The sequence below is a fragment of the Massilia sp. Masssp94 genome (genome assembly GCF_059491305.1).
In genome coordinates, this window is record NZ_CP168501.1 from 3,694,395 (window position 1) to 3,750,382 (window position 55,988).

54 protein-coding genes (1 of these 54 only partly in view) are annotated in these 55,988 nt (G+C 64.5%); 32 read left to right on the top strand and 22 right to left on the bottom strand.

The window, feature by feature from the left end:
* The 3 genes in view from ACEN9G_RS16405 to argH are tightly spaced (at most 37 nt apart) and all read right to left on the bottom strand, a layout consistent with a single transcriptional unit that may run on beyond the window.
* Nucleotides 1-97 carry the start of an HAD-IA family hydrolase gene (locus ACEN9G_RS16405; RefSeq protein ID WP_483126763.1) on the bottom strand. It extends 575 nt beyond the left edge of the window, so 97 of the gene's 672 nt are visible here — the first part of the coding sequence; the start codon lies at nt 95-97; the stop codon falls past the left edge of the window.
* Between the two features lie 16 nt (nt 98-113).
* Complete coding sequence (locus ACEN9G_RS16410) at nt 114-353, bottom strand: hypothetical protein (RefSeq protein WP_413339237.1); 240 nt, start codon at nt 351-353, stop codon at nt 114-116.
* 37 nt (nt 354-390) lie between these two features.
* Complete coding sequence (gene argH, locus ACEN9G_RS16415) at nt 391-1,788, bottom strand: argininosuccinate lyase (RefSeq protein ID WP_413339235.1); 1,398 nt, start codon at nt 1,786-1,788, stop codon at nt 391-393.
* Between the two features lie 209 nt (nt 1,789-1,997).
* Here argH and ACEN9G_RS16420 point away from each other — a divergent pair, with 209 nt between their 5' ends.
* From ACEN9G_RS16420 to ACEN9G_RS16430, 3 genes are all read left to right on the top strand, one after another.
* Nucleotides 1,998-2,246, top strand: a complete 249-nt coding sequence (locus ACEN9G_RS16420; RefSeq protein WP_413339233.1) for a hypothetical protein — start codon at nt 1,998-2,000, stop codon at nt 2,244-2,246.
* A 93-nt stretch (nt 2,247-2,339) separates the two neighbouring features.
* Entirely contained in the window at nt 2,340-2,783 is a 444-nt protein-coding gene (locus tag ACEN9G_RS16425; RefSeq protein ID WP_413339232.1) for a GNAT family N-acetyltransferase, read from the top strand.
* Nucleotides 2,784-2,865: 82 nt separating this feature from the next.
* Nucleotides 2,866-4,071: a cyanophycinase gene (locus tag ACEN9G_RS16430; RefSeq protein WP_413339230.1), complete on the top strand. Its 1,206-nt coding sequence runs from the start codon at nt 2,866-2,868 to the stop codon at nt 4,069-4,071.
* On the opposite strand, the gene ftrA is transcribed toward ACEN9G_RS16430, so the two are convergent.
* The gene (ftrA, locus tag ACEN9G_RS16435; RefSeq protein WP_413339228.1) at nt 4,040-5,023 is read right to left on the bottom strand and encodes a transcriptional regulator FtrA; all 984 of its coding nucleotides are present in this window, start codon (nt 5,021-5,023) and stop codon (nt 4,040-4,042) included. The two genes, ACEN9G_RS16430 and ftrA, sit on opposite strands and share 32 nt — an antisense overlap.
* Before the next feature lie 89 nt (nt 5,024-5,112).
* Here ftrA and ACEN9G_RS16440 point away from each other — a divergent pair, with 89 nt between their 5' ends.
* From ACEN9G_RS16440 to ACEN9G_RS16455, 4 genes are all read left to right on the top strand, one after another.
* A complete protein-coding gene (locus tag ACEN9G_RS16440) occupies nt 5,113-5,511 on the top strand; it encodes a rhodanese-like domain-containing protein (RefSeq protein WP_413339226.1) in 399 nt (132 codons plus the stop codon).
* Nucleotides 5,512-5,598: 87 nt separating this feature from the next.
* A complete protein-coding gene (locus ACEN9G_RS16445; RefSeq protein ID WP_413339224.1) occupies nt 5,599-7,011 on the top strand; it encodes an IgA Peptidase M64 in 1,413 nt (470 codons plus the stop codon).
* A gap of 85 nt (nt 7,012-7,096) precedes the next feature.
* Nucleotides 7,097-7,609 (top strand): hypothetical protein, encoded by a 513-nt coding sequence (locus tag ACEN9G_RS16450; RefSeq protein WP_413339223.1) that lies wholly within the window; start codon nt 7,097-7,099, stop codon nt 7,607-7,609.
* A 154-nt stretch (nt 7,610-7,763) separates the two neighbouring features.
* The gene (locus tag ACEN9G_RS16455; RefSeq protein ID WP_413339221.1) at nt 7,764-8,294 is read left to right on the top strand and encodes a hypothetical protein; all 531 of its coding nucleotides are present in this window, start codon (nt 7,764-7,766) and stop codon (nt 8,292-8,294) included.
* A 50-nt stretch (nt 8,295-8,344) separates the two neighbouring features.
* Here ACEN9G_RS16455 and parC read toward each other — a convergent pair whose 3' ends face one another.
* Both parC and ACEN9G_RS16465 read right to left on the bottom strand, forming a co-directional pair.
* Nucleotides 8,345-10,684, bottom strand: a complete 2,340-nt coding sequence (gene parC, locus ACEN9G_RS16460; protein WP_413339219.1) for a DNA topoisomerase IV subunit A — start codon at nt 10,682-10,684, stop codon at nt 8,345-8,347.
* A 29-nt stretch (nt 10,685-10,713) separates the two neighbouring features.
* Nucleotides 10,714-12,714, bottom strand: coding sequence for a DNA topoisomerase IV subunit B (locus ACEN9G_RS16465; protein ID WP_413339217.1), 2,001 nt, complete (start codon nt 12,712-12,714; stop codon nt 10,714-10,716).
* A gap of 295 nt (nt 12,715-13,009) precedes the next feature.
* On the opposite strand from ACEN9G_RS16465, the gene ACEN9G_RS16470 reads away from it, so the two are divergent.
* The gene (locus ACEN9G_RS16470; protein WP_413339215.1) at nt 13,010-13,978 is read left to right on the top strand and encodes a gamma-glutamyl-gamma-aminobutyrate hydrolase family protein; all 969 of its coding nucleotides are present in this window, start codon (nt 13,010-13,012) and stop codon (nt 13,976-13,978) included.
* Nucleotides 13,979-13,989: 11 nt separating this feature from the next.
* Here the strand turns inward: ACEN9G_RS16470 and ACEN9G_RS16475 are convergent, their stop codons facing one another.
* Nucleotides 13,990-14,442: an Lrp/AsnC family transcriptional regulator gene (locus ACEN9G_RS16475; protein ID WP_413339214.1), complete on the bottom strand. Its 453-nt coding sequence runs from the start codon at nt 14,440-14,442 to the stop codon at nt 13,990-13,992.
* 81 nt (nt 14,443-14,523) lie between these two features.
* Between ACEN9G_RS16475 and ACEN9G_RS16480 the strand changes: the two genes are divergently transcribed.
* Nucleotides 14,524-15,141 carry a LysE family translocator gene (locus ACEN9G_RS16480; protein ID WP_413339212.1) on the top strand — a complete coding sequence of 206 codons (618 nt, stop codon included), beginning with the start codon at nt 14,524-14,526 and terminating at the stop codon, nt 15,139-15,141.
* Between the two features lie 78 nt (nt 15,142-15,219).
* The gene (locus ACEN9G_RS16485; RefSeq protein WP_413382097.1) at nt 15,220-15,570 is read left to right on the top strand and encodes a hypothetical protein; all 351 of its coding nucleotides are present in this window, start codon (nt 15,220-15,222) and stop codon (nt 15,568-15,570) included.
* Between the two features lies 1 nt (nt 15,571).
* Here ACEN9G_RS16485 and ACEN9G_RS16490 read toward each other — a convergent pair whose 3' ends face one another.
* Entirely contained in the window at nt 15,572-16,246 is a 675-nt protein-coding gene (locus tag ACEN9G_RS16490) for an ArsR/SmtB family transcription factor (RefSeq protein ID WP_413339180.1), read from the bottom strand.
* 73 nt (nt 16,247-16,319) lie between these two features.
* On the opposite strand from ACEN9G_RS16490, the gene ACEN9G_RS16495 reads away from it, so the two are divergent.
* Entirely contained in the window at nt 16,320-16,625 is a 306-nt protein-coding gene (locus tag ACEN9G_RS16495) for an NIPSNAP family protein (RefSeq protein ID WP_413339182.1), read from the top strand.
* Entirely contained in the window at nt 16,622-16,960 is a 339-nt protein-coding gene (locus ACEN9G_RS16500) for an antibiotic biosynthesis monooxygenase family protein (RefSeq protein ID WP_413339184.1), read from the top strand. Before ACEN9G_RS16495 ends, ACEN9G_RS16500 begins: the two co-directional genes overlap by 4 nt.
* On the opposite strand, the gene ACEN9G_RS16505 is transcribed toward ACEN9G_RS16500, so the two are convergent.
* The 6 genes from ACEN9G_RS16505 to ACEN9G_RS16530 form a co-directional block, all read right to left on the bottom strand.
* On the bottom strand, nt 16,950-17,396 hold the full coding sequence (locus tag ACEN9G_RS16505; protein ID WP_413339186.1) for an SRPBCC family protein: 447 nt from the start codon (nt 17,394-17,396) through the stop codon (nt 16,950-16,952). The two genes, ACEN9G_RS16500 and ACEN9G_RS16505, sit on opposite strands and share 11 nt — an antisense overlap.
* A gap of 90 nt (nt 17,397-17,486) precedes the next feature.
* The gene (locus ACEN9G_RS16510; protein WP_413339187.1) at nt 17,487-18,605 is read right to left on the bottom strand and encodes a YbdK family carboxylate-amine ligase; all 1,119 of its coding nucleotides are present in this window, start codon (nt 18,603-18,605) and stop codon (nt 17,487-17,489) included.
* On the bottom strand, nt 18,595-19,785 hold the full coding sequence (locus ACEN9G_RS16515; protein ID WP_413339189.1) for a cation:proton antiporter: 1,191 nt from the start codon (nt 19,783-19,785) through the stop codon (nt 18,595-18,597). The genes ACEN9G_RS16510 and ACEN9G_RS16515 overlap by 11 nt, the downstream gene beginning before the upstream one ends.
* Before the next feature lie 150 nt (nt 19,786-19,935).
* Nucleotides 19,936-21,117 (bottom strand): vWA domain-containing protein, encoded by a 1,182-nt coding sequence (locus ACEN9G_RS16520; protein WP_413339191.1) that lies wholly within the window; start codon nt 21,115-21,117, stop codon nt 19,936-19,938.
* Nucleotides 21,118-21,128: 11 nt separating this feature from the next.
* Nucleotides 21,129-21,725: a GNAT family N-acetyltransferase gene (locus tag ACEN9G_RS16525; RefSeq protein WP_413339193.1), complete on the bottom strand. Its 597-nt coding sequence runs from the start codon at nt 21,723-21,725 to the stop codon at nt 21,129-21,131.
* Nucleotides 21,722-22,576: an AAA family ATPase gene (locus tag ACEN9G_RS16530; protein ID WP_413339195.1), complete on the bottom strand. Its 855-nt coding sequence runs from the start codon at nt 22,574-22,576 to the stop codon at nt 21,722-21,724. Before ACEN9G_RS16530 ends, ACEN9G_RS16525 begins: the two co-directional genes overlap by 4 nt.
* Nucleotides 22,577-22,805: 229 nt before the next feature.
* Between ACEN9G_RS16530 and ACEN9G_RS16535 the strand changes: the two genes are divergently transcribed.
* From ACEN9G_RS16535 to ACEN9G_RS16545, 3 genes are all read left to right on the top strand, one after another.
* Nucleotides 22,806-23,144, top strand: a complete 339-nt coding sequence (locus ACEN9G_RS16535) for a c-type cytochrome (protein ID WP_056124278.1) — start codon at nt 22,806-22,808, stop codon at nt 23,142-23,144.
* Nucleotides 23,145-23,154: 10 nt separating this feature from the next.
* Nucleotides 23,155-23,511, top strand: coding sequence for a c-type cytochrome (locus ACEN9G_RS16540; RefSeq protein ID WP_413339198.1), 357 nt, complete (start codon nt 23,155-23,157; stop codon nt 23,509-23,511).
* 94 nt (nt 23,512-23,605) lie between these two features.
* A complete protein-coding gene (locus tag ACEN9G_RS16545) occupies nt 23,606-25,111 on the top strand; it encodes a SulP family inorganic anion transporter (protein ID WP_413339200.1) in 1,506 nt (501 codons plus the stop codon).
* A gap of 60 nt (nt 25,112-25,171) precedes the next feature.
* Here the strand turns inward: ACEN9G_RS16545 and ACEN9G_RS16550 are convergent, their stop codons facing one another.
* The 3 genes from ACEN9G_RS16550 to ACEN9G_RS16560 form a co-directional block, all read right to left on the bottom strand.
* On the bottom strand, nt 25,172-25,597 hold the full coding sequence (locus tag ACEN9G_RS16550) for a DUF1841 family protein (protein ID WP_036238314.1): 426 nt from the start codon (nt 25,595-25,597) through the stop codon (nt 25,172-25,174).
* A 70-nt stretch (nt 25,598-25,667) separates the two neighbouring features.
* The gene (locus tag ACEN9G_RS16555) at nt 25,668-27,212 is read right to left on the bottom strand and encodes an aspartyl protease family protein (protein WP_483126764.1); all 1,545 of its coding nucleotides are present in this window, start codon (nt 27,210-27,212) and stop codon (nt 25,668-25,670) included.
* A gap of 134 nt (nt 27,213-27,346) precedes the next feature.
* A complete protein-coding gene (locus tag ACEN9G_RS16560) occupies nt 27,347-28,036 on the bottom strand; it encodes an RNA pyrophosphohydrolase (RefSeq protein ID WP_413339204.1) in 690 nt (229 codons plus the stop codon).
* A 209-nt stretch (nt 28,037-28,245) separates the two neighbouring features.
* Between ACEN9G_RS16560 and ACEN9G_RS16565 the strand changes: the two genes are divergently transcribed.
* On the top strand, nt 28,246-29,979 hold the full coding sequence (locus ACEN9G_RS16565) for a proline--tRNA ligase (protein WP_413339206.1): 1,734 nt from the start codon (nt 28,246-28,248) through the stop codon (nt 29,977-29,979).
* On the top strand, nt 29,979-30,629 hold the full coding sequence (locus tag ACEN9G_RS16570; RefSeq protein WP_105376415.1) for a lytic transglycosylase domain-containing protein: 651 nt from the start codon (nt 29,979-29,981) through the stop codon (nt 30,627-30,629). Before ACEN9G_RS16565 ends, ACEN9G_RS16570 begins: the two co-directional genes overlap by 1 nt.
* 11 nt (nt 30,630-30,640) lie before the next feature.
* Here ACEN9G_RS16570 and ACEN9G_RS16575 read toward each other — a convergent pair whose 3' ends face one another.
* From ACEN9G_RS16575 to ffh, 3 genes are all read right to left on the bottom strand, one after another.
* Nucleotides 30,641-31,534 carry a LysR substrate-binding domain-containing protein gene (locus ACEN9G_RS16575; RefSeq protein WP_483126765.1) on the bottom strand — a complete coding sequence of 298 codons (894 nt, stop codon included), beginning with the start codon at nt 31,532-31,534 and terminating at the stop codon, nt 30,641-30,643.
* 80 nt (nt 31,535-31,614) lie between these two features.
* Nucleotides 31,615-32,019, bottom strand: a complete 405-nt coding sequence (locus tag ACEN9G_RS16580; protein ID WP_160409423.1) for an SWIB/MDM2 domain-containing protein — start codon at nt 32,017-32,019, stop codon at nt 31,615-31,617.
* A 234-nt stretch (nt 32,020-32,253) separates the two neighbouring features.
* Nucleotides 32,254-33,621: a signal recognition particle protein gene (gene ffh, locus ACEN9G_RS16585; RefSeq protein WP_413344018.1), complete on the bottom strand. Its 1,368-nt coding sequence runs from the start codon at nt 33,619-33,621 to the stop codon at nt 32,254-32,256.
* A 253-nt stretch (nt 33,622-33,874) separates the two neighbouring features.
* Between ffh and ACEN9G_RS16590 the strand changes: the two genes are divergently transcribed.
* The 13 genes from ACEN9G_RS16590 to ACEN9G_RS16650 all read left to right on the top strand — a co-directional run bounded on the left by ACEN9G_RS16590 (nt 33,875) and on the right by ACEN9G_RS16650 (nt 52,031).
* Entirely contained in the window at nt 33,875-34,849 is a 975-nt protein-coding gene (locus tag ACEN9G_RS16590) for an ABC transporter substrate-binding protein (protein ID WP_413344020.1), read from the top strand.
* Nucleotides 34,850-34,872: 23 nt separating this feature from the next.
* A complete protein-coding gene (locus tag ACEN9G_RS16595; RefSeq protein WP_413344022.1) occupies nt 34,873-35,709 on the top strand; it encodes an ABC transporter permease in 837 nt (278 codons plus the stop codon).
* Nucleotide 35,710: 1 nt separating this feature from the next.
* On the top strand, nt 35,711-36,505 hold the full coding sequence (locus tag ACEN9G_RS16600; protein WP_483126766.1) for an ABC transporter ATP-binding protein: 795 nt from the start codon (nt 35,711-35,713) through the stop codon (nt 36,503-36,505).
* A 172-nt stretch (nt 36,506-36,677) separates the two neighbouring features.
* Nucleotides 36,678-37,481 (top strand): cytochrome C assembly family protein, encoded by an 804-nt coding sequence (locus ACEN9G_RS16605; RefSeq protein ID WP_056124239.1) that lies wholly within the window; start codon nt 36,678-36,680, stop codon nt 37,479-37,481.
* Nucleotides 37,478-37,783 carry a PP0621 family protein gene (locus tag ACEN9G_RS16610; protein ID WP_413344304.1) on the top strand — a complete coding sequence of 102 codons (306 nt, stop codon included), beginning with the start codon at nt 37,478-37,480 and terminating at the stop codon, nt 37,781-37,783. Before ACEN9G_RS16605 ends, ACEN9G_RS16610 begins: the two co-directional genes overlap by 4 nt.
* Before the next feature lie 8 nt (nt 37,784-37,791).
* Nucleotides 37,792-39,477: a two-component system sensor histidine kinase NtrB gene (locus ACEN9G_RS16615; protein WP_413344305.1), complete on the top strand. Its 1,686-nt coding sequence runs from the start codon at nt 37,792-37,794 to the stop codon at nt 39,475-39,477.
* A gap of 17 nt (nt 39,478-39,494) precedes the next feature.
* A complete protein-coding gene (locus ACEN9G_RS16620) occupies nt 39,495-40,928 on the top strand; it encodes a sigma-54-dependent transcriptional regulator (protein ID WP_483126767.1) in 1,434 nt (477 codons plus the stop codon).
* A 450-nt stretch (nt 40,929-41,378) separates the two neighbouring features.
* A complete protein-coding gene (locus ACEN9G_RS16625) occupies nt 41,379-44,291 on the top strand; it encodes a ribonucleoside-diphosphate reductase subunit alpha (RefSeq protein WP_413340244.1) in 2,913 nt (970 codons plus the stop codon).
* 81 nt (nt 44,292-44,372) lie between these two features.
* On the top strand, nt 44,373-45,473 hold the full coding sequence (locus ACEN9G_RS16630; protein WP_105376404.1) for a ribonucleotide-diphosphate reductase subunit beta: 1,101 nt from the start codon (nt 44,373-44,375) through the stop codon (nt 45,471-45,473).
* Nucleotides 45,474-45,871: 398 nt separating this feature from the next.
* Nucleotides 45,872-48,619, top strand: a complete 2,748-nt coding sequence (locus ACEN9G_RS16635) for a type VI secretion system Vgr family protein (protein ID WP_413340242.1) — start codon at nt 45,872-45,874, stop codon at nt 48,617-48,619.
* A 14-nt stretch (nt 48,620-48,633) separates the two neighbouring features.
* Nucleotides 48,634-50,358 carry an esterase/lipase family protein gene (locus ACEN9G_RS16640; protein ID WP_413340240.1) on the top strand — a complete coding sequence of 575 codons (1,725 nt, stop codon included), beginning with the start codon at nt 48,634-48,636 and terminating at the stop codon, nt 50,356-50,358.
* The gene (locus ACEN9G_RS16645; protein WP_413340238.1) at nt 50,355-51,761 is read left to right on the top strand and encodes a T6SS immunity protein Tli4 family protein; all 1,407 of its coding nucleotides are present in this window, start codon (nt 50,355-50,357) and stop codon (nt 51,759-51,761) included. Before ACEN9G_RS16640 ends, ACEN9G_RS16645 begins: the two co-directional genes overlap by 4 nt.
* 3 nt (nt 51,762-51,764) lie before the next feature.
* On the top strand, nt 51,765-52,031 hold the full coding sequence (locus ACEN9G_RS16650) for a PAAR domain-containing protein (RefSeq protein WP_413340236.1): 267 nt from the start codon (nt 51,765-51,767) through the stop codon (nt 52,029-52,031).
* Between the two features lie 389 nt (nt 52,032-52,420).
* On the opposite strand, the gene ACEN9G_RS16655 is transcribed toward ACEN9G_RS16650, so the two are convergent.
* Nucleotides 52,421-53,335 carry an alpha/beta fold hydrolase gene (locus tag ACEN9G_RS16655; RefSeq protein ID WP_483126768.1) on the bottom strand — a complete coding sequence of 305 codons (915 nt, stop codon included), beginning with the start codon at nt 53,333-53,335 and terminating at the stop codon, nt 52,421-52,423.
* A 150-nt stretch (nt 53,336-53,485) separates the two neighbouring features.
* On the opposite strand from ACEN9G_RS16655, the gene ACEN9G_RS16660 reads away from it, so the two are divergent.
* Nucleotides 53,486-54,418, top strand: a complete 933-nt coding sequence (locus ACEN9G_RS16660; RefSeq protein WP_413345527.1) for a LysR family transcriptional regulator — start codon at nt 53,486-53,488, stop codon at nt 54,416-54,418.
* Here ACEN9G_RS16660 and ACEN9G_RS16665 read toward each other — a convergent pair.
* Nucleotides 54,394-55,107, bottom strand: a complete 714-nt coding sequence (locus tag ACEN9G_RS16665; protein WP_413345525.1) for a DUF6445 family protein — start codon at nt 55,105-55,107, stop codon at nt 54,394-54,396. The two genes, ACEN9G_RS16660 and ACEN9G_RS16665, sit on opposite strands and share 25 nt — an antisense overlap.
* 87 nt (nt 55,108-55,194) lie before the next feature.
* On the opposite strand from ACEN9G_RS16665, the gene pgeF reads away from it, so the two are divergent.
* Nucleotides 55,195-55,875, top strand: coding sequence for a peptidoglycan editing factor PgeF (gene pgeF / locus ACEN9G_RS16670; RefSeq protein WP_483126769.1), 681 nt, complete (start codon nt 55,195-55,197; stop codon nt 55,873-55,875).
* The last annotated feature ends 113 nt before the right edge of the window (nt 55,876-55,988 follow it).

A 55,988-nucleotide genomic window follows, 5' to 3' on the forward strand; every position in this document is an offset into this window, starting at 1 on the left:
CCCGCTCGGCGGCCTTGATGGAAGTGAGGATGGTGCCGTCCATGTCGAACAGGAAGGCGGAAAAATCGCGTTGGGGCAGGGCTGGCGTTGCAGTCATGGATCTTTCTTGTGGGTTACAGTCGGCGCGAGTGGATCTTGCGGGCGTAGCGGTCGTGGACGTGCTGGCTGATAAAGGTCGACAGCCCGCGGCCGGCCCGGGCCAGGTCCTGCATCCGCGCGATGTTGGCGGCGCCCGCGCTGTCTTCCGTGTAGAGATAGCGGTCGCCGTTCCTGAACTGGACGATGATCTGGCCGGCGTCGATGTCGTAGGCGACGACGCCGGATTCGCGGTTCTGGTTGCCGTAGCGTTGCATGGGTGTCCTCCGTCAGGGCGGACACCCGGGGGCGTCCTTATTCCGCCAATTGTGCCCGGACACGGGCAACGGCCGCGCGCACCTGGTTCGGCGCCGTGCCGCCCACGTGGTCGCGCGCCGCGACGGAACCTTCCAGGGTCAGCACGGCGAACACGTCCTGCTCGATCAGCGGCGAGAACTCGCGCAGGCGCTCCAGCGACATCTCCGACAGGTCGCATTTGGCGTCGTCGCACGCGCGCACGGCATGCGCCACGGCTTCGTGGGCGTCGCGGAATGGCAGGCCCTTCTTGACGAGGTAGTCGGCCAGGTCGGTCGCCGTCGCATAGCCCTGCAGGGCGGCCGCGCGCATGTTTTCGGGCTTGACCGTGATGCCGGATGCCATGTCGGTGAAGATGCGCAGGGTGTCCAGCACGGTGTCGACGGTGTCGAACAGCGGTTCCTTGTCTTCCTGGTTGTCCTTGTTGTACGCGAGCGGCTGGCCCTTCATCAGGGTCAGCAGGCCCATCAGGTGACCGTAGACACGGCCCGTCTTGCCGCGCGCCAGTTCCGGCACGTCCGGGTTCTTTTTCTGCGGCATGATCGACGAGCCGGTGCAGAAGCGGTCGGCGATGTCGATGAAGCCGATACGCGGGCTCATCCACGTCACGAGCTCTTCCGACATGCGCGAGATGTGCATCATCAAGACCGATGCGGCTGCCGTGAACTCGATGGCGAAATCGCGATCAGACACAGCGTCGAGCGAGTTGTGGCAGACGTCTTCGAAACCGAGGGTCTTGGCCACGCGCAGGCGGTCGATTGGGAAGGTGGTGCCCGCCAGGGCGGCGGCACCCAGCGGCAGGCGGTTCACGCGGCGTCGCGTGTCGGCCATGCGCTCGGCGTCGCGGCCGAACATTTCCACATAGGCCAGCAGGTGGTGGCCGAAGGTCACCGGCTGCGCCACCTGCAGGTGCGTGAAGCCCGGCATGATGGTGTCCGCGTTGCGTTCCGCCAGGTCGGTCAGGGCGCCGCGCAGGCCTTTCAGCAGGGCGAGGATGTCGTCGATGGCGGCGCGCATGTACAGGCGGATGTCGGTCGCCACCTGGTCGTTGCGGGAACGGCCCGTATGCAGGCGCTTGCCGGCATCGCCGACCAGTTCCGTCAGGCGTTTTTCGATGTTCAGGTGCACGTCTTCCAGGTCGAGCAGCCACTCGAACTGGCCGGCTTCGATCTCGCTGCGGATCTGCGCCATGCCGCGCTCGATCTCGGCGCGGTCTGCGGCACTGATGATGCCCTGGGCAGCCAGCATCTCGGCGTGGGCGAGCGAACCCTGGATGTCGAACAGGGCCAGGCGCTTGTCGAAGAAGACGGACGCGGTGTAGCGCTTGACGAGGTCGGAGACGGGTTCGGAGAAGCGGGCCGACCAGGCTTCCGCTTTTTTGGCAAATTGATCAGTCATGATGGGAGACGGGTGACGGGATGTTCTTGGATTTCCTGATTATAAACTGTGCAGACTTGCGCCCGGGGATTGCGCCCCGGTGACTTTCATCCGCAATTGTCCGATGATGTCGTTGTGCTTGGCACCCATGACATAACGACGGGAGACGGACATGCCGGCGCGACACTGGATGGGGTGGATGGCGGCGATGGCGATCGTGGGCGGGGCGGATGCTCAGCAACAGGCGACTGGGACCGGATGCGCTCGCTGTTCGCAGCACGGAGACGTTCGGCCAGATCGTCCACGTGTTCAGTACGTACGAATCGCGGCATGCGCGCGGGGACGCCGAACCGTTCCAGCGCGGCATCAACAGCATCCAGCTGTACCACGACGGCAAGCGCTGGTGGATCGTGAACCTGCTGTGGCGCGCCGAGGACGCGTCGCTGCGCCTGCCGGAGCGCTATTTGCCCAGGCGCTGAACGGTTCATGCACGCACGATTGGCGGAATCGTCCATGCGGACCAGAACGGGGATAGAATTGGTTTTTTACCAGATTGACGGTTTGGCGTGTCCATGATTCCAACCACCAACGATTCCAGTTTCCAGGTCAGCACGGACCGGACGCGGCTCGATATTCCGATGATCTACCGCTTCCTCAGCGAGCAGTCGACCTGGGCCGTCGGCATTTCGCGTACCGTGGTCGAGCGCTCGATCGAGAATTCGCTGTGCTTCGGCGGCTACCTCGACGGCCGCCAGATCGCGTTCGCGCGGGTCATCACCGACTATGCGACGATGGCCCACTTGTGCGACGTCTTCGTCGTGCCCGAGTACCGCGGGCGCGGCTATGCGAAGCAGCTGATCCGCATCGTCATGGAGCATCCGAGCCTGCAGCGCATGCGCCGGTTCACCCTCAACACGAACGACGCGCACAGCCTGTTTGCCCGCTTCGGCTTTGCGCCGTCCGAGCGTCCGGACACGCTGATGGAACGCTACTACCCGAACATATATCTTTCCTGACCGGACGCAACACGCTGCCGGTCCTCTACAATCAGGCTTACTGTTTGTCGAAGTCGGGAAGGGTTTTATGGTTCGGTCTGCGTTGCGTCTTTTCCTGGCCGTGCTGCTGCTGGCCGGCGCGCCCTGGTGCGCCGCCGCCGATGCGGCGGTACAGCCCAAGGGATCCCTCGTCATCATTGGCGGCAATCTGCGCCCCGCGAATGGTCCCGTGTGGGAACGCATCATCCAGCTCGCGGGCGGGAAGGGGGCGCGCATCGCCGTGTTCGCGTCCGCGTCGGGCACGCCGGAACGGTCCGGCAAGAGCCTCGTCGAGCGCCTCAACAGCTATGGCGCCAAGGCATTTTTCGTCCCCGTCGCGGTCAAGCTGTCCGGCAGCAATTACCAGGCGGCGGCCGACGACCGGGGCCTGGCCGAAGCCGTGCGCAACGCGAACGGCGCGTTCTTCGCGGGCGGCGACCAGAGCCGGATCACGCGCGCACTGCGCCACGAGGACGGCAGCAATACCCGCGTCCTCGATGCACTGTGGGACATGTACCGGCGCGGCGGCGTGATTGCCGGCTCCAGCGCCGGGGCCGCCATCATGAGCAGCACGATGTTCGGCCGGCCCCGCACCGTGCTGGCCACGCTCAAGCTGGGCGTGGAAGAGGGCGAGGAAATCACGGACGGGCTCGGCTTCGTCGGCGACGACGTCTTCATCGACCAGCACCTGCTCGTGCGCGGCCGCTTCGCGCGCATGCTGCCCGCCATGCTCAAGAAGGGCTACAAGCTGGGCCTGGGCATCGACGAGGACACGGCGATGGTGGTGCTGCCCAGCCGCGACGTCGAGGTGATCGGCTACAAGGGCGCGCTCGTGCTCGACCTGTCGAACGCGATCGTGCACGAGGGCGCGTTCAACGTGACCAACGTGCGCGTCAGCTACCTCGACAACGGCGACCACTTCAATATCGTCACGCGCGAATGCACGCCGTCCGACGACAAGGCCGACAACAAGCTCGACCCGTCGCGGCCGTACTACCGCGAACCGCTGTTCACCGCCGATATCCTCGGCAACAGCACCGTTGTCGACCTGATGAGCAAGCTGATCGACAGCGACCAGCCGGACGCGATCGGCATCACGCTCGGCAGCCCGAACGGCGTCCAGCCCGACCTCGGCTTCGAATTCCGTTTTACACGTACGGACGACAGCGTCGGCTACCAGTCGTCGTCGATGGAATCCTATTCGATCTATAACGTGCGGCTGGACATCCGGCCGATCCTCATCCGCCGTCCGCTGTACCAGTACAAGTAACCTGGCCAGACGGGCGCTTGCGGTAGCGTCCGGGCGATGCCAGCCCGTGCGCGCGGAAATGCCGGCGCAGCGATTCGGCCGAGCCGAGCCCGGCCAGGTCCGCGATCGCATCGATGGCGAGTTGTGGCCGTGATTCCAGCAGCTGCGCGGCGAGTGCGACCCGCTCGCGCACGAGCCAGCCGAGCGGCGCGAGGCCCGTTCTCTCCTTGAAGCGGCGCTGGAAGGTGCGCGTCCCCAGGCGCGCCTCGGCCGCCATCGACGCCACCGTATGCTCGGCCCGGATGGTTTCGCGCACGCGGTCCATCAGGCGGGCGATGGTGTCCACGCCGGCGTCGGGCACCGGACGCGCGACGCGCTGCACCTGGTCGCCGTCGCGGTGCGCCGGGATCACGAGGCGTTGCGCGACAAGGTTGGCGACCTCGGCCCCGAAGTCGGTGCGCACGAGGTGCAGCAGCATGTCGAGGCCGGCCGCGGAACCGGCTGACGTGACGATGCGCCCGGCGTCGACATACAGCGCGTCCGTATCGATCTCGATGTCGGGGAAGCGGGTGCGCATGTCGTCAAGGTAGTGCCAGTGCGTGGTCGCCACGCGGCCGTCGAGCAGGCCGGCATAGGCGAGCACGTACGCGCCCGTGCAGATCGAGCAGATGCGCGCACCCCGTGCATGCGCGGCGCGCAACGCGTCGACGAGGGCGGGCGGCGGCACGTCCGCCAGGTCGCGCCAGCCGGGAATGACGATCGTGTCCGCGTGCGCGAGGGCGTCGAGGCCGTGCGGCACCTGCACCGTCAGGCCACCCCTGGCGCGCAGTGGACCGGGCTCGATGGCGCACACCGTATGGCTGTACCAATGCACGCCCAGCTCCGGACGCTCCAGGGCGAACAGCTCGATGGCGCAGGCGAATTCGAAGGTGCACAGGCTGTCGTAGGCGATGATGGAGACGTGATGGGACATGGCGCGATGTTACCAATTTCTGTCGCGCAAGGCACTGCCGCCAGCGCGCCGGCGCTGCGACACTAGCGTCTCAACCACAGGAGAGACCCATGACTTCATCCGTATCCGCCATCCCAGCCGCATCCGGCGACCGCGCCATGGACCACTTCGGTACCGCATTCGAATTCGAGACGGACTGCTGGGACGTGCACGACGCGATCGCCAGCGGCACGCAGGATTTCGTCCTGTTCGACGTGCGCAGCCCTGAGCTGTACGCGCGGGGCCATGTGCCGCAGGCGATTAACATGCCACACGGGAAAATTGTTGAAGCGAAGCTGCGCGATTATCCGCTGGACACCTTGTTCGTCGTCTATTGCGCCGGCCCCCATTGCAATGGCGCGCACCGCGCCGCGTACCGGCTGGCGAAGCTGGGGCGGCCCGTCAAGTTGATGATCGGCGGAATCACGGGCTGGATAGACGAAGGCTTCGAGTTGGTCCAGGCAGCTTGATCGTTGATTGTCAGAAAGCCAAACCTGCGCTAGATTGCAAGTTTTAGGGCTTGCTGAAGAGCCTGCCAAACTGACGACGGAGCGCACATGATTCGATCGCTGTTACCTCTGCTGGCCGCCTGCGCCCTCCCCGCACTGGCCCTCGCCGCCCAGCCCGCCACCGTGCGCGTCGACTACATTCACAGCGGCAATGCGCTGTCCGAACAGTACGCCATCGAGCGCGTGCTGATCGAACCGCTGCCGTGGCCGGGCGACATGTCGCGGCCGTTCGACGACACCAACCGCGGCAACAACCGCGTCGAGGTGGCCGATGCGAAGACGGGAGACTTGCTGTATTCGCGCGACTTTTCCACCGTGTTCGGCGAGTGGAAGACGACGGAAGAGGCCAATAAACTCAGCCGCGGGTTCCATGAGTCCGTGCGCTTTCCGAAGCCCGACCGCCCCGTGCGCGTGCGCATCCTGAAGCGCGACGAGCGCAACCAGTTCTCCGTCGCGTGGAGCGTCGATGTCGACACGGATGCGCAGGACGTCGTGCGCGCGCAGGGGCCGGCGCCGGCCAAGCCGATTCCGATCCGCGTGAGCGGACCGTCGCCGTGCAAGGTCGACCTGCTCGTGCTGGGCGACGGTTATACGCAGGCCGAGATGCCGAAGTTCGAAGCCGCGGTACGCCGCCTCGCGCAGCATTTGTTCGAGGTGTCGCCGTTCAGGGAGCGCGCGAACGATTTCAACGTGTGGGCGCTGGCCGTGCCGACGCGGGAATCGGGCGTGTCGCGGCCGTCGACGGGCGTGCATCACGCGTCCGCGCTGGGCACGCGCTACGACATCTTCGGCAGCGAACGCTATGTGCTCACGCTGGACAACCGTGCGCTGCGCGACATCGCGCAGTACGCACCGTACGAATTCATCGAGATCCTCGTCAACAACGACACGTATGGCGGTGGCGGCATCTTCGGCCAGTTCAGCACGGCGGCCGCGAGCAACGACTGGGCGGACTATCTGTTCGTGCACGAGTTCGGCCACCACTTCGCCGGGCTGGCCGACGAGTACTACACGTCGCCCGTCGCGTACCAGTCCAGCGGCGCGCGCATGGAGCCATGGGAGCCGAACGTGACGGCGTTGCGCGATCCGGCCCGCCTGAAGTGGAAGCAATACGTGCAGGCCGGCACGCCGTTGCCGACGCCGTGGCCCAAGGCCGAGTACGAAGCGTATTCGCGCGAGTACCAGAAAAAGCGGGCCGCGCTGCGGGCGGCCAACCGGCCGGAGTCGGAGATGAACGCGCTGTTCCGCGAAGACCTGGCGCACTCGAACGCCCTGTTTGCGCAGGCCAGGTACCGCAAGGCGATCGGCGCGTTCGAGGGCGCGAACTACGAAGCGACCGGCTATTACCGTCCGGCCATGCAATGCATCATGTTCGACCGCAGCGGCGAGTTCTGCCCCGTCTGCCAGGACGGCATCAGCGACATCATCGACCTGTACGCGGGCCGGCCTGCCAAAAAGTAGCACCGGCGGGTGCGCTGCCGAACAGAGTCACCCGGGCGGCGCACCTATCCTCGTTTCGACTACTCACCTACGAAACGGGATCATCATGAACAAATTCCTCCCCACCCTCGTGTGTGCCCTGCTGGCGTCGTCGGCCTGGGCCCAGACCACGGCCAATACGGCGCCGATCGGCCAGGCCGTCTCCGGCCACAACACCACGGCCGCCGGCGTGTCCGGCACGGGCCTGCGCACGGACGGCACGGCGAACACCGGTTCCGCACATGGCGCCACGGGCCGCCAGGCCGCCGGCGTCAACAGTGCCGGCCAGGTCGTCGGCAAGAGCACGGCCGTCATCAATCCCGCGCCGGCCAAGGCCGACAGCGTCAATGCCCAGGCCACCAACACGACGGCACCCAACAACACCGACACCGATGCGGCCGCTACCGGCGGGCGCGGCAAGGCCGGCACGAAGGCCGAAAGCGAAGTCATGAAGGCGAATGCAAGGGCCGTGAAAGAGCCGCCGGGCAGCCGCATGAAAACGGAAGCGGCTGTGAAGGCAAGCAAGAAAAAACATGCTGAATCGAAACGCAAGGGTGCCGAGAAGGCGGCCGAGCGCTGAAAAATCTTGTCACAAATTGGATGATGACCAGTATGTACTGCGTGCGCTGGCGAACAGAGCGAAAGTTGTCCCAAGCATATTCTGAAGCCCTGACTTAACAAAAACATATCGGCGCGTTACGGCGCGCCCCACCATAATCTTCAGGAGAACTACGATGAATAAACTGCTCGCCACCCTGATCGCCGGCCTGTTCGCTACCTCGGTCTACGCCCAGACCACGACCGCACCGGCGACCCCGGTCACGACCACCACCGACACCACCATGGGCCAGAGCGGCACGGCTGGTACGACCTCGACCGGCAATGCGGATGCCGACAAGAAGATCGCCAAGGCCAACGAGAAGGAAGCCAAGGAGATGTCGAAGCAGGACGAGAAGATCGACAAGGCCGTCGGCCAGGCCAACGAGAAGAAGGCCAAGGCCCACGACAAGGCCGAGAAGAAGGTTGCCAAGGCTCACGAGAAGGTCGCCAAGGCTGATCCGGAAGACAAGGCCAAGGCTGCTGCCAAGGCCGAGGAAAAGACGGCCGAAGCCAATTACGACGCCCAGAAGACCATGATCAAGGCCGACGAAAAGGCCCAGAAGAAGATCGTGGACGCCAACGCCGATAAAGCCAAGGCCCACGCCAAGGCCAATGAGAAGCGTGCCGAAGCCACCGCCGAGGCACACAAGGACGCCGCCAAGTAATCTGGTGCGCCCATGAAAAAACGGACCCGCGGGTCCGTTTTTTTTTATCCTCAACCGCCGTCCGTCTGGCGCATCGCGAGGTCTTTCGCCTTCAGCTTGGCCGACAACGGCTTGCCCTTGTTGGCCCGCTTGCCGAAGTGCGGCTCCAGGCCGGACGCGAACAACTCCACCGTGCGCGGCTTGTCGCCGGCCCAGGTGCCGACCACGTTCAGGCCTTTCTGGCTGATCGGCTGCACGGCCAGCAGCTTTTCCTTCGGCTCCAGGCCCATCAGGATCACGCCGCGCCCGCCGTTCTGCAGCACCTTCATTTCGTCGATGCCGAACACCAGCACGCGGCCCTTCTCGGACAGGCAGGCGATGGCGCCCGCATTGTCCGATACGACGCGCGGCGCCAGCGGCACGGCGCCGTCGTCCAGCGTGATAAACGATTTACCACCTTTCAGGCGCGTGATCATGTCGCCGGCTTTCGTGATGAAACCGAAGCCGGTCGTCGTCGCGAGCAGCAGGCGCGTCTCGGCCGGCCCCACGTAGTAGTACAGGATGCGTCCGCCGCCCGACAGGTCGACGAGCGTCGTGATGGGCACGCCGTCGCCGCGCGCGCCGGGCAGGGCGGCCACGGGCACGGAATACACCTTGCCGTTGTCGCCGACGCACAGCAGCGTGTCGACCGTGCGGCATTCGAACGCGCCGTACAGCGAGTCGCCCGCCTTGAACGTGAACTGGGCCGGATCGTGGCCGACGCCGGTACGCGCGCGCACCCAGCCCTTTTCGGACACGATGACGGTCACCGGCTCGTCGATGATCTTCTGCTCGGCCACGGCCTTCTGCGCTTCCTCGATCAGCGTGCGGCGGTCGTCGCCGTACTGTTTCGAGTCCGCCTCGATCTCGCGGATGATCAGGCGCTTCATCGAGTTCGGGTTATCGAGGATGTCTTCCAGCTTTTCCTTTTCGCCGCGCAGCTCGGCGAGCTCCTGCTGGATCTTGATCGCTTCCAGGCGCGCCAGCTGGCGCAGGCGGATCTCGAGGATGTCCTCGGCCTGGCGTTCCGACAGGCGGAAACGCTCGATCAGCGCGGCCTTCGGCTCGTCCGAATTGCGGATGATGTGGATGACCTCGTCGATGTTCAGCAGGACGGTTTCGCGGCCTTCCAGGATGTGGATGCGGTCGTTGACCTTGCCCAGCCTGAATTCCGTGCGGCGGCGGACCGTGACGAAGCGGTACTCGATCCATTCCTGCAGGATCTCGGTGAGACCCTTCTGGCGCGGACGGCCGTCGCCGCCGATCATCACAAGGTTGATCGGTGCCGACGTTTCCAGCGACGTGTGCGCCAGCAGCATCAGCATGAATTCGGTCTGGTCCTGGTTCTTCGACTTCGGCTCGAACACGAGGCGTACCGGCGCTTCGCGGCCGGATTCGTCGCGCACGGCGTCCAGCGCGCCGAGGATCGTCTGCTTCAGCGTGAGCTGCTCGGGCAGCAGGGTCTTCTTGCCGACCTTGATCTTCGGGTTCGTGAGTTCCTCGATCTCTTCCAGCACGCGCTGCGACGACACGCCCGGCGGCAGTTCCGTGACGACGGCCTGCCACTGGCCGCGCGCCAGTTCCTCGATCTTCCAGCGCGCGCGCACCTTCATCGAGCCACGGCCCGATGCGTACATGTCGGCGATGCTTGACGCCGGCGTGATGATCTGGCCGCCGCCCGGATAGTCCGGACCGGGCATGAGGGTCATCAGCTCGGCGTGCGTGATCTTCGGATTGCGGATCATCGCGACGGCGGCGGAAGCCACTTCACGCAGGTTGTGCGACGGGATCTCGGTGGCCATGCCGACCGCGATGCCGGACGCGCCGTTCAGCAGCAGCATCGGCAGGCGCGCTGGCAGCGTGCGCGGTTCCTCGCTGGAACCGTCGTAGTTCGGCTGGAAGTCGACGGTGCCCATGTCGATTTCGTCGAGCAGCAGGCGCGAGACGGGCGTCAGACGGGCTTCCGTGTAACGCATCGCGGCGGCGCCGTCGCCGTCGCGCGAGCCGAAGTTGCCCTGGCCGTCGATCAGCGGATAGCGCAGGGAGAAATCCTGGGCCATGCGCACGAGGGCGTCGTACACCGACTGGTCGCCGTGCGGGTGCAGCTTACCGAGCACGTCGCCGACGACGGTCGCGGACTTGCGCGGCTTCGCGGTCGGGCCGAGACCCAGTTCGTTCATCGAGTACAGGATGCGGCGCTGGACGGGCTTCTGGCCGTCCGAGACGTCCGGCAGCGCGCGGCCTTTCACGACCGAGACGGCATAGTCCAGGTACGCGCGCTCGGCGAAAGTCGAGAGGGTCAGCGTCTCGGCGTCATCGCCGCCGCCGCCGCCGGGGGGAGTGGTTTGTTCGAAAAGGCTTGCTTGGGTCATGATTTTCTATGTTTCGTATTCGGCGGCTGTCAGATGTCGGCTTCCGTCTCGTTCCCGTGCTCTTCCAGCCACGCGCGACGGGCGGCAGCTTCGCCTTTACCCATCAGCATGTTGAAGCGCGCCGACGATTCGGCCAGGCCGTAGTCGCCGAAGGCCACCGGCAGCAGGCGGCGGGTGTCCGGGTTCATCGTCGTTTCCCACAGCTGCTCGGCGTTCATCTCGCCCAGGCCCTTGAAGCGGGAGATGCTCCACACGCCTTCCTTCAGGCCTTCTTTTTTCAGCTTGTCCTCGATGGCGAGCAGTTCGCCGTCGTCCAGCGCGTACAGTTTCTGGATCGGCTTCTTGCCGCGCGCCGGCACGTCCACGCGGTACAGCGGCGGGCGCGCGACGCATACGTGGCCGTTCCTGAAGAGGGCAGGGAAGTGCTTGAAGAAGAGGGTCAGCAGCAGGACCTGGATGTGCGAGCCGTCGACGTCCGCATCGGAGAGGATGCAGATCTTCCCGTAGCGCAGGCCGGACAGGTCCGGGCTGTCGTCCGGGCCGTGCGGATCGACGCCGATCGCCACCGCGATGTCGTGGATCTCGTTGTTGGCGAACAGGCGGTCGCGGTCCGTTTCCCACGTGTTCAGCACCTTGCCGCGCAACGGCAGGATCGCCTGGAATTCCTTGTCGCGCCCCATCTTGGCGGAACCGCCCGCCGAATCGCCCTCGACGAGGAACAGCTCGTTGCGGGTGATGTCCGTCGATTCGCAGTCGGTCAGCTTGCCCGGCAAAACGGCCACGCCGGACGACTTCTTCTTCTCGACTTTTTGCAGCGAACGGAGACGCGATTGCGCCTGCTTGATGACGAGTTCCGCCAGCTTGCGGCCGTATTCGACGTGCTGGTTCAGCCACAGTTCGAGCGGCGGCTTGGTGAACGACGACACGAGTTTCACCGCGTCGCGCGAGTTCAGGCGTTCCTTCGTCTGGCCCTGGAATTGCGGGTCCAGCACTTTCGCGGACAGCACGAACGAGACGCGTGCGAACACGTCTTCCGGCAGCAGCTTGACGCCCTTCGGCAGCAGCGAGTGCATCTCGACGAAGCCCTTCACGGCGCCGAACAGGCCGTCGCGCAGGCCGGACTCGTGCGTGCCGCCGCTGACCGTCGGGATCAGGTTGACATAGGATTCGCGTACCACCGAACCTTCCTCGGTCCAGGCCACGACCCACGCCGCGCCTTCGCCCTCGGCAAAGCCTTCATCGCCGGCGGCGGCGTACTGCGCGCCTTCGAACAACGGGATCACGGTCTGGCCGCCGCCGGCCGTCTGCGCCAGCGCTTCCGTCAGGTAGCCGCGCAGGCCTTCGTCGTAGCGCCAGGTCTGCTTGTCGCCGGTCTTGGCGTTCGTCAGCGTGACGGTCACGCCCGGCAGCAGCACGGCTTTCGAGCGCAGCAGGCGCTGCAGCTCGGTCATCGGGATGTTCGGCGAATCGAAGTATTTACCGTCCGGCCAGGCGGTGACGCGCGTGCCGTTCTTCTTGCCGCCGCGCTCGAACGGTTCGGAGGTCAGCGGCTCGATGACGTCGCCGTCGGCGAACACGAGCTTGTGCACGCCGTTGCCGTCGTCGTCCTTGCGCCACACCGTGATTTCCAGGCGCTTCGACAGTGCGTTCGTGACGGACACGCCGACGCCGTGCAGGCCGCCCGAGAACGCATAGGCGCCACCGGAGCCCTTGTCGAACTTGCCGCCGGCGTGCAGGCGGGTGAACACGATCTCGACGGTCGAGACGCCTTCTTCCGGATGCAGGCCGACCGGGATGCCGCGGCCGTCGTCCTCGACGGTGATGGAACCGTCCGCGTTCATCGTCACGTCGATGTTCTTGCAGTGGCCGCCCAGCGCCTCGTCCGAGGCGTTGTCGATCACTTCCTGGATAATGTGCAGCGGATTCTCGGTGCGTGTGTACATGCCCGGACGCTGCTTGACGGGCTCCAATCCTTTCAGGACGCGGATGGATGATTCGCTGTAATCGGGTGCGGGTTTCTTGGTGGCCATGCTTGATCTTCAATCATTCGAATGCTGCGCATTCTATCTTGTCGCGCGGAAAATAAGCGACTTCACGCGGTGGGTTCTACAGGACGGGACGCGGCGTGCGGCCAAAACAACTGTATGAAAATACAGTATTTTTGCCTGTTAAGCGCAAGTTTGCAAGTGTTCGTTGCACGGATTGCCAAGTCGGCTGCATCCCGGCATCCTGTGCATATGCGGGTGGGTGCGGAGATTTCATTACTAAAACGATATTTTTTTTAAAACGAATCGTGCGCGACCGTCGCAAGGATATATTGAGATCATGGCTGAGGACAATGACAAGCACGCTAATGAACCAGCGGACGCCGGACCGCCGCCGAGGGTGCCGGACCGGCGGGCGGGCGGCAATGCGTCGCGCTACCTCCGTACCGACGACACGCCGCTGAACCTGGCCGGCCGCGTATTGCGCTCGCGCTGGCGTGCGCTGACCGACAAGTTCAACCGCGACTTCATGCGGCGCACGCTGCGCATTGGCGTCTCCGCCCGCATCTTCCATCCGGAAGAGGGCGCGAAAGGCCTGCGCAGCAAGAACTTGCAATACCTTGAGGAATCGATCGCGCAATGGGTGATGTCGCGCGACGTGCTCGTGTTCATGGTCCCGACCGTCAATACGAACGGGCTGCTGCACCCCAGCAACATCACGATGCGTCATTACGCGCGCCACCTGGACGGCCTCGTGCTGCAGGGCGGGGCGGACGTGTCGCCGATGACGTATTCCGAAACGCCGACGCGGCCCGAATGGAACGGCGACCGCGCGCGCGACGTGTATGAACTGGAACTGCTGCACGAATTCGTCGACGCGGGCAAGCCTGTGCTGGGCATCTGCCGCGGTTGCCAGCTGATCAACGTCGCGTTCGGCGGCACTTTGCACCAGGACATCGTCTCGAATGTGCCCGGCGCCCTGCCGCACGTGCACGACATCTACGACGCGCACCGGCACGCCATCGTGTTTCCGCATGGATCGTCGCTGCGCAAGATGTTTCCCCAGCACGAGCGCGCCGTCGTGAACTCGATCCACCACCAGGCCGTCAAGGACCTGGGCCGCGATATCCACGTGGAGGCGATGTCCGAGCCGGACGGCGTCATCGAAGCGATCCGCTACCAGCGTGCGCCATTCGTGATGGGCCTGCAATGGCATCCGGAATTCCACCGCGCCACGGGCGGCGACCTGCTCGACTGCACGCCGGTGCTGGACGAATTTTTGCGCGCCGCGCGCGAGACTCGCCTTTGAAGCGCCTCTGATCACAGCGGCAGGGGCCGCCCCTGCACGACGCTCTTCATCACGAGCGTCGACGTCAGCCGCAACACGTTCGGCAACGTCGACAGGCTGTCGTCCCACAGTTTCTGGTACGCCGCCAGGTCCGTCGTGATGACGTTCAGGATGTAGTCCGGATCGCCGAACAGGCGCTGCGCGTGGATGATTTCGGGAACACCGGGCACGCGTTCTTCGAAGGCACGTACGCTCTCCCGGTCGGTGGCGCGCAAGGTGACGAACACGATGGCCGAGAAATTCAGTCCGACGGCCGCCGGATCGATCGTCGCCCGGTAGTCGGCGATGATCCCCGTCTCTTCCAGTGCGCGCACGCGCCGGTGGCACGGCGACAGGCTCAGGCCGATGCGTTCCGCCAGGTCGGTGAGAGAAAGCCGTCCGTCTTTCTGTAGTTCCGCAAGAATCTTTCGATCGTAATCATCCATGAGAAAGATGTTGCCTGATATGGGCGACTTTTGACAAGACTCTGGAAGCACATTTCTGGCGCGGCGCAGTACGCTGTCGTCATGAATACACATACCCTCCTGCTGTTTTCCGCGACCGTCCTGCCGCTCGTGTGCACGCCCGGTCCGGACATCCTGTTCATTGCGTCGCAAGCGATGTCCGGCGGCACACCGGCCGGACTGCGCGCCACGACGGGCGTGCTGCTCGGCTACTGCGTCCATTCCTTTCTCGTCGCGCTCGGCCTCGCGGCCGTGGTGGTGGCGTCACCCGTCCTGTTCGAGGTGATCCGCTGGGCCGGTATCACATACCTGGTCTACCTGGCCTCGAAGATGATCCGGGCGGCGCTGCGTTCCGGCGAGCTCGTCGTACCGAAGGGGCGGGTAACGAACCAGCTCGCCAAGGGTTTTCTTACGTCCCTGCTCAATCCGAAGGGAATGATGGTGTACGTGGCCATCCTGCCCCAGTTCATGGACCGGCACGGCGGCAACACGACGCTGCAGGCGGTCGTCCTGTCGGCGGCCTTCATGTTCTGGTGCGCGGTCGTGTACGCCTCGCTGTCCCTTGCGCTGGGCCGGGCAGGACAGCGCCGCCTGAGCGACACCCGGCGCCGGGTGATCGACGGCTCGGCCGGTGGCATGGTCCTGGTTGCGGCCGGGTTCATGGCGCTGGTCCGGCAATGAGCAGATTGCGCTTGCGTTCATCTTCGTCCCGATCCATAATCTAAACGAGAATCATTCTCATTTATGCGAGGAGGCTTTATGGACGACGATCTGCTGGACGAACTGAACACGCCGGACGGGCGGCGCACCACGCGCCACGAACTGCTCGTGGCGGCGCTGCTGCACCTGATGTCGCAATACACCGTGAACAATGCGGATGCCTGCGACCGCGCGAGCGGCGACGGGCCGTGCGTGAAACTGGCCTCGGTGATCGAGCGCCACCTGAATGCGCTGGCGCGCCTGCCGGATGCCGATCCGGTGCTGCGTGCCACCTGCGAACAGCTGAGCGTGAAATGGGCAGGCCTCGTCGACCGCGGCCTGCCGGCGCCCGTCAAGCGCCCGCTGCTGGCGCGGATCCTGGGGCCGGGCCGGCCCTCGCTGGCGACCTGACTCAGTCCAGCCAGGCCCTGAGCGCCGCTTCGCCGTCCGCGCTGAACGCGAGCACGCGCGATTCCGGCACGCGGCGCGCCCAGCCCAGTTGCTGGAAACGGTCCAGCAGCGCCGTCCCGAGGGCGCCGGCCAGGTGGTGGCGGCGCTCGCTCCAGTCCAGGCAATGGCGGCACAGCGGCCGCCGTGTGGCGGAGGGCAGCGGATCGATGCCGATGGTCGCGATCAGTGCGCGGCCATGGTCGGTCAGTGTGATGCCGCCCGCATCCAGCGCGAACGCGCCGCGCCGGGCCAGGCTTTCGTAGACAAGCACCCCGAGTTCGCCCGCGAGATGGTCGTAGCAGACGCGCGCCTTGCGCAGCGCCGGTTCGCGTGGACTGGACCGCACGCGCACGGATCCTGTGCCGAACGCGATGCCCATCATGGATTCGAGCAGGTGCGCGACGTCGGCGTCGGCAATGCGGAAATAACGGTGCCGCCCCTGCGCCTCGACGGCGAGCAGGCCCGCCTCGCGCAGCTTGGCGAGGTGCGTGCTGATCGTCTGGCGCGTGACGCCGGCGGCGTCGGCCAGTTCCGTCGCCGTCAGCGCCATGCCGCTCATCAGCACGTTCAGCACTTCGGCGCGTGCCTGGTCGCCGATCAGTGCGGCGATGTTCGCGATATTCGGTCCGTCTCTCATGGTTCGATCTTAGCCGAAGCATCGGGGGAGGGCCAGTGACTACCATGGGGCTTCAACGTTACGAGGAGCCATCATGCCCATCACCTGTTTCATCCGCTACGAGATCGACCCCATCCAGCGCGACGCCTTCCGCACGTATTCCGAAAACTGGGGCCGCATCATTCCACGCCTGGGTGGCCGCCTGCTCGGCTACTTCCTGCCGCACGAAGGCACCAATTACGAGGCATGGGGTCTCGTCGGCTTCGACAGCCTGGCCGACTACGAAGCGTATCGGCTGCGCTTGAAGAAAGACGACGAAGCGGTGGCGAACTTCCGGTTTGCGCGCGAAAAACGCTTCATCCTGCGCGAGGAGCGCACGTTCCTGGAAAACGTCGCATGATCGCCGTGATCTTCGAAGTGGAGCCGGCGCCCGGCAAGCGCCAGGATTACCTGGATGCGGCCGCCGCGCTGCGTCCCGAACTGGAAGCGATCGACGGCTTCATCTCCATCGAACGTTTCGCATCGCTGACGCGGCCGGAGAGGATGCTGTCGCTGTCGTTCTGGCGCGACGAGGACGCCGTGAAACGCTGGCGCACCTTGCCCGCGCACCGTGCCATGCAGGCGGCGGGGCGGGCCGGCCTCTTTGCCGATTACCGCCTGCGCGTGGCCGCCGTCGTGCGCGACTACGGGCTGCACGAACGGGACGACGTGCCGTCCGACCTCGTTACTCCTTGATTTCCGGCTCGACCAGTTGGGCCAGCAGCTGCAGCGATTCCTGCCAGCCGAGGTAGCACATCTCGGCGGGAATCGCGGCCGGGATGCCTTCCTGCTTGACCTTGATTTCGACCCCGCAGAACACCTCGCGCAGCTGCACGGTCGTCTGCATGCGGCCGGGCAGGTTGGGATCGTTGAATTCGGCCGTGTAGACGAGGCGCTTGCCCGGTTCCAGTTCCAGGTATTCGCCGCCGAACGAGTGCCTCCCGTCCGTCGTGAAATTCGTGAAGGACATCCGGTAGCGGCCGCCGACGTGGGCGTCCTGCTCGTGCACGGTGCAGGTGAAGCCGTGCGGCGGCAGCCATTTGGCGACGGCGGCCGGCGTGATAAAGGCGCGGTAGACGCGGTCGGCGGTGGATTTCAGGACGCGGTGCAGTTCTACAGTATTCGTGGACATGATCGGTCTCCTTGGCGTAAGTGGCAGAGGACATCCCTCTGATCCTACGACGAACGGGCGGCCCGCGGATCGACACGCGGATAAAAAAAATTATCGTCCGCGGAAGCGCCGGATCGCGGCGTCGACCATGCCCTCCGCGCTGCCCTGGCGTTCGTACTGCCCGCGCAGGAAACTCGCGTCGCCGCCGTCGCTGGCCGCCGCGGCCAGGTGCGGCAGCGCGTCCAGGCTGCCCAGCGCCTGCGCATGCGGTTCCATCAGGTCCAGGGTGGCGATGATGTCCTCGCGCAGCGGGAGTTGTTCATAGGTCTTCGGATGCGTGATCACGCCGTCGAGCCCGAAGCGGCTGGCCTGGAAGCGGTTGTAGTTGTAGACGAGGTAGTCGTCTTCCAGCGGCGGCGCTTCCTTCCGTTCGAGCAGGTGGCGGCACAGCGCCTGCAGGTAGGCCGCGAGGGCGGCGGCCCGTTCGACCGTGAGCGGCGTGTCGCACACGCGCAGCTCGATCGTGCCGTATTCCGGTTTCGGCCTCAGGTCCCAGTAAAAATCCTTCATGCTCCTGATGATGCGCGTGCGCTCCATCTTGGCGAAATAGACGTCGGCGAAATCGGCCCAGCTCAGTGTGAACGGCGCGCGGCCGCTCAGGGGGAAGGCCGAGACCGAATTCAGGCGCGCCGAATCGAAGCCGCTGTCGTGGCCCTGCACGAACGGCGACGATGCGGACAGGGCGATGAAGTGCGGGATGTAGCGCGACAGGGCGTGCAGCAGGAACAGCGCGTCGTCGCCGCTGGCGCAGCCGATGTGCACGTGCTGGCCGAACACGGTGAACTGCTTGGCGAGATAGCCGTACAGCGCCGACAATTCCTGGTAGCGCGGCTTGGCCGAGATGCGCTGTTCGGACCAGTGCTGGAACGGATGCGTGCCCCCGCCGGCGATGCCGATGTTCAGTACGTCGCTGGCGGCGACCAGCGTATCGCGTATCTCGAGCAACTCGGCCAGCAGCGTGCGGTAGTTCGTCTGCACGCTCGAATTTATCTCGATCATGCTTTCCGTGATCTCGGGCGTGACGTTGCCGGGGAACGGCTTGCGCTTCAGCAGGTGCATCAGGTCGGGGCTGGCCGGCGTGAGGTCGAAGTCGGACAGGCTGACGAGCTGCAGTTCCAGCTCCACGCCGAACGTCAGCGGTGCCGAGGTGGCGAAGGGTTCAAGCGGCATGGTTGACCTCCGGCGCTTCGCGCGCCCACACGAGGGCGCGTTGCAGGATGATGGGACCGAATACTTCGAGCAGCATCGTCACGGCGGCGACGGCGCGCAATTCCTCGACGACCTGCACGCCGGCGTGGCGCGCATGCTCGATCAAGAGGATCACAAACACGGACAACGGCGTCAACGCCACGCCCGTCAGCGCACCCTTGCGCCACGAGATGCCGGACAGATGGGCGAACGCCGTCACGCCGGCCATCTTGGCGAGCAGGCGCACGAGCACGAGGGCGACGGCAAGCAGAGCGCCGGCCCACACGCGGCGCCAGTCGAGCGTCGAGGCGGCGAACACGAACAGCACGACGGTGAGCAGTTCGCCCAGCGCGCCGAAATTGCGCTGCGCCTGGCTGAACGCGACGCGGCGGTGGCGCGCCGTCAGTCCGAACGCGAGCGCCGCGACGACGGGCGACAGGCCCAGTGCGTACGTGATCGCGACGAGCAGGATCACGGCCAGCGCGAAGGCGACGGTGGCGTCCTGCGCCAGCTTTCCCAGCAGACGCAGGACGCCCGGCACGACGAGGCCGAACACGGCGCCCGTGAAGGCCGAGACGCCCAGCACGACGAGGCTGTTCCACAGCGCGTCGCCGACGTCCTCGAACGTGCGGAAGATCCACAGGCCGACGGTGGCGTTGAACGCGAACACGGCCAGCACGCAGTTCAGCGCGCACAGGTGCAGTGCCCGTTCCGTCACCTGGCCCGAGCTTTTCTGTTCGTTGATCACGCGGACGACGGTCGCGGGCGACGTCGCCATCGACAGCGACGCGAGCATCAGCCGGTCGATCAGCGCCGCGCCGAACGCATTCGCGACGAGGTAGACGCCGACGAACGTCAGGCCCGCTTCGACGAGGCCCGTGACGCCGATCCACGGATTCGTGCGCAGCCAGCGCAGGTTGATGCGGTAGCCCAGCTCGAACAGGATCAGGCCGAACCCGACGTCGGCCAGCAGCAGCGTCGTGCCGCCTTCCGGCAGCGGCAGTATGCCCAGCTGGGGCGCGGCCAGGATGAAGCCGACGAGGCCATAGAAACTGATGCGCGGCAGGCCGGTCCAGCGCTGCCCGAATTCGCCGACCAGCCAGGCCAGCGTGATCGCGAAGGGCCAGGCGAGGCTCGTGAGGACAGACAGGAATTCCTGCATACCTGCTCCTTTGTCAAAATGTTACAACCTGCGACCGATTCTACAAGAGCGATTTGTCCGCACGATTACGTGTAGGAATACGCCGTGCGCAATTCAAACGCCGCGCGTGGGCACGGGGTGCCCACCTTTGCGTGAAGGATCGCCGCCCGGTTATTTGCTCAACAAACGCATCGCCCGTTCCAGGCCGTCGATCGTCACGGGGAACATGCGGTTGCCCATGATCTGCCGGATGACGGCGATCGATTGCCGGTACTGCCACAGGTGCTCGGGCTCCGGATTCAGCCATGCGAATTTCGGGAACGCGTGGCAGAACCGGGCGAGCCATTCCGCGCCCGCTTCCTCGTTGGCGTATTCGACGGAGCCGCCCGGCGCGAGGATTTCGTAGGGGCTCATCGTCGCGTCGCCGACGAAGATCAGGCGCGTGTCGGCCGGGTAGGTGCGCAGCACGTCCCACGTCGGGAAGCGCTCGGCGTGGCGGCGGCGGTTGTTTTTCCACAGGTGGTCGTAGACGCAGTTGTGGAAATAGTAGAACTCCATGTGCTTGAACTCGGCCTTCGCCGCCGAGAACAGCTCTTCGGTGCGCTCGATGTGGTCGTCCATCGTGCCGCCCACGTCCAGCAGCATCAGCACCTTGATGCGGTTGCGCCGCTCCGGCTGCATCCTGATGTCGAGCCAGCCCGCGTTGTTGGCGGTCGAGCGGATCGTCTCGTCCAGCGCCAGTTCGTCCGGCGCGCCCTGGCGCGCGAAGCGGCGCAGGCGGCGCAATGCCACCTTGATGTTGCGGATGCCCAGTTCGCGCTCGCCATCGTAGTCGCGATAGGTGCGCTGGTCCCACACCTTGACCGCAGACCGGTTGCCGCCCCGCATTTTATCTTCCTTGCCGATGCGGATGCCCTGAGGATTGGTGCCGCCGTTGCCGAACGGGGACGTGCCGCCGGTGCCGATCCACTTGTTGCCGCCCTCGTGGCGCTCCTTCTGTTCCTTCAAGAGTTCCTGCAAGCGGTCCATCAGCTTGTCGTAGCCGAGCTTCTGCAGCTCTGCCTTCTGCTCGGGCGTCAGTTCGCGTTCCAGGCGCTTGATCAGCCAATCCAGAGGAATGTCGGCCTTCTCGTCGAACACCGTCTCGATGCCCTTGAAAAAGGTGCCGAACGCGCGGTCGAACTTGTCGAAATGGGCTTCGTCCTTCACCAGCGTCAGGCGCGCGAGATAATAAAACTCGTCGAGCGACGGCGCGATCACCTGCTTCTGCAGCGCTTCCAGCAGCGTGAGGAATTCCTTGATCGTGACGGGAACCTTCGCGTCGCGCAGGGTGAAGAAGAAGTCGATCAGCATGCCGCGCCTCTTTACCCTGCGTGGCGCGCGTGGCGGCTCAGTTTGTAATGCAGGTGCGACTTGATCTCAAGCCACTCGCCGCGCACGATGCTGTACATGACCGTGTCGCGCACGGTCCCGTCGCGGCGCGGCGCATGGTGGCGCAGCACGCCATCCTTCTTGGCGCCCAATCTCTCGATGGCGGCCTGCGACGCATAATTGAAATTATCGGTGCGCAGGCCGACGACGGCGCAGCCGAGGGTGTCGAACGCGTGCGACAGCAGCAGGAGCTTGCAGCTCGTGTTGACGTGGCTGCGCTGGCGGCTCTTCGCGTACCACGTGTAGCCGATCTCGACGCGGTCGATCGCGGGCATGATGTCGTGGTAGCTGGTCGTGCCGATCACGGTGTCGCTGGACGCGTCGACGACGGCGAAGGCGACCCGGTTCGGCGTCTCCAGCCCCATGCGGATATAGGCTTCCGTGTCCTGCGGTTCCGGCACGGAGGTGACGCGCAAGTTCCACAGTTCGCCGTCGGCGGCTGCGGCGCGCAGGCCGTCGAGGTGGTGCAGCCCGAGCGGCTCCAGGCGCACGCCGTTGAATTCCAGGGTGACGGGAGCGACCTGGATCATCGGTTGTGCCTCGCCATCGCCACCAGGCGCTCGAACAGGCTCACGTCCTGCTCGTTCTTGAGCAGGGCGCCCGCGAGCGGCGGCACGATCGTCTTGCCGTCCTGGCTGCGCAGGACCTCGGCCGGGATGTCCTCGGCCAGCAAGAGCTTCAGCCAGTCGAGGAATTCCGACGTCGACGGCTTCTTCTTCAGGCCCGGCACGTCGCGCAGTTCATAAAAACCCTGCAGCGCGGCGGACAGCAGGTCGGCCTTCAGCGTGGGGTAGTGGACCTTGACGATCTCCGCCATCGTGTCGCGGTCGGGGAATTTGATGTAGTGGAAGAAGCAACGGCGCAGGAAGGCGTCCGGCAAATCCTTCTCGTTGTTCGACGTGATGATGACGAGGGGGCGGTGCTTCGCCACGACCATCTCGCGCGTCTCGTACACGAAGAACTCCATGCGGTCCAGTTCGCGCAGCAGGTCGTTCGGGAATTCGATGTCGGCCTTGTCGATCTCGTCGATCAGCAGCACGACCGGCTCGGGCGCGGTGAACGCCTGCCACAGCACGCCCTTGACGATGTAGTTGTGGATGTCGCGTACGCGCTCGTCGCCCAGTTGCGAATCGCGCAGGCGCGAGACGGCGTCGTATTCGTACAGGCCCTGCTGGGCCTTGGTCGTCGATTTGATGTGCCACTGCAGCAGGGGCATGTCCAGCGCGGCCGCGACCTCTTCGGCCAGCATCGTCTTGCCGGTGCCGGGTTCGCCCTTGATCAGCAGGGGGCGGGCGAGGGTGAGGGCGGCGTTGACCGCCAGTTTCAGGTCGGCGGTGGCGACATAGTTATCGCTGCCTTCGAAGCGTCGGGGTGCGTGCATGGGCCTGGGCAGATCATATGGAAATGCTATCGAGTATATGCCAGAACGCCGTGGCGGGCAGGCCGTCCATGCTGCGCTGCCCAATGGACTCGACTATATTCTTCGGATAGAATCGATTGGATCGTGGCAAAAATGCCATTGCAGTTGCAGTACCGGGGGTCTAGAAAACCTGCTGCCGCCGCACGGGTCGCAAGGCGCCCTATCGATTCAACCCAACGATAGGTCATCCATGAAAATTTCAACAGCATTACTCGTGCTGGCAGCCGGCGCCTCGATGGCCGGCACGGCCGGCGCAGCCGACATCGTCGGCAATCCGAAGGCAGCACCCAACAAGATCGAGCAGTGTATCGGCTGCCACGGCATCCCCGAGTACAAGGGCACGTTCCCTGAAGTCTATCGCGTACCGAAGATCGGCGGCCAGTCGGCGAAGTACATCGAAGCCGCGCTGCAGGCATACAAAAAAGGCGACCGCAACCACCCGTCCATGCGGGGTATCGCGGCCAGCCTGTCCGACCAGGACATCGCCGATATCGCCGCGTATTATTCGCAACAGTCCCCGTCCAAGTAAGGAGCGCGCCATGAATAAACTGATCGTCGCGCTGACCCTGGGCGCCGCCTCGCTGGCCCTGTCCGGCCAGGCGCTGGCTTCGGGCAATGCCGCCAACGGCGCCGAACTGGCGAAAAAATACAACTGTGCGTCCTGCCACGGCGCCGACTACAAGACCCCGATCGATCCCAGCTATCCGAAGCTGGCCGGCCAGCATGCCGACTACCTCGTGCATGCGCTGACCGCGTACAAGCGCGGCACCAAAGCCGCCAACGGTCGCAACAACCCGATCATGGCCGGCATGGCCCAGCCGCTGTCGGATCGCGACATGGCCGACATCGCTGCCTACCTGGAAAGTCTGCCTGCGGCGCTCGTCACGAAGCGCTGATCCGCACGGGCCGTTACAATAACGGCCCATCCGGATTGTCCGGAATCCCTCCTGCCGCGTGCCGGCCGGAGGGATTTGTTTTTTGGAGCCCGCCTTGTCCGACGTATCCCCCTCCCACATCAAGACCAATGTATTGAGCGGCCTGACGGTCGCGCTGGCGCTGGTTCCCGAGGCCATCGCCTTCGCCCTCGTGGCCCACGTGTCGCCGCTGACCGGCCTGTATGCCGCCGTGCTGGTCTCCTTCATCACCTCCGCGTTCGGCGGCCGGCCCGGCATGATTTCCGGCGCGGCCGGCGCGCTGGCCGTCGTCATGGTCGCGCTGGTCGTCCAGCACGGCGCGCAATACCTGTTCGCCGCCATCGTGCTGATGGGCGTGCTGCAAATGCTGTTCGCGGCCGCGCGGCTCGGCAAATTCATCCGCATGGTGCCCCATCCCGTGATGCTGGGCTTCGTCAACGGCCTGGCCATCGTGATCTTCGTCGCGCAGTTCGAACACTTCAAGACGGGTGGCGGCTGGATGGCGGGGCCGCAGCTGTGGACGATGCTGGGCCTCGTCGCGCTGACGATGGCGATCATCTACGTCACGCCGCGCCTCACGAAGGCCGTGCCGGCAACGCTGGTCGGCATCCTCGCCGTCGCGCTGCTCGCGCACTTCACGGGCATCGAGACGAAGACCGTGGGCGACCTCGGCTCCATCGCGGGCGGCCTGCCGGCGTTCCGCGTGCCGGACGTGCCGTTCGACCTGCAGACCCTGAAGATCGTGTTCCCCTACTCGCTCGTGCTGGCGGGCGTGGGCCTGATCGAGACGCTGTTGACGCTCACGCTGATCGATGAGATCACGGACACCCGCGGCCAGCCGAACCGCGAAAGCCTCGCGCAGGGCGTGGCCAACGTCGTCACCGGCTTCTTCGGCGGCATGGGCGGCTGCGCGATGATCGGCCAGAGCATGATCAACGTGGGCAACGGCGCGCGCGGCCGCCTGTCGGGCATCTGCGCGTCGCTGTTCCTGCTGTCGTTCATCCTGTTCGGCGCGAGCGTGATCGAGCAGATTCCGCTGGCCGCGCTGATCGGCGTGATGTTCGTCGTGTGCGAAAAGACGTTCGAGTGGGGCACGTTCCGCCTGTTCGGCAAGGTGCCGCGCGCCGATGCGCTCGTGATCGTGCTGGTGGCGGGCGTGACGCTCGTCTTCAACCTGGCGACCGCCGTGCTGGTGGGCGTGGTCGTGTCGGCGCTGGTGTTCGCTTGGCAGCACGCGAAGCAGATCCGCGTCGCGACCGCGCAGGACGCGCACGGCTGGAAAGTCTATGAGCTGGAGGGAACGCTGTTCTTCGCGTCGGTGGCCGGCTTCCAGGCGCTGTTCACGCCGAAGGACGACCCGCAGGACGTCGTCGTCGAGTTCCGCCGCGCGCGTGTGGCGGACCACTCGGCGATCCAGGCCATCGACGGCCTGGCGGAACGCTACCGCGCCCTCGGCAAGCGCCTGCATCTGCGCCACCTGAGTCCGGACTGCCGCGCGCTGCTCGAGCGCGCGAAGGACATGATCGAGGTGAACCTGCCGGAAGACCCGCGCTATCGGGTCGCCGACGACAAACTCGATTAAAAACGTCTCCCGAGCTGCTGCGCGTTGCGCTGCCGGCCTGCGATGCTCGTGAGAGGTTTTTTAGCGCACGCGCTTGCGCACGCACTCCACGTATGCGTCGGTATCCGGCTGCGTACCGTGGCGCTGCGCCGACCAGATCATCTCGCCGAGACACTCCATGATGCCGTGGTGCGCCTCGTGCTCGCCCACGCGCGCGGCCAGCGCCTCGTAGGCGGCGCGGATGCCGCGCGGCTGGTCGATCGACACCTGTTCCGTGATCGACAGATGCATCGACAGGTGCAGGAACGGATTCGGCTTGCCGCCTTCGACGGAATAGTCGCGCGCCACCGCCGCATCGGCATCCGTCAGCTCGTCGTGGTATTCGGGATGCTGTTCGATCCAGTCGGCGGCGATGGCGTCCATCGGGGTCAGGATCTCGCCGGCGCGGCGCTTGCGCAAGGCTTCGCAAAAGAAGCGGCGGACGTCGTTGGAGGAGGGGGTGAACATGGGGGAACCGTCGGAAAACCAGGAGGAAGAGCGTCATTGTAGCGCGATGGCGCACACCCTGCCGGCGCGGTCACGGTGCCGGCTTGCGTGCGGCCGCGGGCGTGCAGTTCGCACGCAGCGTGTCCTTGAGCGCACTCGCTTCGGCCGCGTCGCCGCGCGCGGCATGCCACTCCGCCATGTACGTCTGGGCCATGCACGTGCGCGCATGCGCGAGCTTCGCGTCCTTGCCGGCTTCTTCCAGCAGGCGCGCCGCGTTGGTCTTGCCGAGGTAGAAGTCGGCGATCGGCGCGGGCCAGTCGTCTTCCTTCTGCTGTTTCAGTGCCGCTTCCAGTTCGGTCTTCGCCAGGTCCGCCTCGCCGTGGCGCACGCGGGCGATGTACAGCCACAGCGGGCCGAGACGGTCGGCCGGCAGCAGGTCGAGCGCATGGCGCAGTTGCGGGATCGCCGTGTCCAGCTGCCCGGCCAGCATCTGCCGGCGGCCGCGCAGCAGGCTGGCGTTCGGTTGGCCCCCAGTAGCTGCCATGTCGAGCCAGACGCCGGCCTGGAGCGGATCACGGGGTACGCCGCGGCCGGTGTTGTAGATCTGGGCCAGCGCGTACTGGGCGTCCGCATTGCCGGCGTCGGCCTCGGCGCGCATCCAGGGTTCCAGTCCCGTGCCGCGCGTGAACACGTCGCCGCCCAGGTAGGCGATGTACAGTTTTTCCTGGCTCATCGCGAACAGCACGCGGTGGGTGCGCAGGAAGTCCTGGCCGAGGTACACGTCGGCCGTGCGCGAGCCCTGCGAATCGATGACGCCCAGTTCGACGTTGCTGATGGTCTCCTGGCCGATCTGCATGCTCTTGACCGGCGCGATCCAGTGCGGCGCGCGGTCGGAGCCGATCCCGCCGGCGTCGCCCATGCGGACCGCGCCCGGGCCATTGACGTCGATGCCGGCCTTTTTGGCGGCGTCCAGCATCATGAAGCTGCGGTGCGCGCCGGAGTCGATCAGCGCGTCCATCTCCTTGCCGTTCACGACGACCGTGAAATGCGGATTCGGGCTGCGGCTGAAGTTGCGCCCGAACGGCAGCACGACGGTGTCTTCCTTCCACAGGAGCAGCTCCGTCTTGCGGCATTCGAGCGGTCGGTAGAATTTCATCCGCTTTGCGCGCAGGTCGAGTTCCAGGTCGGTCTGCAGCAGGAACGGGGCGCCGACGATGGCGTCGAAGCTCGGTGTGAACGTGGTGCTGCCGATCACGGTCAGTTCGGGACGGCGGCCGGCGTGCGCCGGACCGATGGCGAAATCCTTCAGCCGCACCCCGTACAGGCGCGAGAGGCCCCCGAGGCCTTCCACGTAACGCCCCGTCATGGACAGGTTCAGGTCGCGCCGGGTCGCGGCGTTCATCGTCATGTGGGTCTGGTCGGAGCCGGTGTCGATCAGCATCGTGGCCGGGGTGTCGTTGATCGTGCCGTCGACCGCGGGCGCCAGGCCCTGGCCGACGTAGCGGATGGGCAGGCTGGCCACTTCCACGTAAGTGCATTTGGGCGGGGTGTCCTCGGCGTGGACACGTGCGGACGAGCACAGCGCGGCCAGCACGAGGGGCAGGGCACGGAAAATCGGCAAAGTCGGCATCATCATGGCGATGATTCTACTTCGCAATTTTGCAAAAATTACATTACCAAAATGTAAAAAAGGCAAAGGCAACCGCTTGCACGGCTGCTGTGCCTTTGTTGTGTTGCTTCCGGGCTACTTGCGCAGATCGTTCCCGCAGGTCATTCCTTCCTTGTCACACCCTGTTGCGCCAACACCATCTTGGAGCTGCCGGCCGCGTCGGCGATGGCCTTGCTGGCTGCCGCCACCGCCTTGCTGGCATTGGCGCCACTCGCCACGGCCTTGTTACCGCCATTGCCGTTGCCATTGCCCCCCTGGGCGCGCCGCTCGTGCGGCTGGCGCAGGTAGCGCGAGCTGTGGCGGCGTTCGCCGTTCGCGGGCCACGTGATGAAACGCGACAGTTCCTGCAAGGCGCGCTGGTACACGTCGCGCTTGAATTCGATGACCACGTCCAGCGGGACCCAGTAATCGTGCCAGCGCCAGGCATCGAACTCGGGATGGTCGGTCAGGCGCAGGTTGACGTCGTTGTCGCGTGCCACCATGCGCAGCAGGAACCAGATCTGCTTCTGGCCGCGGTAGTGACCGCGCACTTCGCGCTTGATGAAGTGATCGGGCACTTCATAGCGCAGCCAGTCGCGGGTCCGGCCCACGATCTTGACGTGCTCCTGACGCAGGCCGATTTCTTCCTCGAGCTCGCGGTACATCGCCTGTTCCGGCGTCTCGCCGTATTTGATACCCCCTTGCGGAAATTGCCAAGAATGCTCACGCACCCGCTTGCCCCACCACACTTCGTTGTTGGCGTTCAGCAGGATGATGCCGACGTTGGGGCGAAACCCTTCACGATCGAGCATAATTCACCTCGAAACTTTCTGCCGGCTGATCCCTCTTACTTACGTTTTTACCTAGCAATCCAGATACGTCTGTCGCGCAACCTGCACAGGAACAACAGCATGCACCACGTGTTTCGGATCCATTTGTATAAAGATTGGATGCATCAGCCAGCTAATCCTTTAAAATTAGGTCGATTATAACCCTCTCTTTTTAAAAAGAATTCACCGATATGCGCGCCTCACGATTTTTTATTTCAACGCTCAAAGAAGCGCCCTCCGACGCCGAGATCGTCAGCCATAAACTGATGATGCGCGCCGGGATGATCAAGCGACTCGGCTCCGGCATCTACACGTACATGCCGCTGGGCCTGCGTGTCATTCGCAAGGTCGAGGGCATCATCCGCGAAGAGATGAACAAGGCGGGCGCGATCGAACTCCTGATGCCGCTGGTGCAGCCGGCCGAGCTGTGGCAGGAGACGGGCCGCTGGGACAAGATGGGACCGGAACTGCTGCGCCTCAAGGATCGCCACGGCCGCGACTTCGCGCTGCAGCCGACGTCGGAAGAAGTCGTGACCGACGTCGTGCGCACCGAAGTCAAGTCGTACCGCCAGCTGCCGTTGAACTTTTATCACATCCAGACCAAGTTCCGCGACGAGCGCCGTCCCCGCTTCGGCCTGATGCGCGGCCGCGAGTTCACGATGAAGGACGCCTATTCCTTCGACCGTGACGTCGAAGGCATGCAGAAGTCCTACGAGACGATGTTCAACGCCTACGTCAGCATCTTCAACCGCTTCGGCCTGAAGTTCCGCGCGGTGGCGGCCGACAACGGCGCCATCGGCGGCACGGGCTCGCACGAATTCCACGTCATCGCCAGCACCGGCGAGGACGCGCTGGTCTACTGCCCGAACTCGGACTTCGCGGCCAACATGGAAGCGGCCGAGGCGCTGCCGCTGATCGCCCAGCGCGGCGCCGCGACGCAGCCGCTGACGAAGGTTTCCACGCCGAAGACGACCAAGTGCGAAGACGTTGCGAAACTGCTCGGCATCGGCCTGGACCAGACCGTGAAATCGATCGCGCTGACGGTCGAGAAGGACGTCGACGGCAGGCAGGTCAGGGAAAACTGGCTGCTGCTGCTGCGCGGCGACCATGAACTGAACGAAGTCAAGGTCACGAAAGTGCCGGGCCTGAAGGACTTCCGCTTCGCCAGCGAAGCCGAGATCCAGGAAGCCTACGGCACCGTGCCGGGCTACCTCGGCCCCGTCGGTACGAAGCAGCCGGTCAACATCGTGGCCGACCGCACCGTCGCCAACATGGCCGATTTCGTGTGCGGCGCGAACGAAGCCGAATACCACCTGACCGGCGCCAACTGGGGCCGCGACGTGGCCGAACCGCTCGTCGCCGACCTGCGCAACGTCGTCGAAGGCGATGCGTCGCCGGACGGTAAGGGCACGCTCGCGATCGAGCGCGGCATCGAAGTGGGCCACGTGTTCCAGCTGGGTACCGCGTACTCCGCCGCGATGAACTGCGTCTACCTGGACGAGAAGGGCCAGCCGGCCCCGATGCAGATGGGTTGCTACGGCATCGGCGTGACCCGCATCCTGGGCGCCGCCATCGAACAGAACTTCGACGACAAGGGCATCATCTGGCCGGACGCCATCGCGCCGTTCGAACTGGTGCTGTGCCCGATGGGCTATGACCGCAGCGATCTGGTGAAGCTTGAGACCGATCGCCTGTATGCCGAGCTGCAGGCGGCCGGCGTGGACGTCATCGTCGACGACCGCGGCTTGCGTCCGGGCGCCATGTTCGCCGACTGGGAACTGGTCGGCGTGCCGCACCGCGTCGTGATCGGCGAGCGCGGCCTCAAGGAAGGCAACCTGGAATACCAGGGCCGCCGCGAGCTTGACGCGACCGCCGTCCCGGCTGCGGACATGGTCGGCTTCATCAAGGGCAAGCTGGGCAAGTGATGGCACGACGGTTGATAGTCCGGGCAGCAGCCCGGCTCGGCCCGGTCTTGCTCGCCGCTGCACTGATGAGCAGCGGCGCGGCGCAGGCTGGCAACCAGAAGGAAGAAGCGCTCGCCGATTCGGTCCGGCTGGCGCTCGAAAATGCCATCCGCGACGGCCGGCCGCCCAAGCCGGCCTTCCGCGACGAGGTCGCGCGCGTGCGCTATCAACAATGGTTCGACGCGATGTCGGCGCGCCTCAAGCGCCGCCTGCCGGACGACCAGACGCGCACGGAATTCCTCGAAATCGCGTGGTACGAAGCGACGCGCGCGGGCCTCGATCCGGGGCTCGTGCTGGGCCTGATCCAGGTCGAATCGGCGTACCGCAAGTACGCCGTGTCGATGGTCGGCGCGCGCGGCTACATGCAGGTGATGCCGTTCTGGACGAAGGTGATCGGCGATTCGAACCGCCGCGCGCTGTTCGACATGCAGACGAATTTGCGCTATGGCTGCTCGATCCTGCGCATGTACATCGACATGGAAGGGGGCAACCTGTACCTCGCCCTCGGCCGCTACAACGGCAGCCGCGGCAAGCCCGAGTATCCGAATGCGGTGCTGGCGGCGTGGAAGAACTGGGAGTTCAAGCAGGACGTGATGGTGTCCAGCCGCTGATTTTTCTCAGCCTACGCCCGAATCTCCTCGACCAGCTGCTGCGCGTGGCGCGGCAACCCCTCGAAGCTGCGCATGCACAGCGACAGCTGGCGCACCGCCCACGCATCGGCCAGCTCCAGCACGGCGAGGTCCATCGTGCGCGCGCAGCGCCGCGCGGCCGGTTCGGACACCAGGCCGATCCCGACCCCGCTCTCCACCATCCGGCACACGGCGTCGAAGCTGCGCAGGCGCACGCGCGCGCGCAAGGTGCGGCCCGCGCGTTCGGCCAGCTGCGTCAGATAGCGGAACAGGGCGCTGTCGCCCGTCAGCGTGACGTGGTCGAAATCGACGAGCCGCGCGAACGTCACTGCTTGCCCCTCCTGCGTGACGAGCGTGCGCGCCATGGCCGGCTGCGCGACCGCGACGATGCGGTCGGTGCAGAACGGGAAGGTCTCGAGGCCGGACAGGTCGACCGTGTCGGCCACGATGCCGAGGTCCGCGCCGCCTTCGCGCACCGCGCGCGCGATGTCGCTGGAGGTGCGTTCTTCCAGGTCGATGTCGACGTCCGGATGGCGTGCCATGAAACCGGCCAGCCGCTCCGGCAGGTACTCCGACAGCGCCGCCGTATTGCACAGCAGCCGGATCTGGCCCTTGAGGCCCGCCGCATGCTCGCCCAGTTCCGCGCGCAGGCGCGCCAGTTGCTGGAACACGAGACGCGCGTGGCGCTGCAGGGCGAGGCCCGCGGCCGTCGGCTGCACGCCGCGCCGCCCGCGCACGAGCAGGGGTACGCCCAGCGTCTCTTCCATGTGCTGGATGCGTTCGCTCGCGGACGCCAGCGCCAGGTGCGCGCGCCGGCTGCCGGCCGTGATGCTGCCGGCATCCAGCACGTGCAGGAACAGCTGCAGGTCGGTCAGGTCGAATCTCATGTCGGAGCTCATGTAAAACAAAAAGCCCCGGCTCGCCGGGGCTTTTCGTATGGGGCCATGGGGCAGCCAGCCAGATGTTCTTATTTGAGGTGATCCGAGATCAGCTTGGTCATTTCGAACATCGACACCTGCGCCTTGCCACCGAAGACGGCTTTCAGCTTGTCGTCGGCGTTGATCATGCGGCGGTTGGCCGCGTCCTGCAGGTTTTGCGCCTTGATGTAGTCCCAGACCTTCTTGGTCACTTCCGTGCGCGGCAGCGGTTTCGCGCCGACGACGGCGGCCAGCGTTGCCGATGGGGTCATCTCTTTCATGAAAGCGGCGTTGGGCTTGCGTGCCGCGGCAGGCTTCTTTGCTGCGGCGGTTGCTTTCGGTGCTGCTGCTTTGGCAGGAGCTGCTGCCTTTTTCGCTGCCGGCTTCGCCGCCGCAGCAGGCTTGGCAGCGGCTTTTTTAGCGGGCGCTGCGGTGGTTTTTTTGGCTGTTGCCATCTTCGAGCCTCCTAAACGGAACACATGGAAATTTGCGCTTGAGCGCACCCGGCTTATATTGGTAGGGTTTTAGTGTTCGTGCAAGTCTTTTTCGAAATTTTTTCACTCTTACAAGCCCTAAAATAGCCCGTTGTGTTACCCGGGCCTCTCTAGAGCGAAAAAACGGACGTCCCAAGCACAAAAAAGCCGTGCGGGACGGTGGTCGCGCACGGCTTTTTAGAGATGGATCAAGGATCAGCGCATACCGGGCATCATGCCCTTCATCCCGCGCATCATCTTCATCAGGCCGCCGCCCTTGAGCTTCTTCATCATCGTGTTCATCTGCTCGTACTGGGTCAGCATGCGGTTCACTTCCTGCACCTGCACGCCGGCTCCGGCCGCGATGCGGCGCTTGCGGTTGGCCTTGATCAGTTCCGGCTTGGCGCGTTCCGCCGGCGTCATCGAGTCGATGATGCCGCACATGCGGCGCACCTGTTTCTCGGCCTGGTCCATGTTGGCACCGTTCGCGGCCTGCTGGAACTGGGCCGGCAGCTTGTCGAGCAGGCCGGCCATGCCGCCCATCTTCTTCATCTGCGCGAGCTGGGCGCGGAAGTCGTTCATGTCGAACTTGCCGCCCGACTTGATCTTGTTGGCCATGTCGGCCGCGGCCTTCATGTCCACGCCCTTGCGCGCTTCCTCGACCAGCGCGAGGATGTCGCCCATGCCCAGCACGCGGTTGGCCATGCGGGCCGGATCGAACGCTTCCAGGCCGTCCAGCTTTTCCGAGACGCCGGCGAACTTGATCGGCTTGCCCGTCACGTGGCGCACGGACAGTGCCGCGCCCCCGCGCGAGTCGCCGTCGAGCTTCGTCAGGATCACGCCGGTCAGCGGCAGCGCGTCGTTGAAGGCTTTCGCGGTGTTGATCGCATCCTGGCCGACCATGGCGTCGACGACGAACAGCGTCTCGATCGGATTCGCGGCCGCGTGCACGGCGGCGATCTCCTGCATCATCGCCTCGTCGATGGCCAGGCGGCCGGCCGTGTCGATGATGACGACGTCGTGATAGTGCTTCTTCGCCCAGTCGATCGCGTTCTTCGCGATGTCGACCGGCTTGTCGCTGGCGGTGGACGGGAAGAAGTCGGCGCCGACCTGCTTCGTCACCGATTCCAGCTGCGCGATTGCGGCGGGGCGGTAGACGTCGGCGGAGACGGTCAGGACCTTTTTCTTCTTCTCTTCCTTGAGGTACTTCGCGAGCTTGCCGGTGGTGGTCGTTTTACCGACACCCTGCAGGCCGGCCATCAGGATCACGGCCGGCGGCTGCTGCGCGAACGACAGCTGCGAGGCGTCCGGACCGAGGTCGGCGCCCATCAGCGCGCCCAGTTCCTTCTGCACGACGCCGACGAGGGCCTGGCCCGGCGACAGCGAGCCGATGACTTCCTCGCCCAGCGCCTTTTCCTTCACTTTGGCGATGAATTCGCGCACGGCCGGCAGCGCGACGTCGGCCTCGAGCAGGGCCAGGCGCACTTCGCGCAGCATTTCTGCGGTGTTCGCCTCCGTGAGGCGGGCCTCGCCACGCATCGTCTTGACGACCTTGGCAAGGCGTTGTGTCAGGTTATCCAGCATCGTTCTACCTTCTGTACTGATATATATAAGTGGCGGCGGCGCGCAATCCGCCATTTTACCCCATGTCGGGGCGCGTTTTCCCTCGTCAAGACCCCAATTCAGCCATTCGCAACGCGTCCAGTCAACCTGGCGATTTGATTCTTGGTAAAACCTGATTGGATGGTTTGACAATGTATTGCTTCGAGTTTATGTTCCTGAGGCGTCACGCAGTTCATTCCAATAAAAGTTTCACCCCCAATCGGAGAGACAGGCAATGAAAGCACACGTGTTCGGCAAGACCCTCGCCATCGCCGCGCTGCTGGCCGCGAGCGGCGCCCAGGCGCAGGACGTGGTCCGCCTCGGCAACCTCAAGTTCGCGCACTACGGCGCGGTGTCATACATCAAGGAGATCGCGCCCAAGTGCGGGATCAAGGTCGAGGAACGCATCTTCGCGAAGGGCCTGGACGTGATGCAGGCCATCATCGCAGGTGAACTCGACGTCGGCACGACGGCGTCCGAGGCCGCGATCTCGGGCCGCGCCGGCGGTGCCCCGATCTACGTCGTGGCCGGCTTCGCGAAAGGCGGCGCCCGGCTCGTCGCGCGCGCGGATGCCAACGTCAAGGCCGTGAAGGACCTGAAGGGCAAGAAGGTGGGCGTGACGCGCGGCGGCATCCAGGAAGTGCTCCTGATGGCCGAGTTGCACAAGGCCGGCCTCAGCGCCGACCCGGCGCCCGGCAAGGACGTGCAGATCGTCTACCTGGCGTACGCCGACCTCAACCAGGCGCTGCTGGGCAAGAACATCGACGCCATGATGCAGTCCGAACCCCAGTCGTCGCAGGCGATCAACAAGGGCTTCGGCGTCGAGGTCCTGAAACCGTACGACACGCCGATCGGCGAACCGGTGCGGACGATGGTGATGACGGAAAAGTTCTACAACACGAAGCGCCCCGTGGCGGAGAAATTCATGCGCTGCTTCGTCATGGCCACGAGCGCCTTCATCCGCGACCGCGCGCTGGCCGAGAAATACGTGCGCGAAGTCGTGTTCAAGGGCCAGATCACGAAGGACGACTTCGACGACGCGATCAGCAATTCGCCCTATACCTACGACATCACGCCGGAGCACATCCAGACCACGACCGACATCATGGTCAAGACGGGTGTCGGCCGGATGGCGAAGCCGCCGGTGGCGAAGGACTGGGTCAAGACCGATTTGCTGGATGAGGCGAAGAAGAGCCTGAACATCAAGTAAACCAAACCACGCAAGGAGCGGAGATGGTGAAGCGCAGGTGGCAGGACATCGCGATCGGCCTGGTCGTGCCGGTCGTCGCGATCGCGATCTGGCAGTGGGTGGCCAGCATGGGATGGGTCAACGAGCACGTCCTGCCGTCCCCGCTGCAGGTCTGGCGGAAGTGGATCGCGTACCTGCTGCCGCTGCAGGACTTCGCCACCTGGCGCGAAGTCAACGGCGGCGGGGGAAAGCTGGCGTGGATGGTGTCCGGCGAATTGATCACCGACGCCATCGGCAGCATGTACCGCGTGATCGTCGGCTTCCTCGTCGGCGCCGCGCTGGCGCTGCCGATCGGCCTCGCCATGGGCGCGAGCCGCATCGCGCATGCCTGGCTGAATCCGTTGTTCCAGCTGCTGCGCCCCATTCCGCCGATCGCCTACATCCCGATGTCGATGCTGTGGTTCGGCCTCGGCAACCCGCCGGCCTTCTTCCTGATCGCGCTGGGCGCCTTCTTCCCCGTGCTGATGAATACCATCGCGGGCGTGCGCCAGGTCGACGGCATCTATTTGCGCGCGGCGCGCAACCTGGGCGCGAGCGGGCCGACGATGTTCCTGCGCGTGATCCTGCCGGCGGCCGTGCCGTACATCCTGACCGGCATGCGCATCGGCATCGGCACGGCGTTCATCGTCGTGATCGTGGCCGAGATGATCGCCGTGAACAACGGGCTCGGTTTCCGCATCTCGGAGGCGCGCGAGTACTTCTGGTCGGACAAGATCATCGCCGGCATGATCACGATCGGCCTGCTCGGCCTCGCCATCGACGTCGGCATGAACAAGCTGAACAACCATCTGCTGCGCTGGCACCGCGGCCTGGAGCATTGAGATGACCGCGCATATCGTGATCGACAGCGTCAGTAAAGTATTCGACGGCGACGGCCGCCGCATGGTCGCCCTGCAGGACATCAGTCTCGAGATCCCTCACGGCCAGTTCGTCTGCCTGCTGGGGCCTTCCGGCTGCGGCAAGTCGACCCTGCTGAACGCCGTCGCCGGCTTCGCGCCGCCGACGGCCGGCCGCGTGCTGGCCGACGGCGTGCCGGTCGCCGGCCCCGGGCCGGAGCGGGGCATGGTGTTCCAGGAATATGCGCTGTTCCCGTGGATGACGGTGGAGCAGAACGTCGGCTTCGGCCTGGAGATCAAGGGCATGGCGCGCGCGCAGGTCGCGGCGCGCGTGGGCGAGCTCCTGAAACTGCTGTCGCTGGAGGATTTCGCGAAGCGCTATCCGAAGGACCTGTCCGGCGGCATGCGCCAGCGCGTGGCGATCGCGCGCGTGCTGGCGCTGGATTCGCCGATCCTGCTGATGGACGAACCGTTCGGCGCGCTCGACGCCCTCACGCGGCGCAACCTGCAGGACGAGCTGCTGCGCCTGTGGGCCGAGTTGAAGAAGACGGTCATCTTCGTCACGCACAGCATCGAGGAAGCGATCTACCTGGCCGACCGCATCGTCGTGATGACGTACCGGCCGGGCACGATCAAGCGCGACATCCTCGTCGACCTGCCGCGCCTGCGCGATCCGGCGGCGCCCGAGTTCAATGCGCTCAAGCGCGAACTGGGGCTGATGGTGATGGAGGAGCAGCAGCGGCACCACGATGCGGAAATCAAGGCCGCGGCCGTCGACTAACCCCGTCGTTCCCGGAAGCGGGAACCCATACTGAGTTTCCGAAGTTGCACTGTGCGCGTTAACGCAGAGCGAATTCAGAATGGATTCCCGCCTTCGCGGGAATGACGTGCGACTGCGCTTACTCTTCTGACAACCTAACCTTGCCCTTTCCGGATGGTGTAGACTCGCGCGTATGCAACTTACCCTATTCATCGCCGCGGCAATCCTGTACGCGGTATGTGCCCTGCTGCCGTCGCGGCAGGGCTCGGCCATTTCGGCCGTGACCGCCGTAGCCTGGGCCGTGCACGGTGCCGCGCTGTGGCCGGATATCGTGTCGAACGGCACCTTACGGGTCGGCTTCGCCTTCATGCTGTCGGCCGCGCTGTGGATTTCCGTCGCCGCCTACTGGATCGAAAACCGCAATTTCGCGCTGGACGGCATGCGCCGCATGGTCATGCCGTGCGCGGCCGTCGCGGCGATCCTGCCGCCGCTGTTCCCCGGCAACCTGATGCCCGTGCAGGACCAGTCGCCCGCGTTCGGCTGGCACGTCGCGGTTGCCGTGTCCGCGTACAGCACGCTCACGATCGCCGCGTTCCACGCCGTGCTGATGGCGCTGCAGGAGGCGCGTCTGCACACGAAGAGCGCAAAGAAGGGCTGGTTTACCGGCGCGCTCGACCAGCTGCCGGCGCTGCTGACGATGGAGCGGCTGCTGTTCCGCATGATCGGCATCGGTTTCGTCCTGCTCAGTTTGACCGTCCTGTCGGGCATCGTGTTTTCCGAACAGCTGTTCGGCCGCGCGCTGCGTTGGGATCACAAGAACTTTTTCGCGCTGCTGTCGTGGGTGCTGTTCGCCGCGCTGCTGGCCGGACGCCGCTGGCGCGGCTGGCGCGGCAAGACCGCGCTGCGCTTCACGCTGGCGGGATTCGCCACGCTGGCGCTGGCTTACGTCGGCAGCCGGTTCGTTTTCGAAGTCGTTCTGCACCGGGGGTTCGTATGACGCGACTGCTTTTCTGGATTGCGCTCGTCATCCTCGTGGTGGCCGCCATCCGCAGCAAACTGCGCGCCGCGATGACGCGCGCACAAGGCCCCGCCGTAAATCCGGCCTCCGGGCCGGCACCGGCGTCCGCCGGCGGCGAAGCAAAGGCCAAGGCGTGGAGCCGCGTCGAGGACCAGTCCGAGACGATGCTGTGCTGCGCCCATTGCGGCATCTATTTCCCGGCGTCGGAAGCCGTGCGGGCCGATGGCCGCGACTATTGCGGCACGGCGCACGCGCGCGAGGCGCACCAGCAGGCCCGGTAAGCCGCCGCATGGCGAGCCGGCTTTCCCTTTCCGCCGAGTCGCGCTCGACGTTCTGGCGCTCGCTGCAAACGCTCACGGTCACGCGCATCGTGATCGCGTTCGTGCTGCTGCTGTACCTGTCGATCGACGTGCGGCGCGGCCGCGTCGACGGCACCGCGTATGCCGAGACGTGCATCGCCTACGTGCTGGCCGCGCTGATGTTCGCGGTCGTCGCCCAGCGCTGGCGGCGGCGCTTCCTGTGGCAGTTGTCGGCCCAGGTCCTCGTCGACATCGTCGCGATCTCGCTGCTGTACCTCGCCGCCGGCGGCATGCGCAGCGGCCTCGCGCTGCTGTACCTGTTCCCGCTCGCGGGCGCCGCGATCCTCGCGCCGCTGGTGCTGGCCCTGTTCTCGGCCGCGCTGGCCACGCTGTTCGTGCTGGGCGAGAGCACCTGGGGGATCTTCATGCGCGCGGACGACCCGCCGCTGACCCAGGCCGGGCTCACCGGCGCCGCGTTCTTCGCGGTGGTGCTGGTGGTGAACCGCCTGGCCGCGCGCCTCATCAAGCAGGAAGAGCTGGCCGCGCGGCACGGCGCCGACCTGCGCATCCAGCAGGCGATCTACCGCATCGTCGTCGACGACGTGGACGACGGCATCCTCGTGCTGGGGAGCGACGGCACCGTCTTCGGCGGCAATCCGGCGGCGCGCCGCATGCTCGGGCTGGAGACGCAGCCGGGCGAGGACGGCAACACGTTTCGATTGACCGACCTGGCGGCGCTGGAACCCGTGGCGCAGCGTTTCGCGGACTGGGTCGGCCGCTGCATGGACGCGTCGGCGACCGGCGGCTTCGTCACCGTCAAGCGCTGGCACGAGACGGACGGCCCGGTGCGCGGCCGCCTCGACCAGCCGGTGCACCTGAAGCTGCGCTTCGCGCGCGTGGACACGCCGCAGGGCACGGCCGAACGCAGCCTCGTGTTCCTGCAGGACGTGAGCGCCATCGAAAACCAGGCGCAGCAACTCAAGCTCGCATCGATGGGACGCCTGACGGCCAGCATCGCGCACGAGGTGCGGAATCCGCTGTCGGCGATCGGCCACGCGACGTCGCTGCTGGCGGAAGACCTGCACGGTCCGGCGGAAACGCGCCTGCTGCGCATCGTGAACGACAACGTGGCGCGCGTGAACCGCATGGTCGAGGACATCCTGAAACTGTCGCGCAAGGTGCAGCCGAACGGCACGCCCGTCGCGCTGGACGACTTCCTGCCCGAGCTGCGCGCCGAGTTCACGGAAATGCACGGCATGGCCGGTGATATAGTGTGGGTGGGCGATGCGGGCGGCCGGTCCGTGCGTTTCGACGGACTGCATCTGCGCGAAGTGCTCGTGAACCTGCTCGGCAATGCGATCCGCTACGCGAGCGGCAAGCCGGCCAGCATCCGCGTGGTCCCCGTGCCCGACGCGACGGGCCGTATGGAATTGCACGTGCAGGACGACGGTCCGGGCATTACGCCGGAAGTGCGGGCGCATTTGTTCGAACCGTTCTACACGACGTCGAGCAAGGGCACGGGCCTCGGCCTGTACCTGGCGCGCGAGCTGTGCCTGAACAACGGCGCGATGCTCGACTACGAATACCGCACCGAGGACGTGCGGCCCGGCGCGGGCGCCGGCGGCACGGGCGAGGCCAGCGGCCGCTTCGTGATCACGTTCGGTGCAACTATCTAATGTCACGGAAAGAAGGCATGAGCTCACCCCGCATCCTGGTGGTCGACGACGAACCCGACCTGCGCGAGCTGCTCGAGATCACCCTGCTCAAGATGGGGCTCGACGTCGACAGCGCCGCGACCGTCCGCGAGGCGCGTGCGCTGCTGGGACAAAAGCCGTTTGCGCTGGTGCTGACCGACATGCGCCTGCCCGACGGCCTGGGCCTGGAACTCGTGCGCGAGGTCGCGGCCCATCATAAATGCACGCCCATCGCCGTCATTACCGCCTACGGCAGCGCCGAGAATGCCGTCGTGGCGCTGAAGGCCGGCGCGTTCGACTACGTGTCGAAGCCCGTCGTGCTGGACGATTTGCGCGCGATGGTGCGCGCGGCCTTGAAACTGTCCGACCCCGCGGCGGCACCGGCCGCCAGCCAGGCCGAGGGCACGTCGCGCCTGATCGGGCAATCGTCCGCGATGCAGGCGCTGCGCGCGCAGATCGCGCGGCTGGCGCGGTCGCAGGCGCCGATCGCGATCAACGGCGAATCCGGCAGCGGCAAGGAACTGGCCGCGCGCGAGATCCACACGCAGAGCGCGCGCGCGGGCAAGCCGTTCGTCGCCGTGAACTGCGGCGCGATCCCCGAGGCGCTGATGGAGGCCGAGTTCTTCGGCTACCGCAAGGGCGCGTTCACGGGCGCGAACGACGAGCGCGACGGCTTCTTCCAGGCCGCCAACGGCGGCACGCTGATGCTCGACGAGGTGGCGGACCTGCCGCTCGCGATGCAGGTCAAACTGCTGCGCGCGATCCAGGAGCGGCGCGTGCGCAAGATCGGCGCCACGGTCGAGGAACCGGTCGACGTGCGCATCATCAGCGCCACGCACAAGGATCTCGCGCAGTGCGTGGAAAACGGCAGCTTCCGCCAGGACCTGTTCTACCGCCTGAACGTGATCGAATTGACGCTGCCGCCGCTGCGCGAACGGCTGGACGATTTGCCGCTGCTGGTCGATGCCATCCTCGCGCGCCTGGCCGGGCCGGGCGGGGCGCGACTGGGGCCCGGCGTGCTGGACGCGCTGCGCGGCTACGCGTTCCCGGGCAATGTGCGCGAGCTGGAAAACGTGCTGGAGCGCGCGCTCGCGTTTGCCGACGACGGCGTGATCGAAGTGGGCGACCTGCTGCTGAAAGGGGCGAAGCTGGGCGATGCGGCCGTCGTGCCGCAGCCGCCGCAGATGCCGGCGAGCGCGGCACCGGAGCCGACATCGGAGCTGGAGCGGGCCGCGCCGCCGCCGCCGCTCGCGCACGACGCGCTGCCGAGCAACCTGCCGGACTACCTGAGCCAGGTCGAGCGCGACATCATCCTGCGCGCGCTGAACCAGACCCAGTTCAACCGCACGCAGGCCGCGAGCCTGCTCGGCATCAGTGTCCGGCAGCTGCGCTACCAGATGCAGAAACTGGATATCCACGCGCCGGAACCTTGAGGTCGAACTGTGAAGCGACGTGGTCTTTTCGCCAACGCAGCAACGCGAAACGGGCCGATTTTGCACGATTAATAAGCACACGAATTCGCGCTACAAATTCAATGTTAGTGCTTACTTCGCCGTGGAGGCTTCAAGTATCGGCACTGATCGATGTCAAGAAAAAAATCTTACTGACAGAGCTCATAAAAATCGCGGACATCGACTACAATTAGGTCTGTAAGGCCGTTGTCTACTACATCTAGTGGTCAACGGCCTTAATGCCGAACAGGCTGAGTAGGAGCGCGAAGCTTTTTTTCTCAATATTGCCGCTCCTATTTTTTATCGGCAGAAAGTTATCGAGTTGCCAATTTTGATGAGTTGGCAGCGTTCCCTGGATTCACTCCGAGGGGTCCATATCTACCTAATTCGTGAAGGCGATGGCAGTCTGTGACGCCAATGCTGGGAGGCTCAATGCAAACATCTTCGGACATTTCCATCAATACCGTCGCGGCAGCTACGACGGCCGGCAAGAGCGCGGACGAACTGGTCGCGGGCAGCGACTACCGCATCATCCGCCGTAACGGCGCCGTGGTGCCGTTCGCGCCGAGCAAGATCGCCGTCGCGATGACCAAGGCGTTCCTGGCCGTCAATGGCGAGCAGGGCCGCGAGTCGGCACGCATCCGCGAGCTGGTCGCGCAACTGACGAACAACGTGGTCGCGGCCCTCGTGCGCCGCCAGCCGAACGGCGGTACCTTCCACATCGAGGATGTGCAGGACCAGGTGGAACTGTCCCTGATGCGCTCGGGCGAGCATGACGTCGCGCGCGAATACGTGCTGTACCGCGCCAAGCGCATGGAAGAGCGCCGCGCCGCCAAGGAAGCCGCCGGCACGACGCAGATCACCGCCCCGCAGATCCACGTGGTCGACGGCGGCGCGCGCCGCCTGCTGGACATGAACGAAGTGTCGGCCCTGATCAACGCCGCCTGCGCCGGCCTGGAAAAGCACGTCGACGCCGACGCCATCCTGGCCGAGACCATGAAGAACCTGTACGACGGCGTGCCCGTCGAGGAACTGCACAAGTCGGCCGTGCTGGCCGCGCGCGCGCTGATGGAAAAGGATCCGGCCTACAGCCAGGTCACCGCGCGCATCCTGCTGCACTCGATCCGCAAGGAGATCTTCGGCAAGGACGTGCCGCAGGCCGGCGCCGCCGCCGAATACGTCACCTACTTCCCGCAATACATCGCCAAGGGCATCGCCGCCGAGCTGCTGGACGAGGAACTGGGCAAGTTCGACCTGCAGAAGCTGGCCAAGGCCATCGTCGCCGACCGCGACCTGCAATTCGGCTACATCGGCCTGCAGACCCTGTACGACCGCTACTTCCTGCACATCCGCGAAACCCGCATCGAGATGCCGCAGGCGTTCTACATGCGCGTCGCGATGGGCCTGGCCCTGCGTGAAGAAAACCGCGAAGCGCGCGCCATCGAGTTCTACAACCTGCTGTCGACGTTCGACTTCATGAGCTCGACCCCGACCCTGTTCAACTCGGGCACCCGCCGCTCGCAGCTGTCGTCGTGCTACCTGACCACCGTCGCCGACGACCTGGAAGGCATCTACGACGCCATCAAGGAAAACGCGCTGCTGTCGAAATTCGCCGGTGGCCTGGGCAACGACTGGACGCCGGTGCGTGCGCTGGGCTCGCGCATCAAGGGCACGAACGGCAAGTCGCAGGGCGTCGTGCCGTTCCTGAAGGTCGCGAACGACACCGCCGTCGCCGTCAACCAGGGCGGCAAGCGCAAGGGCGCCGTCTGCGCCTACCTGGAAACGTGGCACCTGGACATCGAGGAATTCCTCGACCTGCGCAAGAACACGGGCGACGACCGCCGCCGCACGCACGACATGAACACCGCGAACTGGATTCCGGACCTGTTCATGAAGCGCGTGATGGAAAAGGGCGAGTGGACCCTGCTGTCGCCGTCGGAAGCCCCGGACCTGCACGACAAGGTCGGCAAGGCGTTCGAGGAAGCCTACCTGAAGTACGAAGAGAAGGCGGCCCGCGGCGAGCTGACCGTGTACAAGAAGATCCAGGCGCTCGACCTGTGGCGCAAGATGCTGTCGATGCTGTTCGAAACGGGCCACCCGTGGATCACGTTCAAGGATCCGTGCAACATCCGCTCGCCGCAGCAGCACGTGGGCGTCGTGCACTCGTCGAACCTGTGCACCGAGATCACGCTGAACACGAACGAAGACGAAATCGCCGTCTGCAACCTGGGTTCCGTGAACCTGCCGGCCCACATGAAGGGTGACGGCCTGGACGTGGTCAAGCTGCAGAAGACGATCCGCACCGCGATGCGCATGCTCGACAACGTCATCGACATCAATTACTACGCCGTCGACAAGGCGAAGAACTCGAACCTGCGCCACCGTCCGGTCGGCCTGGGCATCATGGGCTTCCAGGACTGCCTGCACATGATGCGTGTGCCGTTCGCGTCGGACAAGGCCGTTGAATTCGCCGACCGCTCGATGGAAGCCGTCTGCTACTACGCCTACCTGGCGTCGACCGAGCTGGCCGAGGAACGCGGCCGCTACCAGTCGTACGAAGGTTCGCTGTGGGACCGCGGCATCCTGCCGCAGGACTCGATCAGGCTGCTGGCCGAAGAGCGCGGCGGCTACCTCGAGCAGGACACGTCGGAATCGATGGACTGGAGCATCGTCCGCAACCGCATCAAACAGTTCGGCATGCGCAACTCGAACTGCGTGGCGATCGCCCCGACCGCGACCATCTCGAACATCATCGGCGTGTCGGCCTGCATCGAGCCGACGTTCCAGAACCTGTACGTGAAGTCGAACCTGTCGGGCGAATTCACCGAGATCAATGCCTGCCTGGTGCGCGACCTGAAGGCGCGCGGCCTGTGGGACGAGGTCATGATCAACGACCTGAAATACTTCGACGGCTCGCTGTCGCGCATCGACCGCGTCCCGCAAGACCTGCGCGACATCTACGCCACGGCGTTCGAAGTCGAGCCGAAGTGGCTGGTGGAAGCCGCGTCGCGCCGCCAGAAGTGGATCGACCAGGCCCAGTCGCTGAACATCTACATGGCCGGCGCCTCCGGTAAAAAGCTGGACGAGACCTATAAACTGGCCTGGCTGCGCGGCCTGAAGACGACCTACTACCTGCGCACGATCGCCGCGACGCACATGGAGAAGTCGACCACCCGTACCGGCGCCCTGAACGCCGTGGCAGTCGATGGCGGCCTGTCCGGCGGGGCGCCGACCGCAGCACCGGCGGCCGCTCCGGCAGCAAGCGCACCGGACGTCGTGGACGGCGCGGCCTGCTACCTGCGGCCGGGCGACGCGGGCTTCGACGAGTGCGAAGCTTGCCAGTAAATAGATAGACCCTTAACGTAACCACGCATCGCCCGGCCTCCCGGGCGATGCCGCTAAAAGAATTCAAGAAGGAAAAACATCATGGCTCTCTCCTGGGACGATGAACCGGCCGCCGCACCGGCCCCCGCCGCCGTCAATCCTGAAGTCAGCGCCGCCGACGTCGCCAAGCGCGTGAATGCGGACGACAAGCGCATCATCAACGCCAAGACCGACGTCAACCAGCTGGTCCCGTTCAAATATAAATGGGCGTGGGACAAATACCTGGCCGGCTGCGCGAACCACTGGATGCCGCAGGAAGTGAACATGCAGCGCGACATCGAACTGTGGAAGAACCCGAACGGCCTAACCGAAGACGAGCGCCGCATCGTCAAGCGCAACCTGGGCTTCTTCGTGACCGCCGACTCGCTGGCGGCCAACAACATCGTGCTGGGCACCTATCGCCACATCACGGCGCCGGAATGCCGCCAGTACCTGCTGCGCCAGGCGTTCGAAGAGGCGATCCACACGCACGCCTACCAGTACATCGTGGAATCGCTGGGCCTGGACGAGAAGGAAATCTTCAACGCCTACAACGAGATCCCGTCGATCCGCGACAAGGACCAGTTCCTGATCCCGTTCATCGAAGTCATCAACGATCCGACGTTCCACACCGGCACGCTGGAAAACGACCAGAAGCTGCTGCGCTCGATCATCGTGTTTGCTTGCCTGATGGAAGGCCTGTTCTTCTATGTCGGCTTCACGCAGATCCTCGCGCTGGGCCGCCAGAACAAGATGACGGGTGCCGCCGAGCAGTACCAGTACATCCTGCGCGACGAATCCATGCACTGCAACTTCGGCATCGACCTGATCAACACGATCAAGATGGAAAACCCGCAGCTGTGGACGCCGGAATTCCGCGAAGAGATCAAGCAGCTGTTCCTGCAAGCCGTCGACCTGGAATACCGCTACGCCGAAGACACGATGCCGCGCGGCGTGCTGGGCCTGAACGCGGCCATGTTCAAGGGCTACCTGCGCTTCATCGCGAACCGCCGCGCCGTCCAGATCGGCCTGGATGCGCTGTTCCCGAACGAGGAAAACCCGTTCCCGTGGATGAGCGAGATGATCGACCTGAAGAAGGAGCGCAACTTCTTCGAGACGCGCGTGACCGAGTACCAGACCGGTGGTGCGCTGAACTGGGACTGATTCCTGCAGCGCTCACGTAACGAAGCCCGCCACTCGGCGGGCTTTTTTATTTGGGCTGTCGTGTGCTGCATTCCGTAATCGATCTGCATGAACTCGGCACAATGATTCGGAATTGCCGCCGCGATTATTCACGCATTCCAACTTTTTTATATTTCACGAATTATCTCGAGGTGCGTCATTTTAATGTCGGAAAGGAAAATCAATATGCTTCTGTGTAATAGATATTAATTCAGAATTATGCAGTGAAATCAGGGGTTTAGAAAATAGGTCGAATATTTGCCCGAATCGAATTGTGCGCATGGACAGTCTCTATTGATTCGAAATAACATATATGGTTGTGCCGGTTTCTCCACTCAATATACCGACTTATCCGACCGTGCCTGGCAAGGAAGTTTTGCATGAACCTCAAGGATCTCATTGAAGCATTCGCCGGCCTCTCCGAGGCGAATCGCCCCATCCGTTTACGACTGTCTCAAGAGCGGCACGTGCTCGATGATGTCCTGCTGGTCAAGCGTGTCACCGGCTATGAAACGATGTGTGGCGGCCTGGAATACCGGCTCCTGTGCGTATCGACGCATGCCGGCCTGCCCCTCAAGGAATTCATCACACTGCCCGTCGAACTCCAGTTCGTGACGGATCGCGGCGATGTGCGCGCCGTTTGCGGCATCGTGACACAAGCGGCGGCGGGCCAGAGCGATGGCGGCCTGGCGACGTACGAATTGGTGGTGCGCGACGCTCTGGCGTTGATGGAGCACCGGACCAATACCCGCGTCTTCCGGAACCGGAACGAACTGGATATCACGGAGGTCATTCTCGACGAGTGGCGCCAAAAAAATCCGGTGCTGGCAAAAGCGTTCGACGTCGATTGGTCGCATGTCACCGGCACTTATCCGGCCCGCGAATTCACCATGCAGCACAACGAATCCGATGCCGACTTCTTGCGCCGCTTGTGGAAACGGCGCGGCATCGCCTGGTGCATGCGGCCGGGACGGGCCAGTCAGGCACAAGACCAGGACACGCCGGCCCATTCTCTCGTGCTGTTCGACGACGCCTTCACGCTGCCGCAGAATGCCGCCGGGACGGTGCGTTATCACCGCGACGCCGGTACGGAAAAAGGCGACACCGCCATTACCTGGAATGCCGTGCGCACGCTCAAACCGGGCAATGTCTCACGCCAGAGTTGGGATTACCTGCAATCCCGTCCGATGACGAGCAATACGTCGTCGCGCATCAACCAGGGCAAAACGGGTAACCAGTTCGCAGCCAGCCTGGACGACTATCTGATCGACATGCCGCATGCGGGCGAGGACGGTGACGATTACCGCGAGCTCGGCGAATTGCGCATGAAGCGCCACGAATACGAATCCAAATGCTTTTATGGCGAAGGCAGCGTACGCGCGCTTTGCGTCGGCGAATGGGTCGCTTTGACCGGGCATCCCGAGATCGATACACATCCCGAGAACGAACGCGAATTCGTCGTGACCCGGCTCGAGGTCGATGCGGAAAACAATCTGCCCAAGACCATCGATGACCAGGTCCGGCGGCTGTTTGCCCTCAGCCGCTGGGACGATGGACCTTCTGCCGACGCGCTGCAGCAAGCCAGTATGGAGCGCGGCATGCGTTACACGAACCGTTTTTCGTGCGTACGCCGCGGCATTCCGATCGTGCCCGCGTTCGATCCCCGGACCGATTTGCCGCGACCGCGCCTGCAAAGCGCGCGCGTCGTCGGGCCGGCGGGCGAAGAGGTGCATTGCGACGAACATGGCCGGGTCAAGGTGCGCTTTCCCGGCACCCGGCCGGAAGACCACGGCCATGCGCAGGACGCCGGTGCCAGCGACAGCGACCGCGACTCCGCCTGGGTCCGCGTGGCGAGCACGTGGGCCAGTAACCAGTGGGGTACCATCACGCTGCCTCGCGTCGGCGACGAAGTCATCGTCGATTTCCTGGGCGGCGACCCCGACAAGCCGATCATCGTGGCGCAAGTGTATGGCGGCACGGCGCCGCCGCCGTCGTTCACCCACATGGGCACGCTGCCCGGCAATAAATACCTTGCCGGGATCAAGAGCAAGGAAGTGCAGGGGACCCGCTACAACCAGCTGCGGCTGGACGATACGCCGGGCGAGATCAACGCGCAGCTGTCTTCGGAGCACGGTCACAGCGAGCTCAATCTGGGTTGGCTCACGCATCCTCGCAGCGAGGGCAAAGGCGAGGCACGCGGCGAAGGCGCGGAACTGCGCAGCGACCATGCCGTCGCGGTGCGCGGTGCCAAGGGTGTCCTGATCAGTGCCGACGCCCGTACGCAAGCCGGCGGCAAGCAACTCGATCGCGCCGAACTGGTCGGCTTGATGGAAGTACTGCAGGGCGTGCAACGCCAGCTGTCCGAACTGTCGTCGACGCATCACGCGGACGACACGGACGATCACGAACTGAAGCAATTGCTCGGTCACCTGAAACAATGGGAAGCGGGCAGCAATACCGCGAGCGGCACCGCGGACGGCGGCGGCCAGCCTGTCGTCGCACTGTCCGCACCGGCCGGCATGGCGATGGCGAGCCAGAACAATATCGCGCTCGGCGCGCAGACGCACGTTGACGTGGTCAGCGTCGGCAATACCCAGTTCTCCATCGGCAAGCGGCTACTGGCGCGCGTCTCGGAAAGCATCAGCCTGTTCGCACATCGCCTGGGGATCAAGCTGATCGCCGCCAGCGGCAAGCTGGAACTGCAGACGCATGGCGACGACATCGAGCTCACGTCGGCCAAGCGCATCGTGCTGACGGCCGCCGACGAGATCGTGCTGCAGGCGCCGAAGGTGCGCTTCGTGGCGCAGGGTGCGCAGGTGGACATCGGCGGCGGCGCCATCGCGCAGCAGAGCAGCGGGGCGCACACGATCAAGTCGTCGACGTTTGCGCACGTGGGGCCCGGAGGCGGCGCGCCGCCGGGCGTGGAACTTCCCGTCAGTACGTTGAAAACGGACGAACGATTCGTGCTCGCCCGCCGCGGCAGCGGACGCCCGCACGCCAATCAACGCTACCGGATCGAGCTGGACGACGGCCGCACCATCGAAGGCGTCACCGATCAGAACGGACATACCGAACTGGCACAGGACATGGCGCTGAAGATCGCGCGCCTGACCCTTTTGAAAGAGTAATGGAAGAGTAACCCATGAGTGATACCGATACCGCTACCCGCCTGGTCGGCACCGGCTGGGACGAACACGGCAACGATACCGCGCAGTCTGTCCTTACGGGTACCAATCTGAAGGTTCGTGCGTTGTGCCTGACGACGCCGGATCTTGTCGTGCCTATTTTGTTCATGCCGGGCATTATGGGGACACGTCTCAAAGTGAAGAACAGAGATGCATCAGCGTGGTTTCCCCCGGAGAGTACTTGGGAAGGCCTCGTCACCGTGCTCAAGCATCTCAATAAGTCAGCCGCTGACCGGCAAAAACTGCTTGATCCAAACAATACCGAAGTGGACGATGACGGACCAGCGCACCCGGATGAGTCCAGCAAGGCACTGTTGGCTATTGCCCCTGGTACGACTGACGCCGAACGCGCCAAATGGCGAGGCTGGGGACAGTTGTACGGTAAGAGCTATGGGGGGATTCTTTCGTTGCTCGAGAAGTGCCTCGCACTTATTTTTGATCCGGACACCCAAGGCAAACAGCTTACCGCGACATGGAAAACACTGGTGATGGACCAGCAGGATCCAGCGAAGCTCGGTGCGCAGAAACCGTTCACGCCGTTGCAGGAAGAGCATCTGCGTGATGCCGCCGACGTTCTTTATCCGGTACATGCCGTCGGCTATAACTGGCTTCGAAGTAATAAAGAATCCGGCGAACACTTAGCGCAGGAAATTGAACGCATTACTGGTCATTATCGCAGTAAGGGAAAAATCTGCGACAAAGTTATAATCGTTACGCATAGCATGGGTGGCCTCGTTGGACGAGCATGTGCCCAAATTCCCGGTGTGGCAGATCGTATCCTAGGTATTGTGCATGGCGTCATGCCAGCGATCGGTGCGCCCGCGACATATAAACGTATTCGGGCCGGTTTTGAGGGGGTAGAGCAAGTCTTGCTAGGAAGAAATGGGGCCGAGTGTACAGCAGTTATGGCCAATGCACCAGGGCCATTGGAGTTGCTACCTACTGCACAGTATAAAACGCAAACTGATAAAGGGCCAAGACATTGGCTTCGTGCAAGCTATGCAATGGTAAATATGCAAGGGCTGTCGGAAGAAGTCGATACTTTGCTTGGCGATGAAGATCCTTATGGAGAGATTTATTTAAATAATACTGAAAGCTGGTGGAGGTTAGTAAAGGAAGATCTGATCGACCCGGTAGGGAGGCGGGAAAAAGAAGAAGCTAAGCGGGAAGGAAGGAAGATCGTCGGGGAAAATTCTCGGGAATCTGATTTCAAGAAGTTTTTGGTTAATATGGATGATGCACGAAAGCTTCAGGATTTTATTTCGGACAAATACCATCCTAACACTTATGCATACTACGGTGCCGATGCTAAACAGTTGGCGTGGAACGAAGTGCACTGGAAAGCTACTAAAGCTTCTGCTGGTGATCTCAAGCGTGCGCTATTGATGGCTGATGATTTAAATGGCTCCATCAAATTATCGTTTGATGAAAAAAATCAGCACGGGTTTGAAATTCAGAAGGCGCAAGGGCCAGGGGACGGTACCGTCCCGGCGGAATCTGGGTCTGCACCGACCCCGTATGTAGTTCAGATTTTCCGACATGAAGGCAAAAGAAAGGGGCATGAAAGCTATGATCACCAGGGCTCATATGGAGCGAAGCTTGCCCAGTCAGTTACCTTATATTCCATTGTAAAAATTGTCTCCAGTTCTAGCTGGCTAAAGCAAAAATTACCTAAGACATGAAAACGTACGGTCTATTTCTTCTTGCTTTCGCGGCAGCGTTCTCTGTAAGCCCTAATGCTTGCGTTGCCGCTCCAAATCGCCCTCATCTATTCGTCATGGCAAATAATAACGTGAGCACGGTACCCTCATCACCTACATCCACTTTTTGCGTCGGTCGGTTTCTGATCGATATTCCTGCTGGCTCTAAACTCACTGGAGGAAATTACAAGTACGACTTCCTTGCCATTGAGCCGGTAAAGACCATGTCACTTGAAGAATTCGAGAAGGAAACAACTGCGCATGAATCAATTTTGAAATCGTCCATCAATGGTCGGACAAAAAAAAGCATGTTACTTGAGTTTGTGCAGCCCGAGAAGACCACGCGAATATATTCTTCATGGAAGTCTGATGCTAGCACTGCCCAAGTTGTCGTTTTTGGATACCGGTGGATTGGCGGTCATCGATTTCTTTTGAAGGATAGCGTCGACGACGATAAGCAGAAAGTTGGAATGGAAAACATGGGCAAAGTGCTTTCTCGTCTGCGCTCTCGTTCTGAAACAGAAATGCCCAGTGAGCCTGGATACTGCTTTGACGGCGGTTTAATCGCAAATTCGGAATGGGAAAATGAAGAAGCTGGCGTGGACTTTCGCGTTGCCGACCATCCGGATACGATCCTATCCGTATGGTTTTACCCTCTTGCCAAATATAAGCATGACAAGCCTTTGCTTGAACGCATGGGGGGAATGACGCAGGTGCTTGGTAATCTTGCCACATCAATACATGTTCTACGTAAAGGCAACCGGCAGGTTGGACCGTACAAGGGACAGGAACATCTCGCGTCGGCGCCAAACAGTGGAGGTATGCGTGGACACGCGTTTGTCTGGGAAACTCAGGGCGAGGGCACGCTGGAGACACCTGCCATCAAGATCGAGTTATCGACCGGTCATGCGGATCGCAAAGGTAATCCCCAAAAAACAAGCCTGACTGACGAACAGGCCATGAAGCTCTGGGACGACGTCCTCAACAGTTTCCGCTTGCGTCCTACAGGCGACACCGTGAAGACCGGCGACATCTCCCCTGAACCGCAACCACGCCTTCCGCTCGGAGAACTTGCTGCGACCGGCCGCGCGTGCCCCCAGACGGGCTGGTGGCAAGCCAGCGAAGCCGGCGAGATCGAAGGCGGGGCGCGTCAGTACTTCACGGCAGGGGAAACGATGCCGCAGGTGACCATGCTGGGCGAATCGTCGTTGTGGCAAAAGCTCAAGGGAGCGCGTCCTTCGTATCGTACGGCGACCGTGTGGAAACTGGTCGATTACGACGCCGAGGCGCCAAAGCCGCAGTCGATCGCGCAGGCCGCACCAGGCAACGCAAGTTCCGACGCTCATGGCCTGGGTGACGGATCGTCGCACCAAGATAAGGGGTAACCGATGCCCAATGTGATTCGCCTTGGCGATCCCACGTCGCACGGTGGCAAGGTCGTGAGCGTGAGTGCGCAACATTTCACGGTTGACGGCATCGCGGTGGCCCGCGTGGGCGACATGTGCAGTTGCCCGATCGCGGGACATACCGTTTGCATCATTGCCGAGGGCGACCCGCACCACGTCATCGACGGTGTCGCGGTCGCTTACGAAGGGCACAAGACGACTTGCGGTGCCGCCCTGATTGCGACGATCGGGAACTTCAGCGGTCAATAGATCGGTCTCGTTCCTGTTGGCTGCGCTCGTGATGGCCACGTGCGCAGCGCTTGGCGCCTGCACGGCCGTATCCGGCAGTTCCAGTCCATCGACCATGGCACACACGGTGCCGCTACCCCCTCCACATTCTGCATGGGACGCTTCCTGATCGATGTCAGTGGAGGCAAGCATAAGCATGACTTCATCCAGATCGAGCCGGTCAAAGCCATGACCGATTCCTGTTAGAAGGCGATGTCGGCGGTAGCAAGCGGGAGAGCACCATGAATCGCATGTGAGAGGCACTCTCCCGTCTACGCCTGGCGCTAGGCAGCAACGTGATGCGCGCCCACGCGTTCGTAGGGGAGACCCGGGCGGCGCACGCTGACACGCCCGCCACCTGGCGGGATTTCTTATTTTCCGTCCACAAACTTCTGGATCGCCGCCATCGTCGCTTCCGGCGCCTCTTCCATCAGCCAGTGCCCCGCATCCGGAATGACCACTTCGGTGACGTTGGTCGCCGCATTGCGCATCACGACCGCCTCGTTGGCGCCGAACGACCTGGCGCCGCCGATCGCCAGCACCGGCATCGGCAGTTTATTGGCGACGACTTTCTGGTTGACCTCGGCATCCTTGGGGAAGCTGAGGAATTGCGCGAAGGCCGAGTGCATCGCGCCGGGGCGGGCGTACAGCTTCGCATAATAAGTGCGGGTCGCTTCGTCGACCTTCTTCGGGTCGCCGGCGAATTCGTTCCAGAAGCGGTCCAGGTAGATGCGCTCGCGGCCGGCGACGAGGCGCTCGGCGTCCGGGCCGCCGAACGAGAAATGCCACAGCAGCGGGTTGCGCAGGATCTGCTCCCACGGCGGAATCCCGGGCACGGGCGCGTCCATGACGACGAGGCGGTCCGTCCTGTCGGGATAGCGGGAGGCGTAGGCGAAGGCCACCATCGTGCCGATGTCGTGGCCGACGACGACGGCGTGGTCGATGCCGAGCTTGTCGAGGACGGCGCGGACGTCGCCGGCCTGCGTCCATTTGTCGTAGCCGCCGGCCGGGTGCGACGACAGGCCCATGCCGCGCAGGTCCGGCACGACGACGGTGTGGCGGGCCGCCAGGCGGGCGGCCAGCGGCGACCACATCGCGCCCGTGTCGCCGAAGCCATGCAGCAGCACGACGGCGGGGCCGTGGCCGCCGGTGACCACGTGCAGGGCTGCGTCGCCGGCCTGGATCGTCTGCGCCTTGAACGCCGGCGGGAAGGGCCGGACGGCGGCGGTGGCGGGATGGCTCAGCGCCACGGCAAGCGCAAGAGCAGCTGCAATACGGTTGAACATGGAGGGTCTCCTGCCCGGCGGGGGAGGCCACGTGGCCGTCGCTGATTGCCCTTGGGGTGACGGCCAGTATGGTTTAGCATGAGCAGCCGGACTAGTCGTCAAATACCGCAACAGCAATTCGGAAACGCCGAACAAACGGGGTAAGCGGACATGAAACTGGAAGGTATCGCCACGTTCGTCACCGTGGCCGAAAGCGGTTCCCTGAGCGAAGCGGCGCGCCGGCTGCGCGTGTCGCGCTCCGTCGTCAGCGAGCGCCTCGTCGAACTGGAACGGTCGCTCGGCGCCAGCCTGCTGCAGCGGTCCACGCGCAAGCTCTCGCTGACCGAGGATGGCGCCGCCTTCCTCGCGCGCGCCGCGCGCATCGTGCGCGACGTGCAGGAAGCGGCGGCCGACCTGGCCGAGCGGCGCGGGCAACTGAGCGGCCCGCTGCGCATCTCCGCGCCCGTGACATTCGGCCGCATGCACTTGGGTCCCGCGCTCTATCCCTTTCTCGCGCAGCATCCCGACATCCAGCTCACGCTGGAGCTGGACGACCGCCGGGTCGACGCGACGTCGGACGGATTCGATGCCGTCGTCCGCCATGGTCCGATCGCGGACAACTACCTCGTCGCGTGGCGGCTCGCGACCAGCCGGCGCGTGCTCGTCGCCGCGCCCGCCTACCTGGAGCGGCACGGTGCGCCCCGCTCGCCGGAAGAACTCGAAGACCACCGCGGTATCTTCTACATGCACCGCGGCGGGGCCGACTGGCGCTTCGCACAGCGGGGCGACGCCCGCATCGTGCGCGGACGGCCCGGCATGGTGCTGAACAACGGCGACATGATGCGCGACGCGGCGCTCGCCGGGCTGGGCATCGCATTGCTGCCGATCTTCATCGTCAGCGGCGCACTCAGGGCGGGGACGCTGTGCGTCATCGACGTCGGCGTCGAGGCCGAACAGGAATACATTTATATGGCGCACGCGGACGGCCAGCATCCGTCCGCGAAGTTGCGTGCGCTCGGCGCGTGGCTGAGGGAAGCGTTCGGCGATCCGCCGTACTGGGAAACCGAGTGCGGGAACGCTCAGCCGGCTGCCATGCGCAGCTGAAAGAACGCATTTGCCGTCAGGCGCCCCGTGCGCGGGTCATCGACCATCAGTTCGGGCATGTGGATGTGTCCTGAGTGGAAGATGCCACCGTTGTAGAAGATCGCCCGGTTGTAGCGCGGTTCGACCGTCAGCACCTTCTCGAACCAGCGGCTCGACGCGACCGCGAAGGTCGGCGGCACGTCCGGCATCGCCGCACCGGCCTGTTCGTGGCGTCTCAGATCGTTTTCCAGGGCCGTGATCTCGTGCTCCGGCACCTTCGGCTTGAAGAAGCTGGTGCCGCCGAAGCGCTCGTCCCTGAACAGGTACAGCACCATCGCACCCACGCCGACGCCCGCCGGCAGGCCCGTGAAGTCGCGGTGCGGCAGGCGCTGGCCCGGCAGCAGGTCTTGCAGGCGGCGCGTCACGAGCGACAGGCGGCTCTTCATGTCGAGGATGCGGCGCGCGCCCAGCGGTGCGCGCGCGTGCTGCAGGAAGCTGTCCTGGATGCGCGCCGCGAGCGCGCCGCCGAGCGGCAGTTCGGGACCCGGATAGTAGTTGCCCGCCAGGTCCTGGAAATGCATGTGGTTGTTCGCCGCGTAGTCGACCAGCGCCTCCGGCTCCAGCATGAAGTCGTCGATGATGACGCAGCGGTGGCCGTCGAAGATCGGCACTACGCTGACGCGCGGCTGCGGATTGAGCAGGGGAAGCATGGCAGTGACGTCGTTGTGAAAGTGGGCACATGGTACACCCCCCATGCTATGCTGCCGCCACTTCGACCTTGCCCGCCGCAGTCCGCCATGTTCACCAGCCCGCTCCTCGACCATCCCGCCATCGTGCACGGCTTCGGCACGCGCCATGACGACATGGCCGCGCTGCTGCCCGACTACTGGCCGCACCGTCCGATCCAGCACGAGCGCCACGGCACGCGCATCGCGATCGCGACGGCGGCGAACGAGGACTGCGGCGAGGCCGACGGCATGTTCACCGATCGGCCCGGCCTGTTGCTGGCCATCGCCACCGCCGATTGCGTGCCGGTGCTGCTGGCGCGGCGCGACGGGCGCGAAGTGGCCGCGCTGCACGCGGGATGGCGCGGCGCGCTGGGCGGCATCGTCGCTGCGTTCGCGGACCTCGTGCGTGCGCGCGGCGGCGATCCCGGCGACTGGATCGCGGCGCTGGGACCGGCCGCGCGCGCGTGCTGCTACGAAGTGGGCCAGGACGTGATCGACCGTTTCGTCGAGCGCTGGGACCTCGCGCCCGGCGTCGTCGCACCGCGGCCGCGCCGGCTCGACCTGCCCGCGATCGTGCGCCGCCAGCTCGAACGCGCGGGCGTGCAGGCCGTGGCGGCACGGGACGAGTGCACGATGTGCCACACGCGCGCCGATGGACGCTGGACCTTCCACAGCTACCGCCGCGAACGCGCAACGCGCACGCCCGTGGTCGATGTGCACTGGTCCGCGATCGCGATCGCGCACCGTTAGTCCGTACCTTCAACGACACGTTGATGCCATCTTGCGTGGTCCAACGCACGCATTCTTCACGATTTTGTACGTGCGTCGCGCCACGACGTGAAGTCTGAGGCTATCATGCGTTC

Bases quoted from the DNA above. Each gene is read 5' to 3' on its own strand.
- ACEN9G_RS16410 (WP_413339237.1), bottom strand. From the start codon at position 353: ATGCAACGCTACGGCAACCAGAACCGCGAATCCGGCGTCGTCGCCTAC.
- argH (WP_413339235.1), bottom strand. From the start codon at position 1,788: ATGACTGATCAATTTGCCAAAAAAGCGGAAGCCTGGTCGGCCCGCTTC.
- ACEN9G_RS16420 (WP_413339233.1), top strand. From the start codon at position 1,998: ATGCTCAGCAACAGGCGACTGGGACCGGATGCGCTCGCTGTTCGCAGC.
- ACEN9G_RS16425 (WP_413339232.1), top strand. From the start codon at position 2,340: ATGATTCCAACCACCAACGATTCCAGTTTCCAGGTCAGCACGGACCGG.
- ftrA (WP_413339228.1), bottom strand. From the start codon at position 5,023: ATGTCCCATCACGTCTCCATCATCGCCTACGACAGCCTGTGCACCTTC.
- ACEN9G_RS16440 (WP_413339226.1), top strand. From the start codon at position 5,113: ATGACTTCATCCGTATCCGCCATCCCAGCCGCATCCGGCGACCGCGCC.
- ACEN9G_RS16445 (WP_413339224.1), top strand. From the start codon at position 5,599: ATGATTCGATCGCTGTTACCTCTGCTGGCCGCCTGCGCCCTCCCCGCA.
- ACEN9G_RS16450 (WP_413339223.1), top strand. From the start codon at position 7,097: ATGAACAAATTCCTCCCCACCCTCGTGTGTGCCCTGCTGGCGTCGTCG.
- ACEN9G_RS16455 (WP_413339221.1), top strand. From the start codon at position 7,764: ATGAATAAACTGCTCGCCACCCTGATCGCCGGCCTGTTCGCTACCTCG.
- parC (WP_413339219.1), bottom strand. From the start codon at position 10,684: ATGACCCAAGCAAGCCTTTTCGAACAAACCACTCCCCCCGGCGGCGGC.
- ACEN9G_RS16465 (WP_413339217.1), bottom strand. From the start codon at position 12,714: ATGGCCACCAAGAAACCCGCACCCGATTACAGCGAATCATCCATCCGC.
- ACEN9G_RS16470 (WP_413339215.1), top strand. From the start codon at position 13,010: ATGGCTGAGGACAATGACAAGCACGCTAATGAACCAGCGGACGCCGGA.
- ACEN9G_RS16475 (WP_413339214.1), bottom strand. From the start codon at position 14,442: ATGGATGATTACGATCGAAAGATTCTTGCGGAACTACAGAAAGACGGA.
- ACEN9G_RS16480 (WP_413339212.1), top strand. From the start codon at position 14,524: ATGAATACACATACCCTCCTGCTGTTTTCCGCGACCGTCCTGCCGCTC.
- ACEN9G_RS16485 (WP_413382097.1), top strand. From the start codon at position 15,220: ATGGACGACGATCTGCTGGACGAACTGAACACGCCGGACGGGCGGCGC.
- ACEN9G_RS16490 (WP_413339180.1), bottom strand. From the start codon at position 16,246: ATGAGAGACGGACCGAATATCGCGAACATCGCCGCACTGATCGGCGAC.
- ACEN9G_RS16495 (WP_413339182.1), top strand. From the start codon at position 16,320: ATGCCCATCACCTGTTTCATCCGCTACGAGATCGACCCCATCCAGCGC.
- ACEN9G_RS16500 (WP_413339184.1), top strand. From the start codon at position 16,622: ATGATCGCCGTGATCTTCGAAGTGGAGCCGGCGCCCGGCAAGCGCCAG.
- ACEN9G_RS16505 (WP_413339186.1), bottom strand. From the start codon at position 17,396: ATGTCCACGAATACTGTAGAACTGCACCGCGTCCTGAAATCCACCGCC.
- ACEN9G_RS16510 (WP_413339187.1), bottom strand. From the start codon at position 18,605: ATGCCGCTTGAACCCTTCGCCACCTCGGCACCGCTGACGTTCGGCGTG.
- ACEN9G_RS16515 (WP_413339189.1), bottom strand. From the start codon at position 19,785: ATGCAGGAATTCCTGTCTGTCCTCACGAGCCTCGCCTGGCCCTTCGCG.
- ACEN9G_RS16520 (WP_413339191.1), bottom strand. From the start codon at position 21,117: ATGCTGATCGACTTCTTCTTCACCCTGCGCGACGCGAAGGTTCCCGTC.
- ACEN9G_RS16525 (WP_413339193.1), bottom strand. From the start codon at position 21,725: ATGATCCAGGTCGCTCCCGTCACCCTGGAATTCAACGGCGTGCGCCTG.
- ACEN9G_RS16530 (WP_413339195.1), bottom strand. From the start codon at position 22,576: ATGCACGCACCCCGACGCTTCGAAGGCAGCGATAACTATGTCGCCACC.
- ACEN9G_RS16535 (WP_056124278.1), top strand. From the start codon at position 22,806: ATGAAAATTTCAACAGCATTACTCGTGCTGGCAGCCGGCGCCTCGATG.
- ACEN9G_RS16540 (WP_413339198.1), top strand. From the start codon at position 23,155: ATGAATAAACTGATCGTCGCGCTGACCCTGGGCGCCGCCTCGCTGGCC.
- ACEN9G_RS16550 (WP_036238314.1), bottom strand. From the start codon at position 25,597: ATGTTCACCCCCTCCTCCAACGACGTCCGCCGCTTCTTTTGCGAAGCC.
- ACEN9G_RS16555 (WP_483126764.1), bottom strand. From the start codon at position 27,212: ATGATGATGCCGACTTTGCCGATTTTCCGTGCCCTGCCCCTCGTGCTG.
- ACEN9G_RS16560 (WP_413339204.1), bottom strand. From the start codon at position 28,036: ATGCTCGATCGTGAAGGGTTTCGCCCCAACGTCGGCATCATCCTGCTG.
- ACEN9G_RS16565 (WP_413339206.1), top strand. From the start codon at position 28,246: ATGCGCGCCTCACGATTTTTTATTTCAACGCTCAAAGAAGCGCCCTCC.
- ACEN9G_RS16570 (WP_105376415.1), top strand. From the start codon at position 29,979: ATGGCACGACGGTTGATAGTCCGGGCAGCAGCCCGGCTCGGCCCGGTC.
- ACEN9G_RS16575 (WP_483126765.1), bottom strand. From the start codon at position 31,534: ATGAGATTCGACCTGACCGACCTGCAGCTGTTCCTGCACGTGCTGGAT.
- ACEN9G_RS16580 (WP_160409423.1), bottom strand. From the start codon at position 32,019: ATGGCAACAGCCAAAAAAACCACCGCAGCGCCCGCTAAAAAAGCCGCT.
- ffh (WP_413344018.1), bottom strand. From the start codon at position 33,621: ATGCTGGATAACCTGACACAACGCCTTGCCAAGGTCGTCAAGACGATG.
- ACEN9G_RS16590 (WP_413344020.1), top strand. From the start codon at position 33,875: ATGAAAGCACACGTGTTCGGCAAGACCCTCGCCATCGCCGCGCTGCTG.
- ACEN9G_RS16595 (WP_413344022.1), top strand. From the start codon at position 34,873: ATGGTGAAGCGCAGGTGGCAGGACATCGCGATCGGCCTGGTCGTGCCG.
- ACEN9G_RS16600 (WP_483126766.1), top strand. From the start codon at position 35,711: ATGACCGCGCATATCGTGATCGACAGCGTCAGTAAAGTATTCGACGGC.
- ACEN9G_RS16605 (WP_056124239.1), top strand. From the start codon at position 36,678: ATGCAACTTACCCTATTCATCGCCGCGGCAATCCTGTACGCGGTATGT.
- ACEN9G_RS16610 (WP_413344304.1), top strand. From the start codon at position 37,478: ATGACGCGACTGCTTTTCTGGATTGCGCTCGTCATCCTCGTGGTGGCC.
- ACEN9G_RS16615 (WP_413344305.1), top strand. From the start codon at position 37,792: ATGGCGAGCCGGCTTTCCCTTTCCGCCGAGTCGCGCTCGACGTTCTGG.
- ACEN9G_RS16620 (WP_483126767.1), top strand. From the start codon at position 39,495: ATGAGCTCACCCCGCATCCTGGTGGTCGACGACGAACCCGACCTGCGC.
- ACEN9G_RS16625 (WP_413340244.1), top strand. From the start codon at position 41,379: ATGCAAACATCTTCGGACATTTCCATCAATACCGTCGCGGCAGCTACG.
- ACEN9G_RS16630 (WP_105376404.1), top strand. From the start codon at position 44,373: ATGGCTCTCTCCTGGGACGATGAACCGGCCGCCGCACCGGCCCCCGCC.
- ACEN9G_RS16635 (WP_413340242.1), top strand. From the start codon at position 45,872: ATGAACCTCAAGGATCTCATTGAAGCATTCGCCGGCCTCTCCGAGGCG.
- ACEN9G_RS16640 (WP_413340240.1), top strand. From the start codon at position 48,634: ATGAGTGATACCGATACCGCTACCCGCCTGGTCGGCACCGGCTGGGAC.
- ACEN9G_RS16645 (WP_413340238.1), top strand. From the start codon at position 50,355: ATGAAAACGTACGGTCTATTTCTTCTTGCTTTCGCGGCAGCGTTCTCT.
- ACEN9G_RS16650 (WP_413340236.1), top strand. From the start codon at position 51,765: ATGCCCAATGTGATTCGCCTTGGCGATCCCACGTCGCACGGTGGCAAG.
- ACEN9G_RS16655 (WP_483126768.1), bottom strand. From the start codon at position 53,335: ATGTTCAACCGTATTGCAGCTGCTCTTGCGCTTGCCGTGGCGCTGAGC.
- ACEN9G_RS16660 (WP_413345527.1), top strand. From the start codon at position 53,486: ATGAAACTGGAAGGTATCGCCACGTTCGTCACCGTGGCCGAAAGCGGT.
- ACEN9G_RS16665 (WP_413345525.1), bottom strand. From the start codon at position 55,107: ATGCTTCCCCTGCTCAATCCGCAGCCGCGCGTCAGCGTAGTGCCGATC.
- pgeF (WP_483126769.1), top strand. From the start codon at position 55,195: ATGTTCACCAGCCCGCTCCTCGACCATCCCGCCATCGTGCACGGCTTC.